The sequence below is a fragment of the Candidatus Defluviilinea gracilis genome (assembly GCA_016716235.1).
Lineage (GTDB): Bacteria > Chloroflexota > Anaerolineae > Anaerolineales > Villigracilaceae > Defluviilinea > Defluviilinea gracilis.
This window is the reverse complement of record JADJWS010000001.1, coordinates 1094688-1152358: the sequence shown is the minus strand read 5'-3', so window position 1 is coordinate 1152358 and position 57671 is coordinate 1094688. Positions and strand designations below refer to the sequence as shown.

The 57671-nt window shown below is 53.1% G+C and carries 59 protein-coding genes (2 of these 59 cut by a window edge); 21 read left to right on the top strand and 38 right to left on the bottom strand.

The genetic code is table 11. The annotated features are described in order from the left end of the window. The 3 genes in view from IPM31_05420 to IPM31_05410 are tightly spaced (at most 12 nt apart) and all read right to left on the bottom strand, a layout consistent with a single transcriptional unit that may run on beyond the window. Window positions 1-795, bottom strand: partial view of a DnaJ domain-containing protein gene (locus IPM31_05420; GenBank protein MBK9006417.1) — the 5' portion only. Its footprint begins 696 nt before the window's first position; the window shows 795 of its 1491 coding nt (coding positions 1-795); it begins with the start codon at window positions 793-795; its stop codon lies off the left edge, out of view. 2 nt (window positions 796-797) lie between these two features. After that, on the bottom strand, window positions 798-1706 hold the full coding sequence (locus IPM31_05415; protein ID MBK9006416.1) for a serine/threonine-protein phosphatase: 909 nt from the start codon (window positions 1704-1706) through the stop codon (window positions 798-800). Between the two features lie 12 nt (window positions 1707-1718). Then, window positions 1719-3479 (bottom strand): PQQ-binding-like beta-propeller repeat protein, encoded by a 1761-nt coding sequence (locus IPM31_05410; GenBank protein ID MBK9006415.1) that lies wholly within the window; start codon window positions 3477-3479, stop codon window positions 1719-1721. Window positions 3480-3744: 265 nt separating this feature from the next. Here IPM31_05410 and IPM31_05405 point away from each other — a divergent pair, with 265 nt between their 5' ends. From IPM31_05405 to IPM31_05395, 3 genes are all read left to right on the top strand, one after another. Beyond that, a complete protein-coding gene (locus tag IPM31_05405; protein ID MBK9006414.1) occupies window positions 3745-4371 on the top strand; it encodes a metallophosphoesterase in 627 nt (208 codons plus the stop codon). 122 nt (window positions 4372-4493) lie between these two features. Continuing rightward, window positions 4494-5396, top strand: coding sequence for a hypothetical protein (locus IPM31_05400; protein MBK9006413.1), 903 nt, complete (start codon window positions 4494-4496; stop codon window positions 5394-5396). Next, entirely contained in the window at window positions 5393-6304 is a 912-nt protein-coding gene (locus IPM31_05395) for a dihydrodipicolinate synthase family protein (GenBank protein ID MBK9006412.1), read from the top strand. Before IPM31_05400 ends, IPM31_05395 begins: the two co-directional genes overlap by 4 nt. 416 nt (window positions 6305-6720) lie before the next feature. Here the strand turns inward: IPM31_05395 and IPM31_05390 are convergent, their stop codons facing one another. Next, window positions 6721-11406 carry a GAF domain-containing protein gene (locus IPM31_05390; GenBank protein MBK9006411.1) on the bottom strand — a complete coding sequence of 1562 codons (4686 nt, stop codon included), beginning with the start codon at window positions 11404-11406 and terminating at the stop codon, window positions 6721-6723. Between the two features lie 84 nt (window positions 11407-11490). Between IPM31_05390 and IPM31_05385 the strand changes: the two genes are divergently transcribed. Then, window positions 11491-12303 (top strand): lipoate--protein ligase family protein, encoded by an 813-nt coding sequence (locus tag IPM31_05385; protein ID MBK9006410.1) that lies wholly within the window; start codon window positions 11491-11493, stop codon window positions 12301-12303. Here IPM31_05385 and IPM31_05380 read toward each other — a convergent pair. After that, a complete protein-coding gene (locus IPM31_05380; GenBank protein MBK9006409.1) occupies window positions 12300-12971 on the bottom strand; it encodes a DUF4230 domain-containing protein in 672 nt (223 codons plus the stop codon). The two genes, IPM31_05385 and IPM31_05380, sit on opposite strands and share 4 nt — an antisense overlap. A gap of 28 nt (window positions 12972-12999) precedes the next feature. Here IPM31_05380 and IPM31_05375 point away from each other — a divergent pair, with 28 nt between their 5' ends. Then, complete coding sequence (locus tag IPM31_05375) at window positions 13000-14022, top strand: PhnD/SsuA/transferrin family substrate-binding protein (GenBank protein MBK9006408.1); 1023 nt, start codon at window positions 13000-13002, stop codon at window positions 14020-14022. Window positions 14023-14024: 2 nt separating this feature from the next. Here the strand turns inward: IPM31_05375 and IPM31_05370 are convergent, their stop codons facing one another. Both IPM31_05370 and IPM31_05365 read right to left on the bottom strand, forming a co-directional pair. After that, complete coding sequence (locus IPM31_05370; GenBank protein ID MBK9006407.1) at window positions 14025-14174, bottom strand: Flp family type IVb pilin; 150 nt, start codon at window positions 14172-14174, stop codon at window positions 14025-14027. A gap of 150 nt (window positions 14175-14324) precedes the next feature. Next, window positions 14325-14474 (bottom strand): Flp family type IVb pilin, encoded by a 150-nt coding sequence (locus IPM31_05365; protein MBK9006406.1) that lies wholly within the window; start codon window positions 14472-14474, stop codon window positions 14325-14327. A gap of 181 nt (window positions 14475-14655) precedes the next feature. Between IPM31_05365 and IPM31_05360 the strand changes: the two genes are divergently transcribed. The 3 genes from IPM31_05360 to IPM31_05350 all read left to right on the top strand — a co-directional run bounded on the left by IPM31_05360 (window position 14656) and on the right by IPM31_05350 (window position 18562). Then, window positions 14656-15312, top strand: coding sequence for a YdcF family protein (locus IPM31_05360; GenBank protein MBK9006405.1), 657 nt, complete (start codon window positions 14656-14658; stop codon window positions 15310-15312). A 473-nt stretch (window positions 15313-15785) separates the two neighbouring features. After that, the gene (locus IPM31_05355) at window positions 15786-16046 is read left to right on the top strand and encodes a stage V sporulation protein S (protein MBK9006404.1); all 261 of its coding nucleotides are present in this window, start codon (window positions 15786-15788) and stop codon (window positions 16044-16046) included. 536 nt (window positions 16047-16582) lie between these two features. Beyond that, window positions 16583-18562, top strand: coding sequence for a lamin tail domain-containing protein (locus IPM31_05350; GenBank protein MBK9006403.1), 1980 nt, complete (start codon window positions 16583-16585; stop codon window positions 18560-18562). A gap of 147 nt (window positions 18563-18709) precedes the next feature. Here the strand turns inward: IPM31_05350 and IPM31_05345 are convergent, their stop codons facing one another. Together IPM31_05345 and IPM31_05340 are read right to left on the bottom strand one after the other, a co-directional pair. Continuing rightward, window positions 18710-19375, bottom strand: a complete 666-nt coding sequence (locus tag IPM31_05345; GenBank protein ID MBK9006402.1) for a deoxynucleoside kinase — start codon at window positions 19373-19375, stop codon at window positions 18710-18712. 476 nt (window positions 19376-19851) lie between these two features. Beyond that, window positions 19852-20649, bottom strand: coding sequence for a DsbA family protein (locus IPM31_05340; protein ID MBK9006401.1), 798 nt, complete (start codon window positions 20647-20649; stop codon window positions 19852-19854). Window positions 20650-20746: 97 nt separating this feature from the next. Between IPM31_05340 and IPM31_05335 the strand changes: the two genes are divergently transcribed. Then, window positions 20747-20971, top strand: a complete 225-nt coding sequence (locus tag IPM31_05335) for a hypothetical protein (protein ID MBK9006400.1) — start codon at window positions 20747-20749, stop codon at window positions 20969-20971. Between the two features lie 44 nt (window positions 20972-21015). Here IPM31_05335 and IPM31_05330 read toward each other — a convergent pair whose 3' ends face one another. From IPM31_05330 to IPM31_05300, 7 genes are all read right to left on the bottom strand, one after another. Further along, window positions 21016-21696 (bottom strand): sulfoxide reductase heme-binding subunit YedZ, encoded by a 681-nt coding sequence (locus IPM31_05330; GenBank protein MBK9006399.1) that lies wholly within the window; start codon window positions 21694-21696, stop codon window positions 21016-21018. Between the two features lie 152 nt (window positions 21697-21848). Continuing rightward, the gene (msrP, locus tag IPM31_05325; GenBank protein ID MBK9006398.1) at window positions 21849-22805 is read right to left on the bottom strand and encodes a protein-methionine-sulfoxide reductase catalytic subunit MsrP; all 957 of its coding nucleotides are present in this window, start codon (window positions 22803-22805) and stop codon (window positions 21849-21851) included. Window positions 22806-22854: 49 nt separating this feature from the next. After that, on the bottom strand, window positions 22855-23430 hold the full coding sequence (locus tag IPM31_05320) for a redoxin domain-containing protein (GenBank protein MBK9006397.1): 576 nt from the start codon (window positions 23428-23430) through the stop codon (window positions 22855-22857). Between the two features lie 73 nt (window positions 23431-23503). Continuing rightward, complete coding sequence (locus IPM31_05315; GenBank protein ID MBK9006396.1) at window positions 23504-24742, bottom strand: HAMP domain-containing protein; 1239 nt, start codon at window positions 24740-24742, stop codon at window positions 23504-23506. Window position 24743: 1 nt separating this feature from the next. Beyond that, a complete protein-coding gene (locus IPM31_05310; GenBank protein ID MBK9006395.1) occupies window positions 24744-25436 on the bottom strand; it encodes a response regulator transcription factor in 693 nt (230 codons plus the stop codon). Between the two features lie 80 nt (window positions 25437-25516). Further along, on the bottom strand, window positions 25517-27145 hold the full coding sequence (locus IPM31_05305) for a diguanylate cyclase (protein ID MBK9006394.1): 1629 nt from the start codon (window positions 27143-27145) through the stop codon (window positions 25517-25519). 356 nt (window positions 27146-27501) lie between these two features. Continuing rightward, window positions 27502-27879, bottom strand: coding sequence for an STAS domain-containing protein (locus IPM31_05300; GenBank protein MBK9006393.1), 378 nt, complete (start codon window positions 27877-27879; stop codon window positions 27502-27504). A gap of 418 nt (window positions 27880-28297) precedes the next feature. On the opposite strand from IPM31_05300, the gene IPM31_05295 reads away from it, so the two are divergent. The 5 genes from IPM31_05295 (at window position 28298) to IPM31_05275 (ending at window position 32828) form a co-directional block, all read left to right on the top strand. Continuing rightward, entirely contained in the window at window positions 28298-29275 is a 978-nt protein-coding gene (locus IPM31_05295; protein ID MBK9006392.1) for a cobalamin-binding protein, read from the top strand. Window positions 29276-29339: 64 nt separating this feature from the next. After that, window positions 29340-30329, top strand: a complete 990-nt coding sequence (locus tag IPM31_05290; protein MBK9006391.1) for an iron ABC transporter permease — start codon at window positions 29340-29342, stop codon at window positions 30327-30329. Window positions 30330-30331: 2 nt separating this feature from the next. Beyond that, a complete protein-coding gene (locus tag IPM31_05285; GenBank protein ID MBK9006390.1) occupies window positions 30332-30868 on the top strand; it encodes a GNAT family N-acetyltransferase in 537 nt (178 codons plus the stop codon). A gap of 50 nt (window positions 30869-30918) precedes the next feature. Next, the gene (locus tag IPM31_05280; GenBank protein ID MBK9006389.1) at window positions 30919-31689 is read left to right on the top strand and encodes an ABC transporter ATP-binding protein; all 771 of its coding nucleotides are present in this window, start codon (window positions 30919-30921) and stop codon (window positions 31687-31689) included. A 191-nt stretch (window positions 31690-31880) separates the two neighbouring features. Continuing rightward, a complete protein-coding gene (locus tag IPM31_05275; GenBank protein ID MBK9006388.1) occupies window positions 31881-32828 on the top strand; it encodes a hypothetical protein in 948 nt (315 codons plus the stop codon). Between the two features lie 14 nt (window positions 32829-32842). Here IPM31_05275 and IPM31_05270 read toward each other — a convergent pair whose 3' ends face one another. The 9 genes from IPM31_05270 to IPM31_05230 all read right to left on the bottom strand — a co-directional run bounded on the left by IPM31_05270 (window position 32843) and on the right by IPM31_05230 (window position 40088). Continuing rightward, window positions 32843-33277, bottom strand: a complete 435-nt coding sequence (locus tag IPM31_05270; protein ID MBK9006387.1) for a hypothetical protein — start codon at window positions 33275-33277, stop codon at window positions 32843-32845. A gap of 137 nt (window positions 33278-33414) precedes the next feature. After that, complete coding sequence (locus tag IPM31_05265; GenBank protein MBK9006386.1) at window positions 33415-33663, bottom strand: BrnA antitoxin family protein; 249 nt, start codon at window positions 33661-33663, stop codon at window positions 33415-33417. A gap of 446 nt (window positions 33664-34109) precedes the next feature. Further along, window positions 34110-35051: a DNA methyltransferase gene (locus tag IPM31_05260; protein MBK9006385.1), complete on the bottom strand. Its 942-nt coding sequence runs from the start codon at window positions 35049-35051 to the stop codon at window positions 34110-34112. Then, complete coding sequence (locus IPM31_05255; protein ID MBK9006384.1) at window positions 35051-35890, bottom strand: hypothetical protein; 840 nt, start codon at window positions 35888-35890, stop codon at window positions 35051-35053. Before IPM31_05255 ends, IPM31_05260 begins: the two co-directional genes overlap by 1 nt. Window positions 35891-36003: 113 nt before the next feature. Then, entirely contained in the window at window positions 36004-36711 is a 708-nt protein-coding gene (locus IPM31_05250) for a succinate dehydrogenase iron-sulfur subunit (GenBank protein ID MBK9006383.1), read from the bottom strand. A 92-nt stretch (window positions 36712-36803) separates the two neighbouring features. After that, complete coding sequence (locus IPM31_05245) at window positions 36804-38597, bottom strand: FAD-binding protein (GenBank protein ID MBK9006382.1); 1794 nt, start codon at window positions 38595-38597, stop codon at window positions 36804-36806. 195 nt (window positions 38598-38792) lie between these two features. Next, window positions 38793-39203, bottom strand: coding sequence for a GxxExxY protein (locus tag IPM31_05240; protein MBK9006381.1), 411 nt, complete (start codon window positions 39201-39203; stop codon window positions 38793-38795). Between the two features lie 109 nt (window positions 39204-39312). Further along, window positions 39313-39723, bottom strand: a complete 411-nt coding sequence (locus tag IPM31_05235; GenBank protein ID MBK9006380.1) for a hypothetical protein — start codon at window positions 39721-39723, stop codon at window positions 39313-39315. A gap of 2 nt (window positions 39724-39725) precedes the next feature. Next, a complete protein-coding gene (locus IPM31_05230; protein MBK9006379.1) occupies window positions 39726-40088 on the bottom strand; it encodes a hypothetical protein in 363 nt (120 codons plus the stop codon). A 123-nt stretch (window positions 40089-40211) separates the two neighbouring features. Here IPM31_05230 and IPM31_05225 point away from each other — a divergent pair, with 123 nt between their 5' ends. Then, window positions 40212-40547 (top strand): FKBP-type peptidyl-prolyl cis-trans isomerase, encoded by a 336-nt coding sequence (locus IPM31_05225; protein ID MBK9006378.1) that lies wholly within the window; start codon window positions 40212-40214, stop codon window positions 40545-40547. Between the two features lie 124 nt (window positions 40548-40671). On the opposite strand, the gene dnaN is transcribed toward IPM31_05225, so the two are convergent. Then, on the bottom strand, window positions 40672-41805 hold the full coding sequence (gene dnaN / locus IPM31_05220; protein MBK9006377.1) for a DNA polymerase III subunit beta: 1134 nt from the start codon (window positions 41803-41805) through the stop codon (window positions 40672-40674). A gap of 99 nt (window positions 41806-41904) precedes the next feature. On the opposite strand from dnaN, the gene IPM31_05215 reads away from it, so the two are divergent. The 4 genes from IPM31_05215 to IPM31_05200 all read left to right on the top strand — a co-directional run bounded on the left by IPM31_05215 (window position 41905) and on the right by IPM31_05200 (window position 45078). After that, window positions 41905-43707 carry a M3 family oligoendopeptidase gene (locus IPM31_05215; GenBank protein MBK9006376.1) on the top strand — a complete coding sequence of 601 codons (1803 nt, stop codon included), beginning with the start codon at window positions 41905-41907 and terminating at the stop codon, window positions 43705-43707. Window positions 43708-43801: 94 nt separating this feature from the next. Next, window positions 43802-44155, top strand: coding sequence for a rhodanese-like domain-containing protein (locus IPM31_05210; protein MBK9006375.1), 354 nt, complete (start codon window positions 43802-43804; stop codon window positions 44153-44155). A gap of 150 nt (window positions 44156-44305) precedes the next feature. Beyond that, window positions 44306-44713 (top strand): glyoxalase, encoded by a 408-nt coding sequence (locus tag IPM31_05205; protein ID MBK9006374.1) that lies wholly within the window; start codon window positions 44306-44308, stop codon window positions 44711-44713. Further along, complete coding sequence (locus IPM31_05200) at window positions 44710-45078, top strand: cupin (GenBank protein ID MBK9006373.1); 369 nt, start codon at window positions 44710-44712, stop codon at window positions 45076-45078. The genes IPM31_05205 and IPM31_05200 overlap by 4 nt, the downstream gene beginning before the upstream one ends. A 65-nt stretch (window positions 45079-45143) precedes the next feature. Here the strand turns inward: IPM31_05200 and IPM31_05195 are convergent, their stop codons facing one another. Both IPM31_05195 and IPM31_05190 read right to left on the bottom strand, forming a co-directional pair. Then, complete coding sequence (locus IPM31_05195; protein ID MBK9006372.1) at window positions 45144-46442, bottom strand: Glu/Leu/Phe/Val dehydrogenase; 1299 nt, start codon at window positions 46440-46442, stop codon at window positions 45144-45146. Between the two features lie 210 nt (window positions 46443-46652). After that, window positions 46653-47054 (bottom strand): hypothetical protein, encoded by a 402-nt coding sequence (locus IPM31_05190; GenBank protein ID MBK9006371.1) that lies wholly within the window; start codon window positions 47052-47054, stop codon window positions 46653-46655. An 83-nt stretch (window positions 47055-47137) separates the two neighbouring features. On the opposite strand from IPM31_05190, the gene IPM31_05185 reads away from it, so the two are divergent. Continuing rightward, the gene (locus IPM31_05185) at window positions 47138-49240 is read left to right on the top strand and encodes a protein kinase (protein MBK9006370.1); all 2103 of its coding nucleotides are present in this window, start codon (window positions 47138-47140) and stop codon (window positions 49238-49240) included. Here IPM31_05185 and IPM31_05180 read toward each other — a convergent pair. The 3 genes from IPM31_05180 to IPM31_05170 are packed head-to-tail and all read right to left on the bottom strand — an operon-like array spanning window position 49237 to window position 51309. Beyond that, window positions 49237-50244, bottom strand: coding sequence for a quinone-dependent dihydroorotate dehydrogenase (locus IPM31_05180; protein MBK9006369.1), 1008 nt, complete (start codon window positions 50242-50244; stop codon window positions 49237-49239). The two genes, IPM31_05185 and IPM31_05180, sit on opposite strands and share 4 nt — an antisense overlap. Before the next feature lie 35 nt (window positions 50245-50279). Beyond that, window positions 50280-50789, bottom strand: coding sequence for a DinB family protein (locus tag IPM31_05175; GenBank protein ID MBK9006368.1), 510 nt, complete (start codon window positions 50787-50789; stop codon window positions 50280-50282). A 55-nt stretch (window positions 50790-50844) separates the two neighbouring features. Continuing rightward, a complete protein-coding gene (locus IPM31_05170; GenBank protein MBK9006367.1) occupies window positions 50845-51309 on the bottom strand; it encodes a DUF1905 domain-containing protein in 465 nt (154 codons plus the stop codon). A 59-nt stretch (window positions 51310-51368) separates the two neighbouring features. On the opposite strand from IPM31_05170, the gene IPM31_05165 reads away from it, so the two are divergent. Next, entirely contained in the window at window positions 51369-51752 is a 384-nt protein-coding gene (locus tag IPM31_05165) for a nucleotidyltransferase domain-containing protein (GenBank protein MBK9006366.1), read from the top strand. 152 nt (window positions 51753-51904) lie between these two features. Here the strand turns inward: IPM31_05165 and IPM31_05160 are convergent, their stop codons facing one another. The 7 genes from IPM31_05160 to IPM31_05130 all read right to left on the bottom strand — a co-directional run. Beyond that, window positions 51905-52351, bottom strand: a complete 447-nt coding sequence (locus tag IPM31_05160) for a hypothetical protein (GenBank protein ID MBK9006365.1) — start codon at window positions 52349-52351, stop codon at window positions 51905-51907. After that, a complete protein-coding gene (locus tag IPM31_05155) occupies window positions 52351-52959 on the bottom strand; it encodes an orotate phosphoribosyltransferase (protein ID MBK9006364.1) in 609 nt (202 codons plus the stop codon). Before IPM31_05155 ends, IPM31_05160 begins: the two co-directional genes overlap by 1 nt. Window positions 52960-53068: 109 nt before the next feature. After that, a complete protein-coding gene (locus tag IPM31_05150) occupies window positions 53069-54007 on the bottom strand; it encodes a D-2-hydroxyacid dehydrogenase (protein MBK9006363.1) in 939 nt (312 codons plus the stop codon). A gap of 86 nt (window positions 54008-54093) precedes the next feature. Beyond that, window positions 54094-55221 (bottom strand): ATP-binding protein, encoded by a 1128-nt coding sequence (locus tag IPM31_05145; protein ID MBK9006362.1) that lies wholly within the window; start codon window positions 55219-55221, stop codon window positions 54094-54096. A 42-nt stretch (window positions 55222-55263) separates the two neighbouring features. Continuing rightward, the gene (pyrF, locus tag IPM31_05140; GenBank protein MBK9006361.1) at window positions 55264-56103 is read right to left on the bottom strand and encodes an orotidine-5'-phosphate decarboxylase; all 840 of its coding nucleotides are present in this window, start codon (window positions 56101-56103) and stop codon (window positions 55264-55266) included. Between the two features lie 84 nt (window positions 56104-56187). Then, a complete protein-coding gene (gene pyrB / locus IPM31_05135; GenBank protein MBK9006360.1) occupies window positions 56188-57165 on the bottom strand; it encodes an aspartate carbamoyltransferase in 978 nt (325 codons plus the stop codon). A gap of 180 nt (window positions 57166-57345) precedes the next feature. Further along, on the bottom strand, window positions 57346-57671 hold the final stretch of the coding sequence (locus IPM31_05130) for a PD40 domain-containing protein (protein ID MBK9006359.1). Its footprint extends 901 nt past the window's final position; 326 of the gene's 1227 nt are visible here — the last part of the coding sequence; its start codon lies off the right edge, out of view; its stop codon occupies window positions 57346-57348.

Below are 57671 nucleotides of genomic sequence, written 5' to 3'. Positions count from 1 at the left end.
GTCGAGGAAGATATCGTTCCATTCACTCCCAATACCCAAGCAACTAATGCCCACGCCTTGTTCGGCAAGTTTGGCGGCGAGTTCCAGGCTTTGTTGCTCATCGCCATAGGTGCGGCCATCGGTAAGCAGGATGAGATGATTGATTCGTTTCGGATCGAGACTCCGCATGATCTCCCGCGCGCCCGCCTCAAGTCCATGATAGATTTCGGTTCCGCCGGCCGGCTGAATCATCTGCACTCGCGATTCGAGGCGCGCGCGGTCCAAATGATAGGCGGCTGGAATCACAACCTCAGCGCGGTCGCTGAATGTGACAACGCTCAGAATATCTTGCGGGCGCAAATTGCGAAGAACCTGGATAGCGGTGGCTTTGACCGTGTCCATTTTTGCCCCTTGCATGGAAGTGGAACGGTCGATCACCAGCGAAACATTCAACGGGGAAGACGAAGCTCGGCGCGTTTCCTGCGGAGCGTCAAGATCGAGCATCGCGTAGAGCATTTGCGGCTCATTGATCTTCCCAAGGTTGCGGCGGCTGTAAATTATTTTATGTTCGTATGGGAGCGACGGTGTCTGCGGCGCAGGAGGCAGGGTGGCATCGTACTGAGCGCGGCGGGTGGAGTTCGAGAGGGTTTCGTATGCCTGCTGAACGTTGAGGAAGATTTCTGTTTCCCCGGCAACTTTGTTTTTGTCCGGGTGAAGCTTCTGCGCCGACTCAAAATATGCGCGTTTTATCTCTTCCGGCGTGGCATCCCGGGAAAGCCCAAGCAGGTCATAATAATCCCGTAGATGGTCCGACATAATTACCCAATGAGTTGGGCAAGGACAACGCTAATGTTGTCCGGTCCGCCGGCGGCATTGGCGGCAGAAACGAGATTTTGGCAGGCGCGCTGAAGGCTGGGCGCATCCACCACCGAACGGACAATATCCTGCTCGGCAACCACGCCCCATAGCCCGTCACTGCAGATCATCAAGTAACCGGGTTGCGGAAAGGCAATCGTGAAGATATCCGGGTCGAGCAACTCACCCTGCCCCAAGGCGCGATAGAGCACATTACGATGCGGATAATTCACCGCTTCTTCCGGCGTGATGTGTCCCAACTCCTCCAACCGCTTGACCAGCGAATGGTCGCGGGTAATCGGGTCGATACGCCCATCCGGGAAGACGAAATATGCCCGGCTATCGCCCACATGCGCGACAGTGACCTGTTGCCCGATCACCAACGCGGCGGTGAGGGTGGTGCCGCTACCCGGCGCTTCCCGTTGGATGATCCGTTGCGCGTCTCGAACCGCCTCGAGCATGATCTCCTGGAATGATTCATCCATGGTGTCGGTTTTCACTTGAAACAGATATGGATGAAATTTCTTCAAAATATGCCCAGCCACTGCGCGGATCGCGGCATTGCTCGCCACCTCGCCAAACTGATGCCCGCCCATACCATCTGCCACAATATACAAACCGAACGGAAGATTACCGGAATTCCCCGCCATGGTTGCGGTCAGCGCCAGTAAACTATCTTCGTTCAGTTCGCGCTGTTTCCCTACCGATTGCCCGCAACTGGCGATCAACTGCTGAAGATCGAAGTGGGGATTCTGGTTGTTCACGATCGCCTGAATTTGTTCTTCGGTCAGGGGCGCGGTTTGGGTTACATCCTGGATTTTCTCAGGAGGCGCTTTTCTTCCAAATAACCAGTCGAAAAAATTTTTCAGCACAAAGACTCCTTGTCATGCAAGCAGGGCATACACTTGATGATCGGTGGAACCAACATAAACGATATCATCGTACACAAGAGGCGAACCTGTGATCGCTCCCTGCGTTCCGAACTTCCAACGCAGGCGGCCCGTGCGGTATTCGAGGCAGTATAGGTTTCCATCGACAGATCCGCAATACAAAGAATCTTTATAGATCACCGGCGAGCCGTTCACCTGGTGTTCCGTGCGATATCTCCAAACCTCTTTGGAATTTCTCACGTCGACAGCATAGATAAACCCATCCGCCGCGCCGACGAACACAAAATCATCGATGATACATGGCGTGCTAATAGACGCCTTGCCCAGCCGAAAACGCCAGAGGGGCCAGCCGTTCTTGGGGTCGAGCGCATATAACGTGCCATCGACGGAGGTAAAGTAAAGCGTATTCGCCGACCCGACCGTGGACGAGGTAATTGCCCGCTTGGCATGGAAGCGCCATTTTAACTCGCCGCGATAATCTATCGCGTAATAATCGCCGGTCTCACACCCGGTATACACAAGATCATTCATCACAAATGGCGTGGAGCGGATCGCGTCGGCGGCTTCGAACCGCCACGAAATCCTGCCCGTATTCAGGTTCACTGCGTGCAAATACCCGTCATCGGAACCGATAAAAGCGTGTCCTTCGGCAATGCGCGGCGAAGATCGAATAGGACCTTCCGTGTAATACGTCCACACCACCTTGCCCGAGCGCGCGCTCACCACATGCAAGCGTTTATCTTCGGAACCAAAATAAATATTCCCATCATACAATGCCGGGCGCGAAACAATGCCGCCGTCGGCCGGATATTTCCATTGGAATTTTCCGTCGGCCGCGTTGAGCGCATAGAGATTGTTATCGTACGACCCAATATACAACGCGCCCTGATGAATTGCCGGCGTGCCGCGCACTTCATCTTCGCACTTGAACGCCCACAGGGGTTTGATCCCGCCTGCCGTCGCAATGGGAGTGGTCTGCGTCTTCATGCGCCCTAATGCGCCGGTCTTCTTTGCCACGCCCAACAAGGCTTGCTTCATATCGACCGCGGTGGGAAAACGACTTTCCGGGTTGTATTCCAACGCGCGGTTAACGACCGCTTCCAACTCGAGCGAAATAGACGTATTGATGCGCCGCAGTGGGCGTTCGGCAAATGAAAAGGGAGGCTCGAGGCGCGGGTCGCGTCGGGTAAGGGCGTGGTGAATTGTCGCGCCTAAAGCGTAGATATCCGCCGAGGGGGTGGCTTCGCCGCGATATTGCTCGGGAGGCGAATATCCCTCCGTGCCGATCATCGTCCCTTTGATCCCGGTTTGGAATGTTTTAGCGATGCCGAAATCGACGAGCACTACATCGCCGTTGCTGTTGATCATCACGTTGGAGGGCTTCATATCGCGGAAGATGATCGGGTCGGGTTTGTGACGATGCAGGTACTCCAGCACATCGCACAACTCGACCGCCCAGCCCAACACTTGTTCCTCCGGCAGGAACCCATTGGTATCGCTGATGATCGCCTCCATATCCTTGCCGTGAATAAAATCAAGGACAAGGTATGAGCGGCTATCGAGAGAAAAATAATCGTTGATCCGCGGGATGGAGGGATGGTTGAGCGTGGCAAGCAGGTTCGCCTCGCGCTCAAAATTTTGAACGATCGTCTGCCGCACAAGCGGGTCGGGCGCGGAGTTGATCATCTCCTTCACCGCCACAAGTTTGGTCACGTTGGGGAAGTGCATATCGCGCGCGCGATACACCGAACCCATGCCGCCCACGCCAATCACATCTTGAATCGAATAACGATTGGCAAGCGTTACGCCAGCCACAAGTTGACGCGGAGCGGATGAACTCTTGCCACCCCGATCATCGGATAACTCAGGAAATATTCTAGTTTCCAGAACCGGTCTCCTAGGTTGGCAAATTATAGTTTGCCACGCTTCGTTTGACAACTACCCAAACGCGTATACTTTCAAATTCGTAGATTGTCATTTTGCCTTGCAGACTTGCCCATTCTGCGGCACAATACCGCTTGTGAAAATCCTCGCCGTCAGCGATGAAGTGATCGAACGTTTGTATAACCTGTGCGCGAGCGGTCAGTTCAAGGAGGTGGAACTCATCGCAGGGTGCGGCGACCTGCCCTACACCTACCTCGAAAACATCGTTAGCATGCTGAACGTTCCCCTGTTCTATGTACCGGGCAACCATGACCCCGCATTCAGCCCGACGAATCCGCTCGCCCATGCGGAAGGCGGCTCAAACATCGACTTAAAACTGGTCCGCCATAAACGCTTTTTGATCGGCGGCTTCGGCGGCTCCATCCGCTACCGTCCGGATGGCGTAAACCAATATAGTCAGGCAGAAGCGTATTTCAGAGCCTGGCGCCTGCTCCCCGCTTTGCTGGTTAACCGCGTAAAATTCGGGCGCGCGCTCGACCTCCTCATCACGCACTCGCCTCCTTACGGCATCCACGATGAGGAATCACAGGCGCATCGCGGCATCCACGCCATCAACTGGCTTCTCCAGATTGCCAAGCCGCGCTATCACCTTCACGGTCATACCCATTTCCAACGACGCAACCTTTCACCCTCTGAAACGAGGCGCGGGTTGACAACGATCATGAATATCTTTCCTTACAAAATAGTGGAAGTAAATCACTAACTCACCTTACGCAGAACGTCGCGCAGGCGTTACCCTGAGTTTGTCGAAGGGCTTGGTTGGACGAACCATGCTTCTAAGAAAACCTGCGGGACGGCGCGCAACATCAATCACGAACACAAACCATGCCTGATCCACTGAACGATAAAACACAAGCCGATTTTCAACGGGCGCGCTTCAAAGCGTTCATGCACCGCGTCTGGGATTCGCTCTCCGGTCACCGTACGACACTGCTATCGTATGAAGACATCAAAGAGAAGCTTCATATCGGCGGTCCCATTTACCGCGGCGTGCAAACTGTGCGCGTCGACCAGATCGCCGGAAGCCTGAACCGGTATCATGAATTTGACCGCGTGTTCATGCCCGCCTCCAGTTCCCTTGCCGCGCGCTGGCAGAGCGTCAACCGCGCGTTTTACGAAGATGTGAGCCTGCCGCCTGTTGTGTTATACAAAGTGGGACAGGTGTACTTTGTTGTCGACGGTCATCACCGGGTTTCGGTGGCGCGCGAACAAAATCAATTGTTTATCGACGCGGAGGTGCGCGAATGCTCGACGCGCGTTAACCTTACACCGGATATCCGCCCGGAAGACCTGGAGATCATCCACGACAAAGTTCATTTTCTGGAACGCACCTCGCTGGATAGGCTCAAACCTGAAGCCAATATCAAACTCACCATCCCGGATGGCTTCGAGCGTATGTTAGAGCATATCGCCGTCCATCGTTACTTTATGGGGCTGGACTGGAAACGCGACATCTCCGAAGAGGAAGCGATCAACCACTGGTACGACCACGTATACATGCCGATCGTGCGCGTCATCCGCGAAACGGACATCCTCAAAGAATTTCCGGACAAAACCGAAGGCGATCTTTACCTCTGGGTACTCGACCACCAGCATTACTTGGAATCGCAGGAAGGCATGCCTTTACAACCGCCCGATGCCGCCGCGCGCGATTTTTTCGGCATAAAAGGCGATCAAGCCGCGACGGTAAAAAAGAAAAAACAAAAAACGGAGAAGAAAAAATCATGACCACATCACACCTACTTGCCGGCGTGTACGCCGCGGCGGTCACGCCGCTCAAAGACGCTTCCACGCTTGACCTTGATTCTGTTCCGGCTTTGGCGAATTTTCTCACAGACCGAGGCTGTCATGGCATCGTTCTCTTCGGCACCACCGGCGAAGGACCTTCATTCTCCTCAAAGGAACGCGAAGATGTGATGCGCGCGCTTAAAGAGAATCGACCGGCGGGAAGCCGCCTCATCGCCGGTACCGGCACCCCGAGCCTGACGGAAACCATCGAATTGACGAAATGCGCGTTCAACCTGGGCTACGATGCCGTGCTGGTTGTGCCGCCTTATTACTTCCGCAAGGCAAGCGATGATGGGTTGTTCGATTGGTTCAGCGAGGTGATCCGCAAAGCCGTCCCGGTGGATAAATTCCTAATTGGGTATCACATTCCCCCGTTGATCGGAGTCGGGTTTTCCGTCCCGTTGCTCAAGCGGTTGAAGGACGCATTCCCGAATCAGTTTGCCGGCATCAAAGATTCATCGCACGATGCCGATTTTGCCCGCAGTGTTGGCGATACGTTCGGCGCGGATCTGCTCGTGTTGAACGGCACCGATTCGTTTTTGCAAATGGCAATGGAACATCACGCCGCGGGGTGCATCACCGCGCCCGCCAATTTGATCTCGCCCGATCTGCGCGAAGTGTGGGATTTGATCCAAGCCGGAAAAGACCCCAATCAGGCACAAGCGCGGGTAACCGAGAAGCGCCACATTCTGGAGAAGTATTTGCCATTCCCGCCCGCCTTGAAAGCATTGATGCACCGATTGCATGGTTTGCCGCGCTGGGCGGTGAGACCTCCCCTGGAAAATCTTACGGAAGAGAAAATCGAATCTGCCCTCGATGAACTTGCCAAAGTTCAACCTGCCGGTTAAGAGACTGTTTCTTAACTTCTTTTTTCGACAAGGATACTTCGACAGGCTCAGCGCAAGTTTCGCTGATTTTCACGGAAATATCTTTTTAACTGATGTTACGCAGTTGAAGTCAGCCTGATCTCCGTAACGCGACATTCATGTCGCTCTTGCGCAAGAACAACTTGAAAGGCGAGATCAATCTCGCCTTACGGCTTTACCGCGTATGGTGAGTTTTTAATATCCATGTGTTCCGTGAAATCCGCGTACAAAAGATCAAGGTTTAAGACCTGATTACCTTATACAATGTTTTTTGGACGCTGAAAAATGCTGATTTCGCTGATTCAACTCGTAGGAAGGCGCAGAAACGATTGACAAGCTTGGCGCCCCTCACGCCCTTCGTGGCACAAAGAGAAATGCGCGGCAGAGAGAGGCGGGATTTACTTCTCTTCCCCAACCAGGCGTAAAAAGACTTCCACCACCTTCGGGTCGAAATGCACGCCCGATAGCGATTTGATGTAACTCAGCGCTTTGGCTCGCTCCCAGGCCGGGCGATAGGGGCGGTCGGAGCAAAGCGCGTCCCATACATCTGCCACGGCAAAGATACGAGCCGCCAGCGGAATGGATTCTGCCTTCAACCCGCGGGGGTAACCCGAACCATCCCAGCGTTCGTGATGGCAATACGGAATATCCAGCGCGGGGCGCAAGTGTGGGATTGGATAGAGTAATCGTTGGGCATAGACCGGATGCTGTCGCATGATCTCCCACTCTTCGCCGGTCAAAACGTCGGGTTTGAGGAGAATACGGTCGGGAATGCCCATTTTGCCAATATCATGCAGAAGGGCGCCCCGGCGGATCTGCACACGATCCTTTTCACCAACTCCCATGGCTTCGGCAAGCGCCAAAGTGAGATTGGTCACGCGCTGGGTATGCCCCTCGGTCTCACGGTCACGCATATCTAACGCGGCAGACCATCCCTCAAGCGTGGATTCGTAGGCAATGCCCAATTCCATATTCGAGCGTTGGAGACTGCTGAAGAGGGAGGCGTTATCTATGGCAAGCGCCGCTTGAGCGGCGAGCGATTCGAGAAAATCCAACCATTCCCGGTCTGCTTCAATGTGGGATCGGTGAAGGATCTCCATCACGCCTTTCACATCGCCTTTTGCGATCAATGGCACGCCGTAATAACAGGAGAATCCTTCCAGCACATTCAACGGGTGATCTTTTCGGGACGCCAGATCATCCACCATGATCATCTCCCGTTTCAATACAGCCTGCCCGGCGAATCCCTCCCCAAGCCGCAACGATGTTTGCTTTAAGCCAGCCGTGCGAAAACCAGCCCCTTCCGCAAATTCCAGGGCATGAACAGCCTGATTAAGCATAAGAATACTCGCCGCATCGCAACCCAGGTGCGCCATCGCCTGGTTGACGATCGTTTGCAGGATTAGGTGCAAGTCGGCGCCGCTGGCGATGAACATGTCGATGGTGCGTAATACCCTGATACTATCGATTTGCCGTTTCAGTTGCTCGTAAGAGGACGCGCGCTGAATGGCATTTGCCGCCATATCGGCAATGTTCATCACGAGACGCACATCTTCCAAACGGAACACCGCCGCGCGGAAGATGTTCATTACGCCGATCATGCCAGCCGGTGTGCCCAACGGCACGCTGATGAAACTGCCCTTCTCTTTCCTCTCCGCGCTCCACTTCATCGACGCATCCTGTTGCAGATCGTCGATCACGCGAGGGGCTCCGCTTTCCATCACCTGGCGGCTTATGTCTGCGCTGGGCGGGTCTTTGGAGCCCAGACAACCTCTCCATTCTCCACCCGCCGCTTCAACCACAAGGGTGTCCGTTCCCGCGCGCCTGAGGATGAGCGCCGCGCCGCGCGCATCGAACTGCAACGAGACTTGATCGAGCACAACTTGTAAAATTTCGTCACGCGAGCCCGCCACGCGCAATGCCGCGCTGACCGATGCCAGGGCGGCCAGTTCATCCTCGCGGCGCCTGCGGTCGGTAATATCCGAAATGGCGCCGATCATGCGGATGGGTTTCCCGCTGGAGTCGCGCTCAATGTAACCACGGTCGATCACATACGCTGTCAATCCGTCGCTCCGGACAAATCGATATTCATCCTCCCAGATCGTCTCTTCATTCAGCAGAGCATTGTTCAAATTTTCCAAAACCCGTTGACTATCCTGCGGATGGATGTGATTTTCCCACCACAACGGATCCTGTTTCGACTCTTGCTTGCTGTACCCAAACAGAATCTGGAGATTCTCGCTCCAGGCTTTGTCGTTGGAAATGATATCCCATTCCCAGATAACGTCATTGGTGGCGCGCGCCGAAAGACGGTAACGCGCCTCGCTGGTCTGTAAGGCTTCCTCCGCCTGCTTGCGTTTGGTAATATCGTCGCAGACGATCAGAATCGCCCGTCCGCCGCCGACCGCCGAAATCATGCGGGAAGTTTCTGAAACCCAGATCACCTTGCCGCTTTGAGTCAGTGTGCGAAATTCCCGGGGCGCATTCTTCTCCGGGCGCGAGGCAAACTCTCTCAAAGTGTCCCAGACCACCGCCTGATCTTCAGCGTGGATGATGGAAAGGATGGGTTTTCCAATCAACTCCTCTTCCGAATATTCCAATTGCGCAGTCGCCGACTGATTCATGGCAAGGACTGTTCCATCCAAACTCAATGTAAATAGCATCAATGGATTGTTCTGATACAGCTCGCGATATTGCTCCTCGCTTTCCTTGAGAGCCATCTCTGCCTGCTTGCGCTCGATGGAAGACGCCACTTGGTTGGACACATAGCTCAAGATATCGAGGTCGCGCTGGGAGTAGCGAACGTTTTCATCGTACGCCTGCACCGCCATGACCCCGATCGTTTCATTGCGTATCTTCAACGGCACCCCCAGCCAATCTATGGATCTCGTGCCGTTGGGGATCAGGATACCGCGTTCCTCCAGCTCTTTCATAACTTCCGATTTCCCCAATAGAGGCTTGCTGTTTCGTATCACATAGGAAGTGGGACCTTTGCCCAACGGGGCGGGTTGCGGCGTTTCATCTTTCACATCCACATGGTACGGGAAACTCAAGAGATCTGCATCACGATCATAGAAAGCGATATAGAAATTCTCGGCGACCATCACGCCTTTCAATGCCTCATGGATCACGCCATAAAATTCATCCATACCGACATTCGAACTGGTCGCGTCACTGATGCGATAGATGGCGGCTTGAAGCGCCTCAGCCTGCTCGCGTTCGACGAGTTCCTGGCGGCTTAGGGCATACAGCCGGGCATTTTCATACGCAATGCATGCGAGTTGCGCAAAACGCGAGAGCAACTCGATATCATCCTGGCTGAAGCGCCGCCCCGCCTCCTGATACGTAACACCCAGCACACCCACCACTCTATCGCCGGAAATCAGGGGAACGCCCGCGATGGAATGAAAATTGATCGTTGAAAATTTGTCCGATCTGCCGAGCCAGGATTGATAATCCGGCACATGAATGGGTTGACCGGTCTGCCACACTTTTCCGGCAAGCCCTTCACCGGGCTTGAGTCGTTCGCCAGTTAATTCTTGCCCCTGTCCGATCGCCAGCACAAACGTCAATTCTGATTCATCCGGCGAGACAAGGTAAATATAACTGCTGGTTGCCTCGAACAATCTCTTTGCCTGGGTCAAAATCGCCTGAAGCACTTCTGACAGTTCGGTCTGCCGCACAATGGTAAGCGTCGCTTCCTGTAACGCCGTTAAGATGAGATTCTTTCGCCGTGTTTCCGCGTACAGGCGCGTGCGCTCGATGGCTTTTGCCACCTGTTCGGAAACGAATTCCAAGATCCGCAGTTCGCGCTCGGTGTATACATTTGCATCGTGATAATCTTGCAAGGCGATCACGCCGATCGTGCGTCCATCCACTTTTAGCGGCGCGCCGATCCAGATCGGAGATGGGAAGCCCACTAGCTCAACCTCTCCAAGGCGCGCCAATTCTTCAAAATCTTCCTGCGCGTTCATCACCGGCAAACCTGTGCGTAGAACATACTCGGTCATTCCACGACCCGGCTTGGACGCCGCCAGAGGCGGATCGTCGTCCATCTCGTCCACATAATATGGAAAACTCAACAGATCGTTCTCTTCATCGTATAAAGCGATAAAAAAATTTCGGGCGGGCATCACCTGCCCAATAGTCGAATGAACCAAACGATATAATTCATCCAAACTGGAGGCATGATTTGCCGCCTCGCTGATTTGATAGACCGCCGACTGTAACGACTCCGCGCGCTTGCGCTCGGAAATATCGTAAATGCAACTCAGGATGCAGTCCCTGCCTTCTAACACCGTTTTTTCAGACGAAAGCGACGCCCAAAACTCAGCCCCATTCGACCGTTTCAACAATACCTGATGATCGCGGAGCGATCCGCGTTCAGTAATCCCTTCCACCACGCGGAAACGGTCTTTCGGATTCACATAATATTCCGCCGCCTTACTGCCCACCAAATCGGAAAGCGACCTGCCAAATAAGTCTTCCGTGGCAGAGTTGGCGTACAGCACAACGCCATCATCGAGCGAATTCAACATCATCGGAATGGGGGACGATTCCAGGACAGTGAGCAAACGCGCTTCGCTTTCTCGTAACTCTTTTTCAATGCGCTTGAGTTCGGTGATATCCACCGAGATCCCCAGCACCGCGGGTTCATTCGCGTCGGAAAACAGGAAGGGGATTTTTGTCGTCGAAAGAATTCGAGGCGTTCCATCGTCGTCAAAGACCAACTCTTCCGGAATATGCTTTGGCTTTCCGGACCGAATCACATCCAGGTCTTGCAAGCGGAAACGCGCGCTGATTTCAGGCAACACGGGCAGATCTGCGTCGGTTTTGCCGATCAACTCATCCACAGAGCGCTGATACTTCTCAGCCATCGCCTTGTTAGCGAGAATGTATTTCCCCTCCGCGTCTTTTGCAAAAATAAAATGCGGGTCCAAGTCGATCAACTGGCGCACCCCTTCCTCATTGAGGTTAATTCTATTCCCCGCCGGCTTCTGCAACATCGTATCGGGCGCGTCTATGCGGCGCGAATCCGCCTCCCCCGCTTTCCGCTTCGTTCTTGCTTTACTTTCCTTTTTCATCGTTTGAAATTCCGAAATTAAGAAAGTCCTTCTCTTACTTTACCTCATTCCTCTCCCGCCGCGCCCGACTATTATAATATTGACATGACACTCTGGCGGCTTCTCATCACCCTTCCGGCAAGGGGAGCATGGAATATGGCGGCGGATGAAACCATCCTGCATCATGTCGGACGCGGCGATTCCCCTCCCACCTTACGGCTGTATGCCTGGACCCCGGCTTGTCTCTCGCTTGGGTACGCCCAGCCCTTCACAGACGTTGACACACAGCGACTGAAAGCGCAACACTGGGATGTGGTGCGACGCCTCACCGGCGGGAGGGCGATCCTCCACACCGACGAGTTGACCTATTCCGTTATCGCTCCCAACGATGAACCTCGAGTAGCGGGCACCGTGCTCGAAAGTTACAACCGCTTGGCGCAGGCGCTATTGCTCGCCGTGAAATCCCTGAATGTTGCTGTGGAAATGAAAGAGAAAAAAACGAACGATACGCCAGGCAACAACCCGGTCTGCTTTGAAGTTCCATCCACGTATGAGATCACAGTCAACGAAAAAAAGTTGATAGGTTCGGCGCAAGCCCGCAAAAAAGAAGGCGTTCTGCAACATGGCTCCCTGCCTCTGACCGGCGACCTGACGCGAATCTGCCGGGCGCTTGCTTTTGAGGATGAGGCGGCTCGTGAAAACGCATCCAGGCGATTGCTGGAGCGGGCGATCACGGTCGAAGCGGCGTTGGGGAGGAGAGTCGGTTGGGGCGAGGCGGCGCAGGCTTACATCCGCGCTTTTGAGGCGCAGTTGGGAATCCAATTCGAGGAGGGCAAGTTGTCCGAATCCGAATCCAACATGGCGGAGGAACTCGTCCGCGAGAAATACGATCACCCCTCGTGGACGGGACGAGTCTAGTTGGGGTTATCGAGGAAGATCGTATTCGGGAAACCGAGCGCGGCAAAAAATTTGAACAGGTAGGTCTCGGCGTTGATCTGCGCCTGATTGAGGATTCCATCTTCCAGCGCGGCTTTGAGGATCTCTTCCTCCGCCTTTTGCCGGACGAGGGTTTCGAGGTTTGGGTCGGGCTTGGTCAGCACGCCGGTCTGCCGGTCGTATACGTATGATTTTTCGTTATCGAGGGTGGCGATGAAAATTTCAGCCGGGGGCAGTTGTACAGAGAGCACTCCGTTTTCGTAGCGCATGTTTTCAGGCGCGAGTTTTTCCATGTCGACACCGGCGATGACGGTGCCGTGACCGACGAACAAAATTTTGTCGCCGAAAAATGTGGCGAACGTTCCTCCGCCAGTCTCGCCGGTGATCACTTTCTCCACGCTATACTGAATCGTTTCGAGCCGCGCCAACGCGCGAATCTCGTTGATGTAGGTGATCGGGTCGGGGATGATCGTCGGCGTGGGGTTCATCAGGTTCGCCATCTGCGTTTGCAGGGCGCGGTTCGCCTCGTTCACCTGCTCGAAAGGCTGGGTTGCGGTTTTGGCGCCTTCGCGCACGGTCTGCACGATCATGTATGCCGCAACTCCGATCACAATCAGAATCAGGATGGAGAGAAAATTGTTATTTTTCATGCCCATATTATAATCCCCCGGCAAACACATGAATCGGAATCCTTTTCCCCGGTTGATTTTCGCGGTCGCGTTTGTTCTGACTGTCGGCTGTAATTTGCCGCGCCTGGGCGCCGCCGAACCGACGCCAACCCCGGTTCTCGGCGTTGTCACTGAGACGCCCGCCCCGCCGCTTCCCTCCGCTGAACTTGGCTCGCCGGAAAACCCCTTAATCCTCGCCCTGCCGCCATCGACATCTTCGCAGGAGACGATCGACTCTGCGAACCTGATCGCCGCGCAATTCAAGGAACGCGCGGGGTACTCGGTGGTCACGGTCATCCCCGACTCGAAACTGGCGCTCGTGGAAGCCTTCCAAAAAGGGAATGCGCATATCGCGCTTCTCGATCCGTATGCGTATGCGCTGGCGTATCAAAACGAAACTGTCAAAGCCGCCTTTGCCGTTGTGAAGGATGAGAAAAGTCTGTATGGCGCGCAATTCCTTGCGCAACGCAGGGCTGGATTTACCCCGTTTTTCAACCCGGTGAGCGAATCGAACACGGACGATGACCCGGCGGTTGCCCTCGCCCAATTCAACGACCGGAAACCTTGTTGGAGCGATGAACGCTCGCTCTCCGGCTATGTCATTCCTTTCGGGTATTTGAAAACCAGCGGCATCAGCACCAAGCCCGCCGCCTTCGTGGAGGGACACCCGACCGTTGTGCGCTCGTTATATGCAAGCGGTATCTGCGAGTTTGGAGCCACCTACATCGATGCGCGGAAGTTCCCCTCGTTGGAAGACCAATTTCCCGACCTCATGGAGCAGGTGATCGTGATCTGGCGGATTCCCGAAATTATCCCGTATGATGTGTTTGTATTTTCTTCCAACTTGCCGCAACCGATGCGGGATTTATTTGCAAGTATCGTTCCCGTCATCATGCAAACCACAGATGGCAACTCCGCGTTCAAGGCGGTGTATGGGATCGACGAATTTCAGCAGGTGAATGACGGTTTTTATGCCGAGTTCCGCGCTCTCGTCGATGCGTCTGGGGTTAATCTGGCATCCGCGCTTAAGTGATGTTACGGCAGTGAATTGTTAATGGAGCTAAATGTGTCGCCGGTTTTCTCGCCGAACGCCCCAACAGCCACAATCACAAGAATAGCCACGAGAGCAATAATGATCGCATACTCCACAAGCCCCTGTCCTTTTTCTTTGAGCGAAAATAACATTTGAATTCCTTTCCGAGGCGCCCGCAGCCTCCTTGTCAAATATGACCCTGCGAGCATTGAGAATTGTTCAAATACGACGAACAGCCCCGTAGAATAGTTACAAAAAAGCCCCACCGTGCGGTGGGGCTTTTTTGTGCTCGTTTGAGCGGGTTACGGCAGGGAGTTATTGATGCTGGAGAAGGTATTGCCGATCTTGGGTCCAAGCAAAGTCATAACCGCAATCACGACGATAGCGACGAGAGCGATGATAATCGCGTACTCGACGAGGCCCTGGCCTTTTTCTTTGGGTGCGAACAACATGGTATTATTCCTTTCTAATAAATTGTTTGCCTGAGGCACATCCTCAGAACTTTTTACAGTATATCTGTTTCCATCAAAAATTCAAGACTTAAAAGGTTTCACTTCATTTACAGGTTTGTTAGTCTGTACAACAAAATTCACATGTAACATTTGAACGCAAAAAACGTCTGCAACCTTTACGATGAGAAAATTTACCAGCAAAAAATTTATATGGCGCGGCGCGTTATTTCTGGGGTTGATCGGCTTCTCAGGGTTGGTCTTGCCGCGCCTGGTGACAGCCGTCCATTCCATCAACCGCATTTACCAGAAAGAGAACGCGCCAAAAAAACAACTTGCCATTGTGTTTGGCGCCGGCTTGCGAAGGGATGGAACCCCCACCGCCATCTTGCGCGACAGGGTGGAAACCGCCGCCGAACTGTATTTTTCGGGCAAAGTGAAAAAGCTACTGATGAGCGGAGATAACCCTGTGTTGGACTATAACGAGCCCGAATCGATGCGCCAATACGCGCTTTCGCTTGGCGTTCCCGAAGAAGCGATCGCCCTGGATTATGCCGGCCGGCGCACCTACGATACCTGTTATCGGGCAAAAGAGATCTTTCAGGCAGACGATGTATTGCTCGTCACGCAAAAATTTCATTTACCGCGCGCCTTGTTTCTCTGCAATGCGCTGGGGGTGGAGGCTGTTGGGGTGGAGGCAAATACCCGCCGTTTTTGGAACTCATCGTTGATGATCTGGAATTTTCGAGAACTCCTCGCCACGGTGGGAGCGTTTCTAGACTTGTATGTTTCAGCGCCCGCTCCTGTGCTGGGAGAGCCTATTCCACTGTTCGTGGAGTGAACCAGTTCTGCCATATTTGGGGGATTCTCAGTTCGGACAGGTGTTGTCCAGACATCCGATTTGTGGATAAGTCGCCTCTTTTTGTGGATAAGTGGCAGGTCATGTGGAGAAGTAGGCTAGCCTTCTAGTTTGAGATCGAAACGGAACCCCCATATATGGGACGGGTGTGTACAAAACTTCCAATATATGGATTTGTGGGAAACTTTTCATTTTTTGGGGATGGAGTGTGGATAGATTTATCCCGATTCTTTCCACAAGTGCGGTGGCGTTGCCAGTGGCGATTCAGCCCCACTCGTGGAGGGAGGCGGAAGCGGTCATCCCACATATAGCGCAGATTCGCGCTCATCCACATCATCCACACCCCCTACTACTTTTACTAAATCATAATATTCTTATACTATATGCTTGAATCTCTTAAGCGAATCTTGTACAATCTTCACATCGGCCCCTCTTTACCCTTTGGGAGGTCCATCATGGACATGATCAAGGTTTCAGCCAGCTCCCGTACCTCTGCCGTTGCCGGGGCAATTGCGGGGGTGGTGCGCGAGTTCAAACGGGCGGAAGTGCAAGCGATTGGAGCCGGAGCAGTGAACCAGGCTGTGAAGGCGCTGGCTCTGGCTACCGGGTATTTGAAAAACGATAATATCCAGATTGTTTGCGTGCCGGAGTTTGCGGATGTGACGATCGACGACAAGGTGCGCACCGCCATCAAGTTTGTCGTTGAGCCGCGCTGAGAGAGTGTTGCTTAACTCTTCTTTGGGACACGGATGGCGCGGGTTTCACTAGACCCCTTGCGAAAGTCATTTTTGCCACAGAGAAAAAGAGCCTTTCTCAAAGGTCTCTGTGGACTCTGCGGCTAAGTTAGGGACACTTATGCAAGAGGTCAACTGAGTTTCACGGAAAACCCTATAAAAATCCGTGTTTTTCTGTGTGATCCGTCAAATTAGTGTCCTTAACTGATGTTACGCAGTTGAAGTGAGCCTGATCTCCGTAACGCGACATGAATGTCGCTCTTACTCAAGACCAACCTGAAAGGCGAGATCAATCTCGCCTTATGGCTTTGCCGCGTAAGGTGAGTACATCAGGACCTACGCGGTTGGCGGGCAGTTGTGCTGTCGCCGCCGCAGTGCAACTACGGCGTAACAAGTTCAACTGCGTAAGTCCTATACGTCAAGAAACGGTCTCTGAGCAACGCTGGCATTTCAAACGGGGTGGTTTATAATTCTCTAAAGACGATGTCACTTCACGGTCTTTGTTTCGTCTTGTACCCATGAAAAAGTCGAAGGTATTCTGGCGCAGTTTGTCTTTGGTGTTGTTGATCGCCGCGGTATGCGGAGGTTTGGTTGCGCCGGTCGTTCAGCCGGTGAGGGCGGCGCCGATGCAACAGGCGGCGACGACGATTATCATCAGTGAATTTAGAACGAGGGGGTCGGGCGGGGCAAATGATGAGTTTATCGAATTGTTCAATCCGACAGGTTCGCCTATCGATATTACCGGGTGGACAATAGGAAAATCCAGTGGGTGCGGTACTACGACAGAAATATTGGCGACAATTCCGAGCATTCCCTCTCCTGTTATTTTAAATTCTGGACAACATTACCTGCTTTCCGCTTTTTCCTATTCAGGAACTGTGCCACCCGATTATCGTCACAACAGCAACTGGGCGATCGATGATGACGGCGGGATCGCTATTTTTGATAGTAGTGCCACTCTGGTGGATCAAGTTGGTATGTGCAGTACCACTACATATGTTGACCCGATCAATTTAACTCCACTAACAAATAATGTGGATCAAGGATACGAGAGAATCCCCGATATTTCAGGGTATTGCGTTGACACAAACAATAACCTTGCAGATTTTATTCTTCGTGATAGCGATCCGCAAAACTTATCGAGCCCGGTTGCGCCATGCGGCAATCCTACTCCAACCCCGACCTTTACTTTAACTCCGACGTTCACTCCAACGAACACATCAACTCCAACGCTTACTCTTACTCCTACGAGAACTTCTACGCCCACGGTAACACTCACGTCGCCTCCGGTTGCCTTGAGTGTGGTGATTAGCGAGTTTCGAACTACAGGACCGAACGGTGGGAACGATGAATTTATTGAACTATTTAACCCAACAAGCGGACCGGTCCTAATTGGAGATTGGACATTAAGAAAATCGACAGGTTGTGGGGCTGGCACTTCCTTGGTTGCAACAATTAACTCTGGTGTGACCCTTAACCCCGGACATCATTATTTAATTGGAGGAGCTTCTTACAGCGGCACAGTTACTGCGAACCAGTCGTTTCCAGCGAGTCAAGGCATTGCGGATAATGGAGGCATTGCCCTGTTAAATGGATCGACTTTTATGGATCGCGCTGGAATGTGCTCTTCTACAACCTATTTTGAGACTTCCCCACTTATTCCTTTATCAACACAAACGGATCGAAGTTATGATCGTAAAGCCAATTCATCAGGACTCTGTATTGATTCAAATAATAATCTGGCAGATTTTTTTGCCCGAACTCCAAGCGATCCTCAGAATATGTCCAGCGCATTGACCTTATGCGGCAATCCAACCCCAACCCCGACAGCCCTCCCGAAAGCCACAGCAACCAAGACGGGCATACCGCCTCCCCCGCCTCCCCTCATTGCCATCAACGAATTCCTGCCGCGCCCCGGGCGCGATTGGAACAACGACGGTTTCGTCAATACTGGCGATGAATTCATCGAGATCATTAACCACGGCACGATCTCCGTCAACCTGAGCGGGTATACCCTGGACGATGAAGCGAACATCGGCTCGAAGCCGTTTGCGCTCCCCTCCATCACGCTGGCGCCAGGCGAACGGATCGTGTTCTACGGTAGCAAGACCGGCTTACTGTTAAGCGACGGCGGCGACGGGGTGCGCCTGCTCAAACCGAACGGTTCGCTGATGGATGCCTACAACTACTCCCTTGCCCGCTACCCCGACCAATCCTTCTGCCGCCTGCCCGATAACGGCGGGCTGGACGATTGGAACCGGACATGTTTCCCCACACCGGGGTTGAAGAATTCGTCAGGCGGCGCGCCGGGCGTTGGCTCAAGCGCGGATACTTCGTTCTGCCCGGTGGCAGATACCCTCCCTCTGGATTTTTATATCGCGGAATGTACGCCGTTCGGTAACAATATTTGGAGCCGCCCTTATTGGGACGATACCGGCTGGTTCGGTGAACAGCCCCTGCCAAACTACCCTGGCAAGTGGGAAATCTTTTTAGACTAAGGGTTCGTAAAAATATAAATTCCCTGTTGGGGATGCAGTTGCACTGCATCCCGCTCGCAGTGCAACTGCGCGCGAACAAAAACACGGGAAGTTATTAATTTACAGACCCTAAAAAGCGGCGGTCTCATTACGAGACCGCCGCGCTTGTTAATCCTGCGCCGCGTTTGCCACTTCCTCGGGTTCGAACACAACCTCCTCTTTGCCGGTCAACTTCTCATCCACTTTTTGGACGATGAGACGCAAATGCCCGGGGTGTGAGACAAAATCCAAATCGTCGGCGGGAACCGCAAGGATGGGGCACAGGGTGAAGTTGTCGATCCACGTTTCGTACAGGTTGTTAAGTCCGCGCAGATACTCGGCAGAAATGGTGCGCTCATAGTCGCGTCCGCGGTTCGAGATGCGCCCCAGCAACGTGGACACCGAAGCCCGCAGGTAGATCACCAGGTCGGGCGGCGGGAGGAAGCGCAGCATCGTCTCGTACAGATCGCGGTAAGTTTGATAATCGCGGTCTTGAATATGCCCCTGTAAATATAGGTTTTGCGCGAAGATCTCGGCATCTTCGTATACACTGCGGTCCTGGATCACCGCGCTGGGATGTTGCGAGAGTTGGAAGTGCGAGCGCAGGCGATGGGTGAGAAAAAAGACCTGCGAATGAAACGACCACGAATCCATGTTCGCATAAAAATCGGCGAGGTATGGGTTTTGGGTGACCGGCTCATAGAACGGCTCCCAGCCCATGCGCGAACAAAGCATCTGCACCAGCGTCGATTTTCCCACGCCAATATTCCCAGCCACCGCAACAAATTTTTTCACGGCATTCCTCCTCAAAATCGTGTTGTATTCGACTTAACCCAAAATAAAACTCTCTACCGACATTCCCTTTTTTTACCGCGAAGGACGCTAGGAACGCCAAGGTTTCACAGGTTTTCTTCGCGCTCTTCGCGGTTCAACTTTGTCGTTTGCGCGTTAGAAAAAATAGGCTCTCACGTTTTTAACGGGAAACCATTTTTCAAACACAAAGGACACGACGGTCACAAAGGAAAAACACAAAGAATCTAGGCTCTTTGTCCCCCTTTGTGTCGCTTCGACGAACTCAGCGCAAGACTTTGTGTCCTTCGTGGTGAGGCTCTTTCCCGTTGATTACGGGACACCCAAAAAATAAAAGAGACAGAACTTTCGTTTTTATTGCTCTAAGACGGACTGTGACCGTCGCTTCGCTGGTGCATATGGCGGTCACAGACCGCCTGTGAGCGAAAGCCCTAATAGATCTGCGTCCGGGAGAACCAGCCCTATTGCGGAAATTCGCCCGCCAACTCCTTGTCGATCACCTGCCTGAACACCTCGATGGGTTGCGCCCCGATCACCGCCAGCCCGTTGATGAAGAAGGTCGGCGTGGAGTTGACCCCCATGTTGATGGCGAAATCGCTGTCTTTCTGAATCATTGTCCGATACGTGCCAGCCTTCATACAAGCATCAAAGGAAGATGCGTTCAGGTTCAAATCGCTTGCATATTGGGTATACACACTGCTTCCCAACAGATCTCCGCTGAGCAGTTTATCGTGGAAACCCCAAAAAGCGTTTTGTTCATTGGCGCACAGGGCGGCTTCGGCGGCTGAGAACGCGTCGGGGTGAATGGACGTGAGTGGCAGGTTCCGATACACAAAGCGGATTTGCCCCTCGTATTCCGCGAGCAGGGGTTCGTACACTTCCGCGAACCAGCGCTTGCAAAACGGACATTGAAAATCGCTGAACTCGACGATGGTGATGGGCGCGTCTTCGGGACCAAAAGCGGGATACCCCTCGGTCGGGATATCGTAACGGATAACCTGCGGTTCCTCCGCCACTTGCGCCTGATTCGCCGCCTGAGGCGCGGTGCCAGCCTTTGCGAACAGGTCGGTTCCCCACACCGCGTACCCAGCCAGGAGACCGAAGAAAAACGTCAACACGCTGAGCGCGGCGTAAAAGTGACTCGCCTTGAACGTGATGGTGTTCTCGTCTAGCAAGGTGGTCGCAGGTTCGGCAACGGCGGTTTTGTTACCAGAAACAGGGATGGGCTGTTCTTCAGTGGTTGTAGATTTTCTAGGCATGGGCGGCATTATAAAACACGCCCGCCGATTTGTCATTTGCCACTTTTGTGGGGAAACCACGTAGATCGTTTTGCAAGTTTATTTTTCGGAGGTCGAAATGACAACTCACACAAAACACATCCCCTGGTATCTGTGGCCCTTTGCCGCCATCTGGAAACTGCTGGCGGTGATCGTCGAACTCACGGGGCGGCTCGTGGCGATGATCCTCGGCATCGTGCTGATGCTCGTCGGCGGCATCATCAGCCTGACCGTCATCGGCACCATCGTCGGCATTCCGCTGGCGGTTGTGGGGTTATTGCTGTTCCTCAAGGGGATGTTCTAGCGTACAGCAAAGTTCACTTTGCTTTTACTGCGAAGAAACTCGCTCTATGCAGTCGTCTCAGGCTGCGTTCCCCGCTTCCGCGCGAGAAGCAGGATGCGGCTGGGCAGGGAGGCGAGAAACCGTCGAATAGGCGGAATACGCATAACGAGCAGAATGACCGCGATCACCGTGTAGATCAACGGGCGGATAATCTCGCCTTGCAAGGCGAAGAAATCGCCTTTCTTACCCCACGCATAATGCAGTAACAACAGCGGGACGATGAAGTAGATGGTCTGGTGAATGCGTTTCCATCGTTTGCCGAGGCGTTTCTTCCAGATATCGAACGAGCTGGCGGCAAGCGGAATCAACAGGAGGAAACCGGCTAACCCTACAAGGATATACGGCTTCTCGATAATATTTTGAACGATAAAACTCCATGCCAAACCATAATCGAACATGAAGATGATGATATGGAGCGTGGCGTACATGAAGGCATACAACCCCAGCGCGCGACGGCGTTTAAGAAGTTCGGTCCATCGGAAGAGCGTGTTCAACGGCGTGCAAGCCAGCGACAGGATCAGCAAGGTAATGGCATGGCGTCCCGTGCGTTGCTCCAATTCCTGAATCGGGTTTGCCGAGAGATCGCCTGTGATGAGTTTGAACACAAGGATGACCAGCACAGACCACGCATAGATGTGTATGGCAATTTGAAGAGGGGTGTAACGTGAAAAGATTTTTTTCAACATAATGGTTTTTATAATACCGCGCGCTTGTCCCGGCATGCAAGCGCCAGGGAAGTTCGCCTTGTGCTCAGCCACAGAGTCCGCAGAGAACCTTGAGAATAACTCTTTTTCTCTGCGTTCTTTGCGGCGAAGACGACTTTCGCAAGAGGCTTAGTCTAATAATTTTCGATCAAATCCATGCCGGCGTACATCCCAGCCACTTGTTCGGCGTACCCATTGAACATCAGGGTGGGGCGGCGTTTCAATTCGCCGATGCGGCGTTCCGATGCCTGCGACCAGCGCGGGTGCGGGCGTTCCGGGTTCACATTCGAATAAAAGCCGTATTCTGTTGCTCCTACGCTGTTCCATAATGTGCTCGGTTGCTCCTCCACCAGTTCGATCTTTGTCACTGCCTTGATGGATTTGAACCCATACTTCCACGGCACAACAAGGCGGATCGGCGCCCCATTCTGATTGGGCATCGGCTCACCATATACCCCGGTGGCGAGGATGGTCAAGTCGTTCATGGCTTCGTCGAGGCGCAACCCCTCCTGATAGGGCCACGGGTAAAAAGGACTCGCTTGCCCCGGCAGGTCTTCCGGGCGGTAGACCGATTCAAAGCGAACATATTTTGCGTTTGAAGTCGGCGTCACTTCTTTCAAAATGGATGAAAGCGTGAACCCGCTCCACGGGATGACCATGCTCCACGCCTCCACGCAACGCAGGCGGTAAATGCGCTCCTCCTGGGTGAATTTGCCCAGCAAATCTTCGATGCCGTAGGTTTTGGGTTGCTTCACCAAGCCGTAGACTTCCACCGTCCATGGGTTGGTGTTGAAGTCTTTTGAAAGTGGAGCCACCGCCTCCTTATTGGCGCTGAACTCATAGTAATTATTATAGTTGGTGATGTCTTCGAAGGTGTTGGCAGGATCGCCTAATTCATCGAATTTGACTTCGACAGGCGGCGCTTCTTCCCCCGGGATGACTGTCGCGGCTACCGTGGGCGCGCACGCCGCTAGAAGCGCCGATCCGCTCAGGAAGCCCGCGGCTTTGAGGAATTCGCGCCGTGAAAGGTATTGCGAATGCGGCGTGATCTCGGATGATTGTACAGCAACGGATTTATAGTTGTCGTTCATAGTTCTCCTTGCTTTCCTTTCCTTGTGAAAGAAGAGGCTGGGTGGCGGATTAATACGTTTCTTCCAACAACGCGCGAATATTTTCCTCGGTCTCTTCGTAACGCCCTTCGCCAATGTGAACATAGCGGATGCGCCCTTGTTTATCGATCAAGTACAGCGCGGGCCAGTAGCGGTTCTTATACGCGCGCCATGTGACTCCATCATTGTCCTGCGAGATGGGATATTCGATCTCAAAATGCCGAACAGCGTCTCGCAAATTGGCAAGGTCGGTTTCGTAATCGAACTCTGGGTAGTGATTGCCGATGATGACAAGCCCCTGCGCGGCGTATTTCTCGTGCCACTCTTTGAGCGACGGCATCACGTTCTGGCAGTTGATACAGCCGAATGTCCACATTTCGACGATGACTACTTTGCCGCGCAAGTCGGCGAGGCGGAGCGGCGCGTCTGTGTTCAACCATGTGGTGTTTGTTAGTTCGGGAGCGGGACCTAGGTCGGGCAGGGATGCAAGTTTGGGCATGGGAGCATCGTCCACGGGCGAGTCAGCCGCGCTTTGCGAAAGAGGCGTTTGGGCGTTGGAGCATCCAACCAGAAGGAGGAATATCAGGCAGACGCGGAGTGATTTCATGGATCGTTGTCCTTGATGCCTGAAGTGTAGAAAAACTTCCTTACAAAAAGATTACGCCCCTCTGAAAAGTTTGTTAAGGAATGGTGAAGGTGAACAGCGTGCCCTTGCCCGGCTTACTCTCGACGCGGATCTCTCCGCCATGCGCCTGCACAATGCCGCGCGCGATTGCCAGCCCCAACCCGGCGCCCGTGCCGCGACTGCGCGAACGAGCCGCATCGCCGCGATAAAAACTTTCGAACACGTGCGGCAGGTCTTCCTCGCGGATGCCCTCGCCTGTGTCGCTGACGGTCACCTCGATGCCCTTGCCGGTGCGATGCGCCCACACGCTCACCCTGCCCTGATCGGGTGTGTGCCGCAGGGCGTTACCGATGAGGTTGTTGAGCGCGCGCCCGATGGCTTGCGTATCCATGTTGACCGGGTCCACGTTGTATTCCACGTTGCCTTCGAGTTTGATCTCGCGTTGTTTGGCGGGTTCGGTAAAACTTTCGAGCGTGTCCGAAACGAGGTCGCTGAGCGAGGCGTTTTGGCGGTCGAGCGGAAAGCCCCCCGTATCGAGTTGCGCCATTTGGAAGAGATCGTCGATCAACGCGGAAAGTGAGTTCACGTCGCGTTGGGCGGTGCGTAAATATCGGCTGGCGGTTTCGGGGTCTTCCACCACGCCGTCAGATAACGCCTCCAAAATGGCGCGCACCGAGGTGAGCGGAGTTTGCAAATCGTGACCCACCCAGGCGATCAGATCGCGGCGCATGTGTTCGAGTTCGCGTTGCTTGCTATCGCTTTCCTGTAACTGTTCCGCCATCTGATTGAAGGTTTTTGCCAACCCCGCCACTTCGTCATGACCCTGCACAGGCACGCGCGTGTTCAGTTCGCCATGCGCGATATTTTCCGCCGCATTTTTGAGCAGATGAATGCGCTGTGTGATCGTGCCGGAGAGAAAATACCCAAGCACGGTTGCCATGCCGCCGGCAAACACCAATAAAACAATGGCAAGCAATAGATCGTGCTGGCTCGAGAACATCATCTGCGCCGAGAACCACACATTGAAGAACGTGAGAACGCTGGCGAGGATATACCCGCCCAGCAACGTCCAACGCAGGGTCGGCGACATGTGGATCCAACCGAGGGAATACGCAAGATAACCGATGACTGCCGAAACCAATGCTGTGAGGCTAAGATATAACGCCAGATTGGCGATATCCTGCATCGGCGGGAACATCACCAGCGTAAAGATGCCCAGCGTGATCGCAACGATGACCGCCGCGCCGAGAATCAATTGAAACACAAAAGGAGCACGCGAAAAAAATTTTTTCATCTTACGGTTCAAATTTATAGCCGACGCCCCACACCGTAATCAACCGCGCGGGCTTCGAAGGGTCGAGTTCGATCTTTTCGCGCACGCGGCGCACATGCACGGTCACAGTGCCCGGATCGATGTATTGCGCCCCGCCCCACACGCGCTCGAGTAACTGATCGCGTGTGAACACCTGTTTCGGGTGGCGCATCAACAAATAAAGCATGTCGAATTCCTTCGCCGTCAATTCTACATCGGAGTCGCGCGCTTTGACCACCCGACTGCGCGGGTCGATGGATAGATCAGGGAAGGATATCGCCCGGTCGTTCCCCTCCTCCGCCTGCTCCCGCGCCCCGCGCCGCATCACCGCCCGCACCCGGCTCACCAGCTCCTGCGGGCTGAACGGCTTGACCACATAATCGTCGGCGCCCATCTCCAGCCCGGCGATGCGATCCGCTTCTTCGCGCCGCGCCGTCAACATGATGATCGGCACATTGGACCGGTCTCGCATCCAGCGCGTGAGCGCCAGACCGTCCACTTCGGGAAGCATCAGGTCGAGGATGACGAAATCCGGGGGCTGTCGTTCGAAGAGAGCCATCGCTTGTTTACCGGTGGAAGCGACTTGCGCCGCAAATCCGGCGCGCTTGAGATACAGGCTTATCACCTCAGCAATGCTGGCTTCGTCTTCCACCACGAGAATGGAACGCGCGTTCATCGATGCCCATCATACTCCAATGTCATTCAGAATCGCGCAGCAGTTAGGAATTCGTAAGATTTGCCCCATGAACTACTTGTTTACTTGACCAATGCCTCGATCTCATCGAATGAGCGGATATCATCCCGCCCGGCGTTCTTGGCGGCGTACATTGCCATGTCTGCGGCGCGTAAGAACGATTCGCGCGTATCGCCGTTGGCGGGGTAGGAGGCGATGCCCATCGAATAGGTTGCGGTCAGTGTATGATTGCCGTAGCGCACCATCAACGCCTTGAGCGACTGCCGCAAGGCTGCCGCGCGTTCTTGCACGATACTGCGAGCCATATTGGGCATAACGATGAGAAATTCTTCGCCGCCGTAACGGCAGGCAAAGTCGCCGCGTCGGCTGTGGGTCATCAGCATGCCTCCCAGCGCTTTTAACATGATATCCCCTGCTTCGTGCCCATAGGTGTCGTTGATCTGCTTGAAGTGATCGATATCGATCATGATGATGGAGACAGGATAAGATTCGCGCGCGGCTCGGGCGAGTTCCCTATCCAGCGTTTCTTCGAGATAACGGCGGTTAAATAACCCGGTCAGCGAGTCGCGCACTGCCTGTTCGCGCAACTGGCTCTGTAAGATTCCAATTTCGATGAGTTGGGATTTCAGCCGGAAATTGGCGTCGCGGAGTCTTTTTTCAACTTCTTTGCGTTCGGTAATGTCTCGAAAGACAAGTAATCTGCCGTTTATCAGGTCATTCTTATCGTAGAGCGGGGTCATGCGCAAGTCTAAAATTTGAGATGGCATGGATGGAAGACGTACCTCGGTTTTTAGCTCGAAATCGCCGAAAATTGCGCTTGTTTTTTCCACCCAGCCTCCGAAAGTCTCGAAGGCGCATTTGCCTAGAAGTTGCTGTGGTTGTTCTGCCAGTAACACTTCCATGGCTGGGTTGAGATCCGCAATACGGTTTTGGGCATCGAGCACTAATACGCCGTCGCCCATGTTTTCGATCAGATGACTGCGCGCCACAGGGATCAGATCCATAAAGTGGGTGCGGAGTGTGGTAAAGGCAAAAATGACGCCTGTGATGCCAAAGCTGATCGGGGATGTATCCAGATTGCCGAGCGCGTTATAGTCTAACTGGCTATATATGCTGAATGCCAGCGGAACAATACATCCGAGTAGAAGCAGGCGGTATTGATTTCGATACAAATGACTTGCGCGCAGCGCCTCGCGAACAAGAGTGAGAATGCCCATGGTTACCGTGCCGTAGGCAATCGCCAGGTTTACAAAATAGACCGGGCCGCGTTGAATTTTCAGCGCCGAGAACCCGTCTTGCTCAACCAGTTGCACCGAAGAAAGGACGAGATGATGGTATGAGTTAGTCCACTGCAGGAGGATGAATACGATTGAAAAGGCATAGAGCAGGGTCAATGCGCGGCGAGTGACCCAGACCGGGCTTCCGCTGAATTTCAAGATGAAGGTCATGAACAGGATTGGCGCGATGGCAACAGGAACGACCATCACGTTCAACCAGAAGACCTTTCCCGCGAAACCATCCTGAATGTATATCGCGGCGGCAGTCGCGGACCACATCGACATGACAACCAGCAACGCCCTCAACGTGGTCGAGCCGGGCGCGTTCCTCTTTCGGGCGATCAACGAAGCGGAAAAGGTTACGACGGTGGAACCGATCAATAAAAGGAGATAAGTAAAAAAATAAGTTGGCATAAGCCTACATACAGCCTAATTGTAGCCTTGGACGAAACCATGCAAACTTGCAATGGGTTTACAAAGATTTTCTCTCTATTAATTCTACCTACCTGACAATTTTTATAAAATGGGAAGCAGATAAACGCGGATTTTTCAAAAAACGGGCGAAAAAAGTTTTTATCAGCGTTTTCAGCGCGCTTCGCGGTCAGCGTCCAAAAAAGGAAAGTGTCGGGTAGTTAGTATTAATTCAATTTAAGCATTCTCTACCGTAGCGGCATGGCGACACTGAGCGGTGCATTAAGCCTCGCTTTGGCGGCAAAGAGCGCAACAAAAAAGGCTCCTCAGTGATCTGAAGAGCCTTTCATGGACGAGCATTAGTCTTTGCCGAACGACTCGAGCGCGTCGTCCATGCTTGCGTACATGGGAATATTCTGTAAAAATCCTGTGATGCCCAGCACGTTGTAGATCTGGGCTGGCGCGTTGCATAATTTCATATGCGCCACTTGAAAATGGTCCTCTTTGGGAGTGAAGATCAGATACACCTTTTGCAAGGCGCGCATGCCGGCGCTGGTGAGTGTATCGAGCTCGCTCATGTCGATCAGCAGGTACCGCGCGCCGCCATCGTACGCGTCCCGGGCTTCCTCCAGCAGGCGGCTTTCACCCTGCGCATCCAGCCAGCCAGACACCCGAAAAATGGTGACGGGCACCTCTGCCTGCCGTTGCTCAGAGGATACTTTGAAATCAGGATTCATGATTACCTCGTTTTCGAATACGATACAGCGCCGCCAGAATGATGTTTCCCATTATACACTTGACGGGCGTTTCCAACGGGCATACAATCGCGCCACAATTTTATCGACCATTCAGCGGCGAAGTTGGTGAAATTCCAACACTGTCGCGCAACTGTGATGTTGGTCAAATAGTCAAATAGTCTCCCAGTCTCCCAGTCGAACATATGCGACTGGAGGACGATCAGACTAGCCGGCTAGGAGACTAAGTAAGTCAGGTCGCCCGCACTGGTCGGTTCTACCACACCCTCGCGGAAAGGAGGTGGAGGACGGCTAGACTCGCATCGCCTCCCCAACCTCCCCGGCTTTGGCTGGGGATTTTAATTTGTACGATCAAGTCAGACCGGCTTAAGCCGGTCGCACCACACCCTTAGGAGAAACCATGTTACGCAAGACTTTACTATTGACTTTACTCATCGCGCTGTTGACCGCGTGCGCGCCGCAAACCACGCCGACAGTTGCGCCTGTTGCGCCTACAGTCGCCGCCACCGAAGCGCCTGCCACTGCCGCGCCAACCGAAATACCAGCCAAACGCTATACCGATGGGCTTGGGCGCGAAATCACGCTCGAAACAACCCCTCAGCGAATCGTTTCGCTTGCCCCTTCCAACACGGAGATACTCTTCGCCATTGGAGCAGGCTCACAGGTGGTCGGACGCGATGAATTTTCCGATTATCCCGCCGAAGCCGCCTCGATCGAATCCATTGGCGGATCGTTCGGCGAATACAATGTGGAAGCGATCGTGGCGCTCGAACCCGACCTGGTGCTCGCCGCCGAGATCAACACGCCCGAACTTGTGAAGCAACTTGAAGATTTGGGGTTGACCGTGTTTTACCTGAAGAACCCGGTCACGCTTGAAGAAATGTATGTGAACCTTGATGTTGTCGGTCAGCTGTCTGGGCATGACGTGACAGAACTCATCGGCTCGCTCGAAGCGCGCGTTGCCGCGGTGGATGAAAAGATCGCGCCCATCTCTGCCCGCCCAACGGTCTTTTATGAGATCGACGCAACGGACGCGGCGAAACCCTACTCGTACGGTCTCGGCACCTTCGGCGACCTGCTCATTCAGCGCGCTGGCGGAGCCAACCTCGTAACCCTGGCTGGCATCACCGACGCTTACCCGCAAGTGAGTTTGGAACAGATCGTCGCCGCGAACCCTTCGGTGATCGTCCTCGGCGATTCGATGTGGGGCGTAACGCCCGAATCGGTGCTCGCCCGCGCCGGCTGGGAAACGCTCGATGCGGTGAAGAACAATCAAATTTTTACTTTCGACGATAACCTGGTCAGCCGCCCCGGCCCGCGCCTGGTGGATGGGCTGGAACAATTGGCGAAACTATTGCACCCCGAGTTGTTTAAGTAAGAAATAAACAGGTAGACACGCGCGCGTGTCTACCTGTTTGCATCTTCCCGTGGATACGATATCCATGCGCCCTCTCCTTTCCTCCTTCCTCTTTCTTTGCCTCGCGATCCTCCTCAGCCTGGCCATTGGCTCTGTTTTCATTTCACCGCGCGAGTTATGGCAAACCATTCTCGGCAACGGCACAGAGATCAACGGTTCGATCTTATGGAAGATACGCCTGCCGCGCACGATCCTCATCGCGCTCACTGGCGCGGCATTGGGCGGGAGCGGAGCGGCATATCAAGGATTATTCCGCAACCCACTGGCTGACCCATTCCTCATCGGCGTCGCATCAGGCGCGGGGCTGGGCGCGGTGATCGCCATGTCGGTCCAGTGGCCCTATTCATTCTGGGGTCTGATGGCGATTCCACTCTCGGCATTCGTTGCCGCGCTGATCACAGTCTTCATCGTATATTCCCTGGCGCGGGTTGGTCGAACCATACCGACAACCAGCCTCATCCTCGCCGGCGTTGCCGTTTCATCGTTCGCCACCTCGCTCACCTCATTCCTCATGATCCGCTCCACGAGCGAAGTTCGCCGCGCGTTAGGCTGGCTTCTCGGCGGCGCGAGCCAAAACGGGTGGGCGGCGATCCTTGCGATCATGCCATACCTCGTCATCGGTCTGGGCATTCTGGCTTTCTGTGGTCACGCGCTGAATCTCCTGCAATTCGGCGACGATCAGGCGCAACAACTCGGGCTGAACGTCTCGCGCGCCAAGCGGATCATTTTGACTGCCTCCTCCCTGGCGACTGCCGCGGCGGTATCGTTTTCCGGCATTATCGGATTCGTCGGACTGATCGTCCCGCATCTCACCCGATTGTGGTTTGGTCCCGATTACCGGCGTTTACTCCCCCTCAGCATTCTCGGCGGCGCGATCGCCCTGCTTCTCTCCGACATCCTCGCCAGAATCGTCATCGCGCCGCAAGAGATTCCCGTCGGCATCGTCACCGCGCTGGCAGGCGCGCCGTTCTTCTTATGGGTGTTGAAGACCGCCAAGAATCAAGGATATTGGTAAACATGGAAATCTCCATCCGCGCAATCGACAAAGAGAACGATCAAGACTATCGTCAATTTGACGATTCCTTCCTGGTAACTTCCAAATTGGTTCTGCGCGCCGAACGGGGAAAGATTTCTTATACGGTTATGGATGTGCCTCCCTATACAAAAAAATACGGCGGCCGGCGCGTGACCGATTTCATGGCGTACGACAGCGACCCGGACCGCAACCTCTTTTTTGCGTATGCAGACAATGAACTCGCAGGGCAGATTGAAGCGCGGAAACACTGGAATAATTATGCATATCTATGCGATCTCGGAGTGGACACAAAATTTCGACGGCGAGGGATTGGGCGCGCATTAATGGCTCGCGCGCTCGATTGGGCAAGAACAAAAGGTTTCCCCGGCGTGTTCCTTGAAACACAGGATATCAATGTGAACGCCTGCCGGCTCTATGAAAGTTGCGGTTTCGAACTGCGCGGGTTCGACATGGAATTATATAAAGCCCTAAACCCGCCCTTGGACGAGATCGCGTTATATTGGTATTTGATTTTTTAATCCATTGTAGCGCGGCAACATGAATGTTGCCGCGCCCGTCTGTTTCTGCCATGTTGAAAATCCAAAACATCTCTGCCTATTACGGCTCCCGCCAAATCTTGCGCGATATTTCCCTCGCTGTGCAAAGCGGCGAGGTCCTCGCGCTGATCGGACCGAACGGCGCGGGCAAATCCACGCTCATCCGCGCCGCAAGCGGGGTGATTCCCTATTCGGGTCACGTTCGCGCGAACGGAGACGATTTCGCATCGCTGGATCCCATGCAACGAGCGAAGTATATTGCCACCGTTCCGCAGGCGGTTTCACTACCACCGGCGTTTACCGCTTGGGAAACCGTATTACTCGGGCGTGCGCCTTATCTTGGGTTTTTAGGTCAGCCATCGAGAGGCGACGAAGAGATCGCGCGGCAAGCGCTTCAGCGCGTGGGCGCGCTTCACTTTGCCGAACGCCGCGTGGGCGAACTCTCCGGTGGAGAACAACAACGGGTTTTACTCGCGCGCGCCTTGTGCCAATCCACGCCGATCCTGTTGCTCGATGAACCCACCGCGCATTTGGATATACAGTATCAAGTTGGCTTGTTGGAGTTGGTGAGCGACCTTGCTCACAAAGATAACCTTGCCGTGTTGATCGCCTTGCACGATTTGAATCTCGCGGCGCATTATGCGGATCGAATCGCGTTAATGGTCGCGGGAAACATCACGGCGATGGGGAAGCCCGGGGAAGTATTGCAACCCGAACGAATTGCTGAAGCGTATTGTTTGCCCGTGCGGGTGGTCAAGCATCCGTTTTTGGATATTCCGCTGGTCCTGCCGGAAATACAATAAGCCGCGCACACTGCGAACTTGAGAATTGACCTCTTGCATAAGTATCTCTTGTTTAACCACAGAGACCTTTGAGAAACACTCTTTTTCTCTGTGGCAAAAACGACTTTCGCAAGAAGTCTAGTAAACGTTAAGCGGAATCTGCCCGATACGTTTTCCTTTTCACCCCGTCAAGTAATAAAAGGAAGGCAGACATGAAGACGCCTGTATTCGTTCTCCTCATAGCGATTGTGCTCTTTGTGGTGTTTGCGATGATCTCGTCCGCTGGCTCATCGGGGATCATGGGAGCCGCCGCGGTTGCGAGCCTGTTTTGCGGATTATTCGCGCTGGTGTTGCCAAAGGTGATCGAGCGCGTGAACCCCAAGGTGTGGATATTTACGGGGCTGGTTCTTCTAGCGCTTCTGCTCATTCCTACTTCCCTGCTATTCTCAGACTTAGCGACAGCCGCGTTTTTCCTGATCCCTCTTGCGCTGATCAATGCGGCGTTCTTGCTCTATTCGGGTTTGAGTCTGCGTTCGTCCGAACCGCAAGCGCGAATTGTCATTCCCGTCTTCTTCGTTGGTATTCTTCTTATCATTGGAACGCTCTTCAAAATCTACGATCTAACAGTTTGGGATAATACCTACGATTCCCTCAAATACATTCTGTTGTTTGCTCCGATGCTTGCCGTCTTGCTTTCCGGGCTTACCCTGCTTATTGCTTTGCCGTCCAAAACAAAACTAGCTGGCATTGCATATCTTCTACTCGCCCCCGCTTTGATGATCTGGGTTTCGACTTTGGCGCAACGCGTCGACTTTCGAGCATTGACGTCGCAACGGGCGGACAGGGTCGTTCAAGCCATCGAATCATTTTACGCGCGCGAGGAACGTTACCCCGCGTCTCTTTCGGAATTGACTCCCCGATACATTCTCGCGCTTCCCGAACCGGTCATTATCTACGGGCAGACTTGGTGCTACGAAAGCGGAGACGGTTACTACCGCCTCGGCTACGTGGACCGCGAACACTGGAGCGATCCGCGTATGATCGGGCGGATCTTCAAAGCGGAAGGACAGCCCGCGCAACAGTCCCTCATGTGCGAGGCGGAAATCGCAACTTTGCAACAGGCTGATCCGTTCATTTCGTATTGGATGGAAAGCCAGTAGATGGCGCGTTCGAGTCAGATATTCGAGGCGGGATTATTTTTTGACGCGAGATACTCGATCAGAATTGCGCCAACCGCCAGCAGGATGTAGAGCCAGAGTCCCCACAGGCGGATGATCGGGTCATTGGTCTGACCAATGAAAATTACCAAAGCGAGGATCAAAGCCAACACCCATGCGATAAGGTGGATGGTTCGGAATCGACGCGCGTCTTTCTTCCAGAGCAAGAGCAATGTAGTGAAAAACGGTATCAGGGGCAAAATCGAAAGTCCGCCGACCCATAGCCCCGACATGACAGTCCCACAGAAATCACCGTTCAAACGGATAAAAGGCGCTGAACATTCGTATTCCGCTGGCACATTAATGACGTCAAATGTCCATGGTCCCAGCAGGGCGACGACAAATAATATCAACGCGCCCGTTCGGAAGATCGATATGTTCTGGGTAATCATGCGACCACTCTTTCTTGGTTCTAACGCGAGACCTTTGCATTATCCCGAATAACTTACATCCTAAACCTTCAACGGGAATTATAGCCGTGTATAAAAACAAGCCGTATCTCATGGATACGGCTTGTTCTTGCAAAGTCTTAACCTGCTCGTGAACGAGGTCCGCCTGTCATTCTTTTATGCTCTTCCATGTACGCTCGTAACAAGGCGTTCATTCTGGTCTGATATCCGCGTCCTTGTCGTTTGAACCACTCGATTACATCGCTGTCCAATCGCAGGGTCATTTGGCGTTTATAGGTCGGCTTAAGTCCGCGTCGAACCATGCCTTTAGCAAACATCTCAGGCGTAATTTCAGGGATTTCCGAGAAGTCAATATCTTTGTCGGTCATGGCGTCAAGCCGTTTGAAATCAGTGCCCAACTTCTTCGAAGCAGCGTTTTTCCTCATATCGAGTATTTTACTACCCATTGATGTTTCATAAAAAAACAAGCCGCATCCATTTCAGGAAGGCGGCGAGTTCGAGGGTATTCATTATTCGTTTTATTCCCAACGGGCAACTACGTCAAACTCAATCAGTTCCTTTTTTGAATTGCGTTTTCGAATTGGTCTGCACTCGATATTTGAAAAGCCCAATGTCTTCAGCATCTTGGCATACAGTTGTTCGGTGGAAACAAGCGTCCCGTAAAACGTAGAATTACCAACAATATAATGAATTTCTGAGCAAGGGGCAAGAATGGGGGTCAAGCCTTTAAAATGACTCCACATATCGTCGAAGTATTTTGCGACATATTTTGAGAGCACGATCCCATTTTTATTGTTTGTGTTGGCTATTTTATCTAGGATGCCAAGCAGTTGTTCGTTCCGAAATTGCTCGGTAGGACGTTCCCATCTGTAAGTTTGCTTGTGGCTATTCCCCATGTGCCGCCAATAGTTTCCCAGTCTAATTCGCCGGCATCTCTGCCGTTTGATAAAAAATCCAACCAGTACATGTAAGGCCGGAGTTCCCGTATATAAGACATACGATTTGCATAGGGAGGCGATGTAATGACCAGGTCGAATTTTCCATCAACAACACTCGCGGGATTTCTAGAATCCCCAAGTAAAATTGTTGCTTTCCCGCTTGGGTTTTCACCGGCGCTATTAATGATAAATTGGACGTCTGCGGCGAAGGTTTCATATAAATCGAACTCCAGCCCCATCTTTAGTTGCCCGCCATTTTTAAAGGACATGGATTGATGGTTGAATGCGGCATTGGATAATTTCATCAATGTTCTGCAAAATGCGACCATTAGTAGCCTCCGTTGAGCGGAGGCTACTTCTGTTGTCTTATAAATCGCGGATTTGAGCAGTTGCAGAAAATTCAGTTCCCTTTGATGCCACCAACGTTCAATGTTATGGAGCGGCGGCAGGGAATATGGCTCGATGTTTTGCTTTTTAACTATTTCAACTATATCGAGGCAGACCTCTCGGGTTAATTCAATATCAACCGTTGAATAATGCATTGTCTTTGCCTGTCCAAGCCATATCAAGAAAGGATTGATATCAGTTGTTACGCCTTCTCGTCCATGATAAGCGGCGCTCAACGCTGTGGTGGCTGTTCCGCAGAACGGATCGAATATTCTACGGGCCTCGGGGTTTGAAATTACCAAATCTTCGACGATTTTTAGGGAGTAGGCAGGCGTAAGACGCAACCAGCCATGACGCCCGGTTTTAGCGTTGAACTTATAAGTAAAATCAGCGCGCTGGCGGAGGCTTTCGCGCTCCAAAACAATACCCATTATTTCTCTCCAAGGATCAGCAACGACTTGAGTACGTTGTTAACTTCCCGTTGGATCACTTTACTGTTTCGCTTGAAGAATGCGGCAAGGTCATATCCAACGACTTCGCGCATGAAATCGTATGTCGAAACCAATGGATTGTTTTCCCCAACTACGCCGGTGATAACCGCCCATTTTTCGGATCTATACCGGAGCAAAATATCCTCATCAATTTGGGTTGATAAGATCACGGCGCACGGAAGATAAGTCTGCGTGTACGCGGTCGCCGCGTTTGCAATATCCGCATTTTGACGTTTTGAGTCTTTGCTTTTATAGCCCTGTCGCACTTCAAAAATTGCGCCTGTTAATTTGGCAGATATTCTCGAATCGACATCTAGACTTTTCGCAGACTCTCTCATCCAACTTTGGAAGCGAAGTCTTTTTGATTTATCGCTGATTCTGTCTAGGGGAATTCGACCATCCAGATATAGTGTTCTGGTTTTTCCGCTTGGCAAAGGAATACTGTAAGACCATCTTACATCGTTGTCGGATAACCCAAGCGAATCTTTGATGATCGTTCGAAAAAGCGTCTCACACCCAATACCAATTTGTCGGTAAATACTTGTCATGCCGCCAGCCGCCTTATGCGCAGCATACATCAGTGGGTTATATAAACCCAGCCAACGATAAAACGGATCGCTTCGATAAAGATTTTGAAACTGCTTCATACTCAATCCATCTTTATTCGATCCTTGTCCAAATTTAGGTTTATAGTTGGCGCAAACTCGAATCGGGTCTACTATCAGGTCAAGATATGCCTTGTCTCTTTGCTTTAAAAGTAATCTCCTAAAAACACCGATTAACCAAAACCTGCCTCATAACTATAAAGCCAGTTTGAGAATTTGGCAAACAAAAACAAGCCGCATCCTCACAGACACGGCTTGCCAGTCTCCAATCTCCAGTCTCTAATCTCTCAATCAAGCTTCCCCGTTACCATCGCCATCTTCAACTCGCCGATCGCCTTCGTGATGTGAATATCGCGCGGACAGGCATTGGTGCAGTTATACGCGGTGTGACAGCGTACCGTGCCGTTCGTTTCGCTCAAAATGTGCAAGCGTTCCGATGCGCCCTCATCGCGGGAGTCAAAGATGAAGCGATGCGCCGCCATCAACGCGGCGGGCCCGTAATACTCCTCGCTCGCCCAGAACGACGGACATGACGTGGTGCAAGCCGCGCACAAAATACATTTGGTGGTCTCATCGAAGCGCGCGCGTTGTTCGGGAGATTGCAAGCGTTCTTTTCCATCGGCGGGCAACGGCGACTCGTTGATGAGATATGGAAGCATCTTCTTGTAATTATCGAAGAACGGCTCCATGTCCACGATCATATCTTTGACAACTTTCAAACCCAGCAACGGCTCGATCGTGATGTTCGCGCCCACGTCGCGCACCAGCGTTTTACACGCCAGCATGTTGCGCCCATTGATGCGCATCGCATCCGATCCGCACACGCCATGCGCGCACGAACGGCGGAAAGCCAGCGACCCGTCCTTGTGACCTTTGATCAACTCAAGCACATCGAGGATGCGGTCATTTTCATGCGCGTCCACTGTGTAAGACTCGTAATGTCCGCGCGAATCTTTTTCGGGGTTGTATCTAAAAATCTTAACTGTTACTTCCATGTAAACACCTCTGCATCAAACTTAACTCGTAACGTGTAACTCGTATCTTGCGCCACAACGAGGAGATTGCTTCTCGAAGACTCGCAATGACATTAGTAAACCCTTGGCTTCGGCTGAAACTTCGTGATCACCACAGGCTTATAACTAATTTCCAACTTGCCATTCTTCTTCGTGATCAACGTGTGCTTCAACCAATTCGCATCGTCGCGTTCGGGATAATCCTCGCGCGCATGTCCGCCGCGCGACTCTTTGCGGTTCAACGCGCTCGCCGCCACCGCTTCCGCCACCGCCAGCATGTTGCCGAGTTCCCACGCGTTCAACAATTCGGTGTTGAACACATGTCCCGTGTCGCCCACGCGCACATCGTTGAATCGCGCCTGCATGTCGCGCACTTTTTCCAACGCCGACGCCATATCTTTTTCGTTTCGATAAATGCCGACTTCCTCGAACATGACCTTCTTCATCTCATTGGATAGATCGTACGCATTCGTTTTACCCGACCCATTCCGCAGCGCTTCAAATTCGGACCTCGCGCCTGCTTCGGCATCGTCGGGCAGTTTCGCCCAGTCAACCGACTTGGCGTACTCCGCGGCTGTTTGTCCCGCGTGTTTGCCGAACACAACGAGGTCGAGCAGTGAGTTCGTGCCGAGTCGATTCGCGCCATGCACAGACACGCACGCGCACTCGCCTGCCGCGAATAAGCCAGGGATTTTCGTGCCTTTATCGTCAACGACTACTTCGCCATATTTTGTCGTCGGAATTCCGCCCATCGTGTAATGCGCGGTCGGTTGAGTCGGCATCATTTGTGTGACAGGGTCCACTCCGAGGTAGACGCGGCAGAAATCCACGATGTCGGGAATCTTTTGCAAGATCGTGTCGCCAGTGATCTTGTAGGGAGAACCGTCGGGGTTGGTGCGTCCGTCCTCCGCCGCGAATTTGTTCACCGTCTCAGGGCGGATATCCAGATAGACATAATTTTTACCGTCAATGCCGCGACCTTCTTTGATCTCGGTGTAGATCGCGCGGCTGACCACATCGCGCGACGCCAAATCCTTGACCGTGTGCGCATACTTCGGCATGAAGCGTTCGCCCTTGCCGTTGATCAGCACTGCGCCTTCGCCGCGCGCGCCCTCGGTGATGAGGATGCCGAGTTTGTAAATGCCTGTGGGATGGAACTGGAAAAATTCCATGTCCTCGAGCGGAATGCCGCGACGGAAGAGGATCGCCGCGCCGTCGCCGCTGTAGGCGTAGGCGTTGGACGTCACCTCAAAAATGCGACCATGCCCGCCCGTCGCGAAGATGATCGCTTTTCCGTGAAAGATGTGAAATTCGCCAGTGGCTAATTCGATCGCGACGACCGCCGTCGCTTTGCCGTCCACCATAATGAAATCAATCACTTGATATTCATCGAAGAACGTGACGTTGTTCTTGATGCACTGTTGGTACAGCGTTTGCAGGATCATATGACCCGTGCGGTCTGCCGCGTGCGCCGCGCGTCGGACGGGTTTGCCTGTTTCATTATTCGTATGCCCGCCGAACGGACGCTGTGAGATGCGTCCCTCAGGCGTTCTGTCAAACGGCAAGCCCATATGTTCGAGTTCAAGCACCGCATGGATGGCTTCGCTCGTCATAAATTCGATGGCGTCCTGGTCGCCGAGATAATCCGACCCTTTGACCGTGTCGTACATATGCCATTCGGGTCTGTCTTCCTCATAATTGCCCAACGCCGCGCTGATTCCGCCCTGCGCCGCGCCTGTGTGCGAACGCGTCGGATACAACTTGCTGATGACCGCCGTCTTCGCGCCGCGTGAGGCGTAGAGTCCCGCCATGAGTCCCGCCCCGCCCGCGCCGACCACGATCACTTCAAATTGATGAACATTTGCCATGAATACTCCATTTTTTACCACAAAGGACACGAAGGGCACTAAGGATTTAAGGCTGATGGGTTTGGTGACCTTGATGCCTTTAGTGATTGAAAGATTTTGTTATTTTTCTTTTACTTCAAACTCGCTCGTCCTCAAACAAACTCCAAACCAATTCATCTCGCTCTACCAACTAACCAACCTTCGTGTTTAATTTCTTTACACCACGATTCGTTTGATACCGTCTTTGAGATGAGGCACATTGAAGTTGATGAGAAAACCGAGCCGCACTTTACTCAAACGAAGGTAGGTTATCAACTGCGCTTCAAACACTGGATGCATTTTCTCAACCGACTTCAACTCTGCGATCACACATTTTTCAACGAGCAGGTCAATCTTCAATGCCGATTCGAGTTCCACGCCTTCAAACATGATCGGAAGTTTTACTTCCGTCTCGGCAAGCGCTCCGCTTGTCGTCAGCACATGTTTTGTGGCTGTTTGGTAAACCGACTCAAGCAAACCAGGTCCTAAAATCGTATGAACTTTATATGCCGCATCGAGAACCAACTTTCCGATTCTCTCCGTCTCTGCTGGAACAGGCAGATAAATTTTCTTCGGCGGATTTGGCATGAATGCGGTTCCTTCTGACTAACTCATCCTCAAACAAACTCCAAGTCAATTCCTCTCGTTCCACCAACGACCAACCTTCGTGCTCTTTGTGCCCTTCGTGTTTAAAAAACTACGCCGTCAAAATAACATAAACTGCAACAATGCTTGCCACGACCGCATACGTGATAACAATATTCCGCGCCCAGCGACGCGCGCCTTCGCTTGTGACGTAATCATCCCAAATTTCCAACACGCCGTGAACGCCGTGCCCGCAGGCGACCAAAACAAACGCGATGACCATCAACTTGGCGAGGATGGTCATCCAGATCACGCCGATTGGATTCCCCGCCAGGTTGGGGAAGAACGCCCAGTAGAACACATCGCCGAGGTTCGCGCCTGTCTGCGCGCTGACGATCAAGCCGCCGAGGATGCCCGCGAGGATCAAGCCGTACATGGCGATCACCGTGAAGCGCGTGAACGCCCACATGAAGGTCTCGAAGTTGAAGCCGCGCTTGTTGAGGGGAAGGGTTCTTGCCGCCATGTCTAGCCTCCGAACGCGTTGCGGAACACAACGAATAATGCGAATCCCGCCACGATAATATACGCCACCCATTCGATGTTGATGGCGGCGCGGTAATGCTCGATGAGTTTGGGCGAGAGGTCAAGGATGGTGATGCGGAGTCCGTTGATGGCGTGGAACAGCCCGAAGGTCAGAAAGACCGTTTGGAAGATCCAGTTGCCCATCAGCGCCTGCATGGAGTCCAATCCCAGCAATGAAAGAATGTAAACCGTGAAGAAGATGAACAACGCGCTTCCCCCGATGCGATGCAGGATGTAGGTCAGGTACGGAGCGCCTCCCTTGTATCCCAGCCCCGCCGAAAGACTGACGTTTCGATTCAATCCCATAGATGCCTCCAAGAAATATTGAACGGGGCTTATTGTACACCCTCACGCGCAAACTGAAAACAAATGTCAATTTTGTAAAACAACAGTTACAATTGCTGAAAAGATTCTTGAATTGGAGAACTCATGAAAACATCAAACGGATTGGAATACATCGAAGTGCAAGCAGGCGCGGGCGCGCAAGCCGAGGCAGGGAAAACGGTCAGCGTGCATTACACGGGCAAGTTTCAGGATGGAGGCGTGTTCGACAGTTCCGTTTCGCGCGGCGAGCCGATCACCTTCCCGCTTGGGCAGGGACGTGTCATCAAAGGCTGGGACGAAGGCATCGCGCTGATGAAGGTCGGCGGCAAGGCGCAACTCATCATCCCGCCCGATCTTGCCTACGGCGAGCGCGGCGCGGGCGGAGTCATCCCGCCGAATGCGACTCTGGTGTTCGATGTTGAGTTGGTGGATGTGAAGTAGATCGTCAAGACCTTGCCGATCGGCGATAGAAACTTACTCAAATTCGATAAAAAAAGCGCTTCGTTACTCGACGAAGCGCTTTTTTTGTTTGACTACCAGACTATCAAACTAGCCAACTATCTGACTAACCCAAATGCATCGGCATGATCACATGCAGGAACTGGTCATCGCCCACAGGCTTGACCACGCCTGGCGCGTTCGGCGCAGATGTTTCCAGCGCGACGTTGGGGGTGCGGATGACTTCCAAGGCTTCTCGTAAAAATTTCACGTTGAATGCAATGAGCAATCCGCCGCCATCAACAGTCGCTTCGACGATGGTTTCGTTTTTGCCAGTTTCCTCAGAGGTGGCGGAAATTTCCACTTCGCTGGGTTGCATGTCGCTTTGCGCGGACTTAATATTGAAACGCGCCACGTTCGAACCTTCGCGCGCGAAAATTTCCGCTTGTTTGCAGGCTTTCAACAACGATGAAGTTGAAACCAACGTGCGCGATTTATACGAACGCGGGATGATCTGTTGAAAATCGGGGAATGTGCCGTCAATTAATTGCGAGACCACTTCCACATCTTTCACGCGGAAGACGACCTGTCCGCGTCCTTTGGGTAACACCATGTAGATCGGCTCTTCACCATCGGATGCGACGCGCGCCAACTCCTTCAAGGCTTGGGCGGGGACGATGGCGGAAACTGAAGCAGGCGCGGGGGCGGAAAGAACCGCTTTGCGGACGGAGAGTCGGAATCCATCTGCCGCCGCCATCGTCAGCTTGTCTTTATCCACTTGCATCAAAACACCCATCAAGACAGGACGCGCTTCATCGGAGGACGCCGCGAAGACCACCTGATGGATCATCTCGCGGAAATCGCCGCCGTTGATCTGCACCGCGCCTTCGAGATCGGGCGTGGGCAACGGCGGGAACTCTTGCGCGTCGATGCACTTGATATCGTTCGTGGATGTTCCGCCGCGCACATTGAGCGTTTGCGTTTGCGCATCGAGTTTCAACATCACCTGGTCGCTCGGCAAGGTGCTCACCAGATCAGAGAACGTGCGCGCTGGCACAGTGGTCGAGCCTTCTTCTTCGATGCGCGCGGGAATCCAACAAGTGATGCCCATCTCCAAATTTGTGGCGGAGAGTCGCAAGCGTCCCTCATCCGACGCGATCAACACATTCGCAAGCACAGGCAAGGTACTGCGCGGCGAAACCGCTTTCGATACGATACTTAATCCACGCGCAAGGTTTTCTTGAAGGATGGTTACTTTCATGGCACGGCTCCTCGTTGTTGAGTGCGCTTATTTTACTTCATAACGCTCTTTATACAACAGAGTATACTTGGCATATTCACCATCTCAAGGAGAGTTTCCATGACCATCTCTGCCCCTCGCTGGGATATGACCAATGTCTATCCCTCGCTCGAATCGAAAGAGTTCAAGAACGCCGTGAAGGAATACTCAGCGCTTCTGGATAAGTTCGAGAAATTCTACAAGAGCAAATTGACCAAAGCCAGCGCAAAAACAAAATCGAAGGAGCTCGGCGCCCTGCTCGGCAAGGCGGTGGATCAGTTCAACGCCATCTACGAACTCGGCGGGACGCTCGGCGCGTACATCGAAGCCTTCGTCACCACCGACTCGCGGAATAAAACCGCCAACCGCCTGCTCTCCGAACTCGAGCAAGTGCAGGTGCGCCAGCGCAACCTCGGCACGCAATTCAGCGCGTGGGTTGGAACGCTCGGTAAAAAACTGGATGAAGCCGTCGCCACGAATCCCTCGGCGAAGGCGCACGCGTTCGGACTCAAAGAGACGCGCGACCAGGCAAAATATCTGATGAGCGAAGCGGAGGAAATGCTCGCCGCGGAAATGTCGCTCAGCGGAGGCAACGCCTTCGGCAAACTGCAGGGGACGGTCACCTCGCAACTTTCTGTGGACTTCGAGCTGGACGGCAAACTTCAAAAGTTACCCATGCCCGCGCTGATCAACCTCCGCTCGCATCCCGATGAAGCGACTCGTCACCGCGCGTACGATGCGGAGAATCAGGCGTGGGAGGGAGTCAAAGAGACGCTAGCCGCGACCCTCAACGGGGTCAAAGGCGAATCGAACATCCTGTGGAAAAGACGCGGACGCAAAGACGCGCTCCACGCCGCGATTGATTTCGCGCGCATGGATCGCAAGACCCTCGACGCGATGATGGGCGCGATGAAAGATTCGTTCCCGATGTTCCGCAAGTATTTCAAACACAAGGCGAAGAAACTGGGCAAAGAAAAACTGGCGTGGTGGGATATCTTCGCCCCGCTCGGTAAAACGGACAAAGTCTATTCGTACTATGAAGCGCGCGATTTCATCCTCAAACATTTCGGCGAATTTTCATCCGATCTTCATGTTATGACTGCGACTGCGTTCAAGAACAATTGGATCGACGCCGAGCAACGCGATGGAAAACGCGGCGGCGCGTTCTGCATGGGAGTCCCGGCGGTGAAGGAAAGCCGCGTCCTTGCCAATTTCGACGGTTCGTTCAATCAGGTCAGCACGCTGGCGCACGAGTTGGGTCACGCCTTCCATAATTATTGCGCATACAAAGCAGGCAAGACCGAACTGCAACAGAACACGCCTATGACTCTCGCAGAGACCGCTTCCATCATGTGCGAGACCATCGTCACCGAAGCCGTATTGTCCACTTCAAAAGACCCGCAAGAGATTCTGGCTGTGCTTGAATCGCAAATTGAAAATGCGGGGCAAGTGATCGTGGATATTTACTCGCGCTTCCTCTTTGAAAAGGAAGTGATGGAACGCCGCGAAAAATCCGAACTCTCTGCCGACGATTTCTGCGAGATCATGGAGCGCGCCCAAAAAGCGACCTATGGCGACGGACTCGATGAACGCTATTTGCAAAAATTCATGTGGACGTGGAAGCCGCATTACTATTCGCCAAACTTCTCGTTCTACAACTTCCCCTATGCGTTCGGTCTGCTGTTTGCCACAGGCTTATATGCCATCTACCGAAAACGCGGCGCAGACTTTGTCCCCGATTACATGAACCTGCTCGCCTCCACCGGCGAAGCGTCTGCGGCGAAACTCGCCAAGCGTTTCGGCATCGACATCACGCAGAAAAAATTCTGGCAGGACAGTCTCGCCATCATCGGGAAGCAAATCGATCGGTTTTGTGAGTTGTGAGATAAGGTAAACAGGTAGACACGTAAACAAGTACACACGTGTCTACCTGTTTTACCTGTGTACGTGTTTCCGTGTGTACGTCCCTGGAGGACCCATGCCCAAAACAAGAATCTTCCTCGCCATTTCAATTCTCATCCTCGCAACACTTGCATGCAACGCGTTATCCCCAACCGCCCAGCCGACACCGGTCATTATCCTCGAGCCGGGGAATCCATCCACGCCTTCCAACCTGCCTGCCACCGAAGCGGATGTTCCGCGCATTTCGTTGGAAGAAGCGTACACGGCTTATGTCGCCGGCGCGGCGATCATCGTGGATGTGCGAGGCACGGAAGCATACAGCGAGAAGCATGTAGTAGGCGCGTTGTCCATTCCGTTGGATCGATTTGAAATTGACATTAATAGCGTCAACCTCGACAAAGACCAATGGATCATCACCTACTGCACCTGACCGAACGAGCATACGAGCGCCCGTGCGGCGTTCCTCATGTTGCACAATGGATACACACAAGTCGAAGCATTGCTCGGCGGGTTGGAAGCGTGGATCAATGCGGGGTATCCGGTTGAGCCGTAGGACAGGATTAATCTTGTCTTACAAATCATGACCATCCTCTCCATCCACCACGTTCAATTAGCCATGCCCGCGGATCAAGAAGATTCAGCGCGGGCATTTTATGTTCACATTCTTGGGCTAACCGAAATTCCCAAACCTGCTGAGCTCGCCAAACGCGGGGGTATCTGGCTTCAAAATGTTCCTCCCGATCCGACAGCAGTTGAACTGCTGTCGGATCAACCTGTTGTTCAAATCCATCTCGGCATCGAAACCGATTTCCGCCCGGCGCGCAAGGCGCACCCCGCACTCCTCGTGGATGATCTTGATACGCTCATTGAAAAGATCCAAGTGGCGGGCTACGAATGGGACTTGTCACAGCCTCCGCTGGAGGAATTCAAGCGCGCGCATGTGTTCGATCCCTTTGGGAATCGGATCGAGTTGATGGAGAAGATATAAACACGCCTCATGTCACCCGTTGGGCTGGTTCAGCCGCCCCAACCGAATCCACACTGACGCGTTTGTGCGCGGATGAAGGTTTGCATCCTTACACGTGGTCGAATGGACCGCACGATACCTACGCGGCACATTCCCACTCATACGACAAAGTCATCTACGTCCTGCGCGGTTCGATCACATTCGGTTTGCCGGAGTTAGGTCAATCACTGGAGTTGCATGCGGGCGACCGGCTCGACCTGCCTGCCGGGGTTGCGCACAATGCCCAAGTCGGCGCGGAGGGGGTGGTCTGCCTGGAGGGACACAAAGGTCGAGAGGGTGAATCAGGTTGCCCGCGCCGCCCTGAGCGTGTCGAAGGGTCGAAATGAACCGGGTTCTTCATCCAAAAGAAAAAGCCCTCGTTGAGTGACGAGGGCTTGTCGTTCGCGGTCGTTTACCAATCGCCTTGAAGCCAGCCGCGCATTTGCATCGCGTCTACCACGCGTTGGATGGCGACCATGTATGCCGCGTCGCGCATGTAGACGTTCTTTTTCTCCGACATTTCATACACGGCGTTGAAGGCATCGGTGATCTTTTCGTCCAGCCGCCCGAGCACTTCTTGCTTCGACCAGTAGAAGTTCATATCGTTCTGCACGCCTTCGAAGTAAGAGGTGGTGACGCCGCCCGCGTTGCACAAAAAGTCGGGGACGAGGAAGATGCCTTTTTCCTTGAAAAATTCATCCGCTTCGGGCGTGGTGGGACCGTTCGCCCCTTCTGCCATGATCTTCAAGCGGCTGGAAATTTTCTTCACCGTCTCGGCGTTGATCTGATTTTCAATGGCGGCAGGGATGAGGACATCCACTTCTTTTGAGAGCCACGCGTCGCCGTCTTCTGCCACGTAACCCGCCTCGGTTGCTTTTGCTTTATCCACTGTGCCGTATTGATCGGTGATCGAAAGCAGGAATTTTGCGTCCACGCCGTCTTTGTGGCTGTACGTGTATGATTTTTTATCGTTGCGGTCCCAGCAGGAAACGCAGGCTACTTTTCCGCCAAGGATTTCGACGAACCCCATGGCGGCATGTTGCGCCACATTGCCAAAGCCCTGGATCGCCGCCACAGAATTCTTCGGATCGATATTGCGGCGTTTCATCGCTTCGCGGATATTGTAGATCACGCCAAAGCCGGTCGCTTCGGTGCGTCCCTGCGAACCGCCGCTCCCGACCGGTTTGCCGGTGAACGCGCCGGGCGTAAATTCACCGGATAATTTCGAATACTCGTCCATCATCCAGCCCATCATCTGGGCGTTGGTGCCCACGTCCGGCGCGGGGATGTCTTGCCGCGGCCCGATATTTCTGATCATCTGCTGTACCCAGCCGCGGCAGAGATGTTCTTTTTCGTTGACTGAAAGTTTGGAAGGATCAACGACGATGCCGCCTTTTCCGCCGCTGAGAGGGATGTCCACCACCGCGCATTTCCACGTCATCCACATGGCGAGGGCGCGCACGGTGTCGAGGGTCTCGTCTGCCGCAAAGCGGATGCCTCCCTTGCTGGGTCCGCGCACGTCGCTGTGTTGCACGCGGAAGCCGGTGAACACGCTGAGCGAGCCGTCGTCCATCCGCACCGGGATGCGGAAGGTGAACTCGCGCGTAGGCACACGCAAGACCTCGCGCACGCCGGCGTCGAGTTTTAACTGTTCCGCTACATGGTCGAATTGCGCCTGTGCGATCTGGAAAGCATTGATTTGTCCAGCCATAACTTTCATCTCCTGAAAATTAAAATATAAACGGGCATCCCGGACGGGAAGCCCGCTTTCACTTCGATGGTTGCGCCGCGCATCCTGTAAAGTGATCCATCATTGCGTTTGCCCTGATTGTACCGTCAACCCGGAACTCAGGCAACAGTCAATTCAACGGGAGGGTTACAAATGAAATAAAGAGGCCGGGCGCATGCCCGGCCGGTTGGCTTATTCAAGATTATCTTCGTCGGTCTCGTCGTCCCCTTGATCGAACTCATATTCGACCTTGTCGCTGTCGAGATGCACCCAAAGCAATAGCACATGCCCGTCGGAGGTTTCCACGTTGCGCGCGGCAAAGATGGGCGCGCTTTGCTCCACGCCGAAATCGTTGCGATAATGCAAGTGGATGGGGGCTTTTGCGTTCCACGCGCGATAACAACGTTCCACCAGCGCGGGTCCGTTGAACGTGCGCAAGCGCGTCAACGCCGGGACGGATAATTGGGCGCGTTCGTTCAAACCCAACGCCCAGCCGTCGTTGACCGCCTCGAAAATAGGCGGCGGTCCCTCGATAATTGTGATCTTTTCGTCCATAGTGGCGACACTATACCATAAAAGGAATTTGGCAAGCATTGCGATTGTATTAGATGAATGTTGGAATTTTCCTGCCATGCAAGACGCTTGCGCTCAGCCTACCCGGTAGGTATACTACCCTCATGCAACCAGAAAAGATCGGGATATATGAAATCAAATCAGAGTTGGGGCGCGGCGGCATGGCAACCGTCTACCGGGGATACGACCCGCGCTTCGAACGCGAGGTGGCTGTCAAAATCCTGCCGCCTGAACTGCTCCACGCCGACCCGCAATTCCGCATGAGGTTTCAGCGCGAGGCGAAGATCATCGCCCAGCTTGAGCATCCTTCCATTGTGCCGGTCTACGATGTGGGAGAGACCGAAGACGGCAAACTGCCTTATTTCGTGATGAAGTACATGAACGGGGGATCGCTCTCGGAGCGCATCAAAAAAGGGATCATGAGCGTGGCAGATGCGGCGCGCATCCTCGAACAGATCGCGCCCGGGTTGGATGAAGCGCACTCGCGGGGGTTCATCCACCGCGATCTCAAGCCCAGCAATATCCTATTCGACAGCCGCGGCATACCATATATATCCGACTTTGGCATCGCCAAGATGACCCAAAGTTCCGGCACCATGACCGGCAGTGGCATCATCGGCACGCCCGCGTACATGGCGCCCGAACAAGCCACCGGCGACGCAGTGGACGGCCGCGCCGACATTTATGCGCTCGGCATCATCCTCTTTGAAATGCTCACCGGTAAACAGCCCTACGAAGCCGACACTCCAATGGCGGTCGCCATTAAACACGTCACCGACCCGGTTCCGCGAATTTTAACGTTCAACCCCAACCTGCCAGCCGACATGGACTTAATCATCCAAAAGGCGATGGCGAAAAGCCGCGATGACCGCTTCGGCACGGCGGTTGAGATGGTTCAAACCCTCAAAGCGATCGCCGGGCAACTTGGAGCGGAGAAAAAGACGCAGACGCTCTCCGCGTTGCGGGCAACGAGAAAACACCAAGTCGTTGCCGAAAAAAGAAAATTTTCACCGGCGATCATCGCTGTGATCGTGTTGGGCGTGATAGGAGTCGCGGCGGCGGGATACTGGCTGACAAACCGGAACAGCCCGCCCGTCGAAAAAGAAGCGACGCAAACTTCCGCGCCCACCTCTGCCCCGGTCACGTTCACTTCCATGCCGACGGTTGAGTCGACCGTCACATCCGCACCGGCGACCGAGACCGCCACGCTCGCCGCGCCGAGGGAAACGCTCGCGCCCAAAATCCCGCTCATCGGCGGCGCAGACAAGATCGCCTTCGTCGCCAACCGCGATATCTGGCTGATGAATGTGGACGGCTCCGACCTGAGGCAACTCACCTTCGACGGCGCCGCCAAAACCGACCTGCAATGGTTGAACGACGGCAAGACCATCATCTTCATCAGCGGCAAGACGATCAAGTACTTCGATATTACAACCGATACGGTTGATACGCTCGCCACCTTTCCCGCCGAAGTGTCGGTGGATGCTTTTCAGGTTTCACACGACAATAAACAAGTTCAGGTTGCCATGAGCAACACCATCTTCGTTGTGCCGTTCGACATAGAACAGTTCAAAGCCATCACCAATCGCGGACAACTTTCGCAAATGAAGGATGCCTGTCTGGTTGAACATACACCCAAGACCATGGCAGTTGCCAGAGTTCGAGAGGCGCGCTGGTCTTCTGACGATCAACTCGTCGCCTGGTTATACACGGGCAACGACGCAAACAACCCAAACCTGCAAGCCGAGCAGATCGGCGTGCTCGATATTTCAGACTGCAAGCCGGAACTGATCGATCTTAAGGACAACTTTCCCGGCACACGCTTCACGCCAGCCGGGTACGAATCTCACGAAATTCCCGACTTCGACTGGGACGGTATGGAACAATTTACATTCAACACCAACCGCCGCAATAACGGCTGGGGCGAAATGTACATCTATAACTGGCTCACCCACAAAGGCATTCAGCAAACTCCGATCGGTTCCTGTTGCTATCGCGATGTCCGCTGGAGTCCCAATGGAACTTTTATATTGATCGCCTTCCAAGACCAATCTCTGGGACCGGACGCAAAAACACAACTTTTTTACCTGCCCTCCGGCGAACTGGACACCGGCGCCAACCTCACGCCGCTCCCTCTGCCTGAAGGATTTTTCAAAGACCCCCGAGAAGGCATTCAAGCGGCGCTACGCCCAGCCCAACAACCCTAAATCGCGTTGACAATTTCCCAAACCATCCCCGGCCCGCGATAGACCAGCCCGGTATACACTTGAACCAGACTCGCGCCCAACGCGAGTCTTTTCTTTGCATCTTCGGGACTCGCAATTCCGCCCACGCTGATGATCGGGACTCTCTCATTGACCAACTTCACAACCTGACTCAAAACCGCCTCACTCCGACCTTTGAGCGGACCGCCGCTTAGTCCGCCTGTCTCGCCCTTCAAGTTTGATCGCACTCCTTCGCGTGAAAGAGTCGTGTTCGTGGCGATAATCCCGTCCATTTTTTTATCGAGGATGACTCCGATTGCATCATCCAATTCTTCATCAGATAAATCAGGCGAAATTTTTACAAGGATTGGAAGTTTCAGGTTCCAGGTTTCACGTTCCAAGTTAATGTGACCCAGTAAATTCTCCAACATCTCGCGATTCTGTAAACGACGCAAACCGATGGTGTTAGGCGATGAGATGTTAATGGTCAAATAATCCGCCCGCGGAGCAAACACCTTCATCAACTCAACATAATCGCGCGCGGCTTCTTCCAACGGCGTGTCTTTATTCTTCCCCAAGTTCACGCCAACGATCACAGACCTTCGATTGCCAACCTTCGACATGCGACCTGCGACCTTCGACATGCCCTGAGATGGAAACCCCATCCGATTGATCACCGCCTCATCTTCCGCCAGCCGAAACACACGCGGACGCGGATTCCCAGCCTGAGGCTTCGGCGTGACCGTCCCCACTTCGACGTGACCGAACCCCAGCGCGGCGAGTCCGCGAACTGCCACTCCATCCTTGTCATATCCCGCCGCGAGACCGACGGGATTCTTGAATGTTAATCCAAACGCCTGAACGGGTTTTGATTCGGTTTTATAGAGTCGTGTGAGAAACCAATTGGAAAGTGGGAAGTTTCCTGCAATACTTAACAATCGAAGCGTGAGTTGATGCGATGCTTCGGGGTCGAGGCGAAAGAGGAAGGAGCGAAGAAATGAATACAAAGCTTTTCCTTTGTGTTCCCTTGTGAACTTTGTGTTTAGAATCGTTTCTGCCCGCTCTTATTCAAGAAATACTGGATCATTTCCTCCTCAGGGTGCGGAACATTCATCAACGCGAACATCGCCGCCAGCTCGCCGCGGTGATGTGTGTTGTGATTCGGCGGCTGGACCATCATCTGCCACAACGGAAGCGTGAACGTCTCGCCTTTGGGGTTGGTGTACGTCACATCGCGCCACAGGCTGGTCTCCGTTTGCTCCGAAACGTAATCGCGCATGTTCTTTTCCACCTCCACCCAATACGCGCGGATGGATTTCACATCGGGGAAATCTTTCGCATCGAGGAACTCGCCCTTCTCGCCGAGCCAACGCTGACGCCACATCCGCTCCGAACTCATCATGTGGACAAGGATCGCGTGGGCGGTCTCCCATGAATGTCCGTGCTTGTGGAAGAGGCTTTCGTGATCGAGCGTCTCTGCAACAACGAGATAACGCTTGTTCGCCCAGTAGTTGTACTCGTAGAGTTCTTCAAGATAATTTTTGAATTGCATAATTTCTCCGTGGGGCGGGATGCTTGCCCTGAGCCTGTCGAAGGGGTATCCCGCCTTATGATCGTTTCTTTCCTTGTTTCAACATCTCGATCATCTTGACGATTCGATTCTGCCACGTCTCTTCCTTTTTCGCTTCGTTGATCCACATCACATATTCTCTTTTGTGCGAGTACGAAAGTTTATCAAAGAACGCTTTGGCTTCCTTATTCTGTTTCAATTCTCTCATCAGATCTTTGGGGACTTCGACCTCGCGCGGCTCGGTATCCAACTCAACCGTGATTCTCACCTTATCGCCAAACGACTTGCCGATCTGCTCGCGGATGGATTTGAGGATGATCAGGATGTGATAGTCCGTGCCCATGCGCGCCAACATGCCGCGATACGGAACCCCATCAAACGTGGCTTTGACCTTGGGTTTCTTCGCGCCGAAGGCTTTCTCCACATCGAAGGGAACGTCCACGAACGCGCCGCCTCCGCCTGCGTTCAATATGGTGGCTGTGAAGGTGTGTTTGTTGGGCATAGGTCCCTCGTAAGTTTATTCTAACATGTACAATGAGTGTATAATTTCAACGAGGAAAAATGTCGCTTACTTTTAGCACACTTGCACCCGCAGATTTGGAGCGGTATCGAAAAGCGCTTAGAAGCCGCGTGGATGTCGCGCGGACTCAGGCTGATTCGCGCTTTAAGAAAGCCAGCGAGATTGCCAGCCGCACGGCATTAGTTCTTAAGCGTGAATTTGACGTAAAGAAAGTTGTGGTGTTTGGCTCCATCGTTCACCCGCATTTATTCCATGCCCATTCGGACGTTGATCTTGCTGTTTGGGGATTAACAGGACGACAATACTACAGGGCAGTAGGATTACTTCAAAGCTTGGACCCAGAAATCAGCGTAGATCTTATCGCTTTTGAAGATGCGACGAAATCGATGCAAGAAACCATCTTGCGCGATGGGAATGAACTATGAGCGAGTACTCCGCGCTGGCAGAGTTTTTAGAAAGTGTCAACTGAATTCAAAAGCAGAACTCGGAGTTTTTGAAAACTCCGAGTTCTTTTATTTTACGAACGCGCCGCCTGCATTGAGGATGGTGGCTGTGAAGGTGTGTTTTTGGGTATAGCTCATCTTCTCTTATACTTTTGCAATAAAGTGTTGTATTCTAAAGAACCGGGTTGAGGGCCAGTCAATACTGCATCAATAAATTCCTGAGGCGGCATATAATGATGCTCTACAACATAATGATAAATCAAAGCGGGTACCGCATAAATCACGCCTTTTCCTATAATACGTATCTCCCCATTTCCAATGCTCATCCAATTTGCATTATCACCGTAGGCAGGGTGATCCCTGCTCCATTCATCGAATGAAAACCCACAAAGTTCACATTCATGGAATCCCCGCATGGTTTTTACAATATTTTCATCTAGGCAAAATCTAAAAAGTTTTTCTCGAAACTCAATTGTTGTATCGCCAATATCAAAACCTTCTATCGCACTCAGCCAGCCAATATTGAGCGATTCTTCATTTCCGTAGTAAGAATAGGGGGATAAATCTTTGAAATAAGTCATTATGAGTCTTTCAAAAACTTCCTCGTCGCCTCAATTTTATCCTTCTCCACCTTCCCCGTCTCCTCCCAATACTCCAACAATTGACCGATCGTCAACACCGCGTGCAGGGAATATCCCGCCCCCGCCAGCGACTCTTTCGCGCCCGATTGACGATCAATCAGCACGACGACATCCTTCACGACCAAGCCCGCGCCTGTCAATTTTTCGATGGCTTCAAATTTACTTCCGCCCGTGGTGGCGAGATCGTCAATGACGACGACCGTCTCGCCTGCGTGATACTCGCCTTCGATCTCCGCTTTCGTGCCATAGGACTTGGCTTCCTTGCGCGGGTAGATCATGGGATAGTTTCCCGCGAGGGAGATGGCGGTTGCGATGGGGATGGCGGCGTAGGGCAAGCCTGCAATGCGAGAGAATTGGAGAGTTGAGAGAATTGGCAAATAGGCTTGAGCAATATCCGCGAGAAGTTTGGGATGGGTGATGATGCGGCGGAGATCAATGTAAATGGGACTCGTGAGTCCCGACTTGAGAGTGAACTCGCCGAATTTGATACAGCCTGCCTCGAGTAAACCATCTGCCAGAGAGTGAAGTTTTGGGTTCGTGTCAGTCATTCGCATCCTTTCTCAATATTACAGCGCAAGGTAGGCGGACGTTAGAGAACGTCCGCCTACGCCCATGGTGTAAGAGACGCTCTCTAGCGTCGGACTTTGCGCTGTAAAACTAATAGCCGCGTTCGAAATCAACTTGGTATTTTAATTCCACGCCGCGCAGGTAACGCTGATAGTTCTCACGGAAGATTCGCACAATGTCCTCGGGCAAACTGGGCGCGGACGTGTGAAAGGTCATCAACAAATTCGGCGTCGTCCAAAACGGATGCTCTTTCGGAAGCGGCTCTTGATCAAACACATCCAGCGCCGCGCCTGCGATCTGCTTCGACTCGAGCGCATGGATCAGCGCGGATTCGTCCACTGCGCCGCCGCGCCCAACGTTGATGAAGATCGCGCGCGCGGGCAAGGCGTTCAGCAATGAGGCGTCCACGATGCGATGCGTCTCCGATGTGTTCGGCAGGACGGCGACTAGATAATCCAACTCTTTGGCAAACTCAATTAAATCGTTTCCGTGATAATACGCATCCACATCGGGGCAATCTTCGCTGGCGCGCGTATATCCGCGCGCGCTCATTCCAAAATGTTTTGCTGTCTTTGCAATGACTGCGCCGATCGAACCGACGCCAAGCAACCCGATCGTCTTTCCGCGCAACATGCCCGTTGTGCTTGAGTCCCAGCGATGTTCCTGTTGGGCGCGATAGCGTTCAAAGATGCGCCGCTCATGATTGAGCAGATACCCGAACACATACTCAGACATCAAATCGCCGAACACGCCGCGCGCGTTCGTCAAAATATAATCGCGGCGCAGTGACGGGTCGAGAAACTGCTCCACGCCCGCATACATGGATTGCGCCCAGCGCAAGTTTTTCATCTTCATCAAAAGCGGCTGGACCAATTTCGGCTCGCCAAGGACGATCTCACAATCCAAACCAACCGCCTCGGCTTCCGTCGCATTCATTGCAGTGACGATTTTCAACTCAGGCAATTCCGCCCTTTCAAGCAAACGCCGATATTTGTCGGCATGTCCCGATACGATCAAAAGTTTAGCCATTAAGTTTTCCGATTTCATTTCTAATGCTCAAGATTTCATCTTGTAGTTCCGCTGCAAGTTACCATCAATCGAAGAGTTGAATCATGTCAGCCATAAAGAAATTCCACGATCCGTTCCGCATCCATGACCGTTACAGGTATGCCTGCTTTTTCAAATGAACGATTCGTTTTTGAAAACTTCAATTTGAATTCAAAGCCTTGAAGATTTTGATTGGTCTCCTCGATGTAATCAATTTCGCTTCCATCGTACGTCCGCCAAAAATAGGAGGAACTCAGGCTTCGCCGATATTCATTCATTTTCATCCGCTCGGCGATCATCCAATTTTCGAACAGGGCGCCGCCGTCTGCGCGCGAATCCAGCGGATTGAAATTGCGGATGACCGCGTTCCTCACGCCGACATCCCAAAAATAGATTTTTCTTAATTTCGAAAGCGTCCTTCTTTTGTTGCCCGAGTAGGGCGGCAGGCGGAAGATAACAAAACTGCGCTCCAACAGTTGCACATAACGTTCGACGGAGATTCGATCCATGCCGATGGTTTGGGCGAGTTCGGCGTACGAAACTTCCGACCCGATCTGCAAGGCAAGCGCCTGCACCAGCTTGTTCAAAGCCTCAGGGTTGCGAACCTGCTGAAGTTCCAAAATGTCGCGATACAAATAACTGGCGGCGATCTCTCTCACTTCGCGCGCCTTGCTCTCGTAAGAATCCTGCTGGATCACGCGCGGATAGGAACCATACACAAGCAGGTCAGTCCATTTTTTTTGAATTTCCAACACATCCGCATCGGGAACGATCTCCGACAATGCCAGAGGATACAGGTTGTACACGAACTTTCTCCCCGTCAGCGGCTCCTGCGTGGAATCAAGCAGGTTGATCGTGGACGAACCTGTAACGATCACCTGCCGTTGCGCGCCGTAATGATCCACCAGCAGTTTCAACGTTTGCCCGATGGTTTTTATCTTTTGCCCTTCGTCAACGAAAAGAACTTCCGCGTCTCCCACCATGCGCGTGAGGCTCTCGAGGCTTTTATCGTTCAGCGCCTCGCGGTCTATCGGATCGTCGCCATTGATAAATCGGACCTTGCGCCCATCGAGCCGCTCCAGCGCCATTTGCGCCAGAGTCGTTTTACCCGTCTGCCGCGCGCCGACGAGAATAATCACACGACCTTGGAAACAGTCGCTGACAAGATTATTGGCGATTAGGCGGGAGTAAAGCATCGTATTTTGGCGTAATTTCGTGAGTTAACTCATTTTATTACGCTATTTTTCCTGTGTCAATTGCATTTTGACCTGCACCATCTGGTCTCGTATCTCCGCCGCCGCCAACTTCGGATTCTTTGCCCGCGAGATTCCGCGTGAGACGGGGATCAACATCCCGCTTCCATCCCGACGTAAGCCTGCTCGCAAAGCGGACGCCAACTCCCCGCCTTGAGCGCCAACGCCAGGCGCGAGGAACCACAGATCAGGCGCGGCGGCACGGACGCGTTTCAGCGCCTCCACATGCGTCGCGCCGACGACGAGTCCGATGTTGTTGTTGGTATTCCATGATTGGGCGAGGTGGGCGACGTGTTCATGTAACGGTAGGGGCGGACGGCCGTCCGCCCCTACGACGGATATATCTTGCAAATCACCTGAACCTGGATTCGATGTTTTGCACAACAAGAACACGCCTCGCTCTGGATAATTTAAAAAGGGATCAATCGAGTCTTTGCCAAGATACGGACTCAACGTCACGCAATGCGCGCCGAGCGATTCAAACACAGACTTTGCGTATGCTTCGGCTGTGGAGGCGATGTCGCCGCGTTTCGCGTCGAGGACGACGGGGATCATCGAGCCGAGTCGTTTTGATTCTTCGTCAATCGCTTCGATGACTTGCTTGAGCGCGGTCCAGCCCTCGGCGCCGAAGACTTCGAAGAACGCGGCGTTGGGTTTGAATGCCGCAGCGTAGGGAGCGGTCGCCTTAACGAGAGTCAGGCAGAAGTCGAGGGCTGAAGCGGCGCTGGGAGAAGTCAACTCGCTGACGTGCGGGTCAAGTCCCACACAGAGCAATGACGAGCAATCATCCACGCGCTTTTCCAAAAAAGAAAAAAAAGTTTCCATGTTTTAGAGTTCCATGTTTTAGAGTTCCATGTTTCAAGTTCCATGTTTCAAGTAGACCTGAAACGTGAAACTTGGAACGTGACACTATGCCTTCCCGAGCACCATCGCCAACAACGCCATTCGCACATACAAACCATATTCCATCTGGCGGAAGTAGGCGGCGCGTGGATCGTCGTCGAAATCCATGCTGATCTCGGTGACGCGCGGGAGCGGGTGCATGACGATCATCTTTTGTTTCGCGGCTTGCATGATGGCGGGGTCGATCACGTATGCGCTCTTGACCTTTTCATAATCGGCGGGGTCTTCAAATCTTTCTTTTTGCACGCGCGTCACGTACAACACATCCGTTTCGGGCAAAACTTTTTCGAGCGACGAAAATTCTTTTTGTGAAATGCCTTTCTCGCTCACTTCGTCCATCACTTCTTGCGGCATCTTCAAAATATCGGGCGAGACGTAATTCAACTTCACATTGAACAACGACAGCAAACGCGCCAGCGAATGCACAGTGCGTCCGTATTTCAGATCGCCGAGCATGGTGACGGTGAGTCCATCGAATTGCTTGAGTTCCTCCCTGATCGTGAACGCGTCGAGCAACGCCTGTGTGGGATGTTCGCCCGTGCCGTCGCCCGCGTTGATGAGCGGCTTTTTCATCGCTTTTGCCGCGATCGCCGCCGATCCCGTTTCGGGATGTCGCAACACGATCACATCGGCATAACATTCGAGCGTGCGCACGGTATCGGTCAACGTTTCGCCTTTCGTCACCGACGAATATTTCACCTCGTTGATCGGGATGACCGAGCCGCCGAGTCGTTCCATCGCGGCGGTGAACGACGACGATGTGCGCGTGGACGGTTCGTAAAACAGGTTCGCTAAAATTTTTCCTTTGAGCAAATCAAACGTCCCCACGCGCTCGACCATTCCGCGCATCTCGTGCGCCACGCCGAAGACGTATTCCAGATCTTCGCGCTTGAACTGTTTGACCGACACAATGTCTTTGCCATACCACTCGGCAGTTTTATTTTCGCCGAACGGCAGGTGAGGGGAGGATGAATTTGTTGGCATGGGACTCCTTTTTGTAATTGGTAATTTGTAATTGGTGGTGGTACAGAGATCTGAGAATTGGAGAATTAGAGATTGGAGACTGGAGATTAGAGACTAAGTGACTAGAAGACCAGAAGACTAGCAGACTAAAAACCACGCTTCTTTCTTCGGGTGAGGCTGATTCTATTCAATTTACATTTTCTACTCTTCAAGCATTCCTACCCATTCCAGCGGCGTGATCTGAGTGAGTGATTCGCCATTCGGGCGCATGACCCATGTGGAGTCGTCGTCGGCATTGGTGAGGATGAGCCAATCGCCGTCCGTCCATGCGCGCGGGTTGAAATAAGGTTTGGTATCGTAATCGGGAGTGTAAATGCTGTTCCATGTATGAGTTTGCAGATCAAAGACGAGCATTTCGGTTTGATAGTCTCCGTTCGCGTCGCGGCGTGAGGCTGTGAATAACAACTTGTTGCTATCGGGTGAAAAGAGATGGGCTTCCACGTTTTCCCATGTTTCGTTCAGAGCGT

Coding starts and splice junctions, on each gene's coding strand:
- IPM31_05410 (MBK9006415.1), bottom strand. CDS start 3,479: ATGGGTTCGGTGTATCGCGCGCGCGATATGCACTTCCCCAACGTGACC.
- IPM31_05400 (MBK9006413.1), top strand. CDS start 4,494: ATGCCTGATCCACTGAACGATAAAACACAAGCCGATTTTCAACGGGCG.
- IPM31_05395 (MBK9006412.1), top strand. CDS start 5,393: ATGACCACATCACACCTACTTGCCGGCGTGTACGCCGCGGCGGTCACG.
- IPM31_05390 (MBK9006411.1), bottom strand. CDS start 11,406: ATGAAAAAGGAAAGTAAAGCAAGAACGAAGCGGAAAGCGGGGGAGGCG.
- IPM31_05385 (MBK9006410.1), top strand. CDS start 11,491: ATGACACTCTGGCGGCTTCTCATCACCCTTCCGGCAAGGGGAGCATGG.
- IPM31_05380 (MBK9006409.1), bottom strand. CDS start 12,971: ATGAAAAATAACAATTTTCTCTCCATCCTGATTCTGATTGTGATCGGA.
- IPM31_05375 (MBK9006408.1), top strand. CDS start 13,000: ATGAATCGGAATCCTTTTCCCCGGTTGATTTTCGCGGTCGCGTTTGTT.
- IPM31_05370 (MBK9006407.1), bottom strand. CDS start 14,174: ATGTTATTTTCGCTCAAAGAAAAAGGACAGGGGCTTGTGGAGTATGCG.
- IPM31_05365 (MBK9006406.1), bottom strand. CDS start 14,474: ATGTTGTTCGCACCCAAAGAAAAAGGCCAGGGCCTCGTCGAGTACGCG.
- IPM31_05360 (MBK9006405.1), top strand. CDS start 14,656: ATGAGAAAATTTACCAGCAAAAAATTTATATGGCGCGGCGCGTTATTT.
- IPM31_05355 (MBK9006404.1), top strand. CDS start 15,786: ATGGACATGATCAAGGTTTCAGCCAGCTCCCGTACCTCTGCCGTTGCC.
- IPM31_05350 (MBK9006403.1), top strand. CDS start 16,583: ATGAAAAAGTCGAAGGTATTCTGGCGCAGTTTGTCTTTGGTGTTGTTG.
- IPM31_05340 (MBK9006401.1), bottom strand. CDS start 20,649: ATGCCTAGAAAATCTACAACCACTGAAGAACAGCCCATCCCTGTTTCT.
- IPM31_05335 (MBK9006400.1), top strand. CDS start 20,747: ATGACAACTCACACAAAACACATCCCCTGGTATCTGTGGCCCTTTGCC.
- IPM31_05330 (MBK9006399.1), bottom strand. CDS start 21,696: ATGTTGAAAAAAATCTTTTCACGTTACACCCCTCTTCAAATTGCCATA.
- msrP (MBK9006398.1), bottom strand. CDS start 22,805: ATGAACGACAACTATAAATCCGTTGCTGTACAATCATCCGAGATCACG.
- IPM31_05320 (MBK9006397.1), bottom strand. CDS start 23,430: ATGAAATCACTCCGCGTCTGCCTGATATTCCTCCTTCTGGTTGGATGC.
- IPM31_05315 (MBK9006396.1), bottom strand. CDS start 24,742: ATGAAAAAATTTTTTTCGCGTGCTCCTTTTGTGTTTCAATTGATTCTC.
- IPM31_05310 (MBK9006395.1), bottom strand. CDS start 25,436: ATGAACGCGCGTTCCATTCTCGTGGTGGAAGACGAAGCCAGCATTGCT.
- IPM31_05305 (MBK9006394.1), bottom strand. CDS start 27,145: ATGCCAACTTATTTTTTTACTTATCTCCTTTTATTGATCGGTTCCACC.
- IPM31_05300 (MBK9006393.1), bottom strand. CDS start 27,879: ATGAATCCTGATTTCAAAGTATCCTCTGAGCAACGGCAGGCAGAGGTG.
- IPM31_05295 (MBK9006392.1), top strand. CDS start 28,298: ATGTTACGCAAGACTTTACTATTGACTTTACTCATCGCGCTGTTGACC.
- IPM31_05290 (MBK9006391.1), top strand. CDS start 29,340: ATGCGCCCTCTCCTTTCCTCCTTCCTCTTTCTTTGCCTCGCGATCCTC.
- IPM31_05285 (MBK9006390.1), top strand. CDS start 30,332: ATGGAAATCTCCATCCGCGCAATCGACAAAGAGAACGATCAAGACTAT.
- IPM31_05280 (MBK9006389.1), top strand. CDS start 30,919: ATGTTGAAAATCCAAAACATCTCTGCCTATTACGGCTCCCGCCAAATC.
- IPM31_05275 (MBK9006388.1), top strand. CDS start 31,881: ATGAAGACGCCTGTATTCGTTCTCCTCATAGCGATTGTGCTCTTTGTG.
- IPM31_05270 (MBK9006387.1), bottom strand. CDS start 33,277: ATGATTACCCAGAACATATCGATCTTCCGAACGGGCGCGTTGATATTA.
- IPM31_05265 (MBK9006386.1), bottom strand. CDS start 33,663: ATGACCGACAAAGATATTGACTTCTCGGAAATCCCTGAAATTACGCCT.
- IPM31_05260 (MBK9006385.1), bottom strand. CDS start 35,051: ATGGGTATTGTTTTGGAGCGCGAAAGCCTCCGCCAGCGCGCTGATTTT.
- IPM31_05250 (MBK9006383.1), bottom strand. CDS start 36,711: ATGGAAGTAACAGTTAAGATTTTTAGATACAACCCCGAAAAAGATTCG.
- IPM31_05245 (MBK9006382.1), bottom strand. CDS start 38,597: ATGGCAAATGTTCATCAATTTGAAGTGATCGTGGTCGGCGCGGGCGGG.
- IPM31_05240 (MBK9006381.1), bottom strand. CDS start 39,203: ATGCCAAATCCGCCGAAGAAAATTTATCTGCCTGTTCCAGCAGAGACG.
- IPM31_05235 (MBK9006380.1), bottom strand. CDS start 39,723: ATGGCGGCAAGAACCCTTCCCCTCAACAAGCGCGGCTTCAACTTCGAG.
- IPM31_05230 (MBK9006379.1), bottom strand. CDS start 40,088: ATGGGATTGAATCGAAACGTCAGTCTTTCGGCGGGGCTGGGATACAAG.
- IPM31_05225 (MBK9006378.1), top strand. CDS start 40,212: ATGAAAACATCAAACGGATTGGAATACATCGAAGTGCAAGCAGGCGCG.
- dnaN (MBK9006377.1), bottom strand. CDS start 41,805: ATGAAAGTAACCATCCTTCAAGAAAACCTTGCGCGTGGATTAAGTATC.
- IPM31_05215 (MBK9006376.1), top strand. CDS start 41,905: ATGACCATCTCTGCCCCTCGCTGGGATATGACCAATGTCTATCCCTCG.
- IPM31_05210 (MBK9006375.1), top strand. CDS start 43,802: ATGCCCAAAACAAGAATCTTCCTCGCCATTTCAATTCTCATCCTCGCA.
- IPM31_05205 (MBK9006374.1), top strand. CDS start 44,306: ATGACCATCCTCTCCATCCACCACGTTCAATTAGCCATGCCCGCGGAT.
- IPM31_05195 (MBK9006372.1), bottom strand. CDS start 46,442: ATGGCTGGACAAATCAATGCTTTCCAGATCGCACAGGCGCAATTCGAC.
- IPM31_05190 (MBK9006371.1), bottom strand. CDS start 47,054: ATGCTTGCCAAATTCCTTTTATGGTATAGTGTCGCCACTATGGACGAA.
- IPM31_05185 (MBK9006370.1), top strand. CDS start 47,138: ATGCAACCAGAAAAGATCGGGATATATGAAATCAAATCAGAGTTGGGG.
- IPM31_05175 (MBK9006368.1), bottom strand. CDS start 50,789: ATGCAATTCAAAAATTATCTTGAAGAACTCTACGAGTACAACTACTGG.
- IPM31_05170 (MBK9006367.1), bottom strand. CDS start 51,309: ATGCCCAACAAACACACCTTCACAGCCACCATATTGAACGCAGGCGGA.
- IPM31_05165 (MBK9006366.1), top strand. CDS start 51,369: ATGTCGCTTACTTTTAGCACACTTGCACCCGCAGATTTGGAGCGGTAT.
- IPM31_05160 (MBK9006365.1), bottom strand. CDS start 52,351: ATGACTTATTTCAAAGATTTATCCCCCTATTCTTACTACGGAAATGAA.
- IPM31_05155 (MBK9006364.1), bottom strand. CDS start 52,959: ATGACTGACACGAACCCAAAACTTCACTCTCTGGCAGATGGTTTACTC.
- IPM31_05150 (MBK9006363.1), bottom strand. CDS start 54,007: ATGGCTAAACTTTTGATCGTATCGGGACATGCCGACAAATATCGGCGT.
- IPM31_05145 (MBK9006362.1), bottom strand. CDS start 55,221: ATGCTTTACTCCCGCCTAATCGCCAATAATCTTGTCAGCGACTGTTTC.
- pyrF (MBK9006361.1), bottom strand. CDS start 56,103: ATGGAAACTTTTTTTTCTTTTTTGGAAAAGCGCGTGGATGATTGCTCG.
- pyrB (MBK9006360.1), bottom strand. CDS start 57,165: ATGCCAACAAATTCATCCTCCCCTCACCTGCCGTTCGGCGAAAATAAA.